The 57,671-nt window shown below is 46.0% G+C and carries 37 protein-coding genes and 1 riboswitch (2 of these 38 only partly in view); of the genes, 7 read left to right on the top strand and 30 right to left on the bottom strand.

Annotated elements, in window-relative coordinates; genetic code table 11:
- The 3 genes in view from AC1DCV_RS26580 to AC1DCV_RS26570 are tightly spaced (at most 35 nt apart) and all read left to right on the top strand, a layout consistent with a single transcriptional unit that may run on beyond the window.
- Positions 1-1,843, top strand: the 3' portion of a protein-coding gene (locus AC1DCV_RS26580; RefSeq protein WP_477026019.1) for an alpha-galactosidase. 365 nt of this gene lie to the left of the window's left edge; the window shows 1,843 of its 2,208 coding nt (coding positions 366-2,208); the start codon falls outside the window, past its left edge; the stop codon is at positions 1,841-1,843.
- Between the two features lie 8 nt (positions 1,844-1,851).
- The gene (locus tag AC1DCV_RS26575; RefSeq protein WP_477026018.1) at positions 1,852-2,922 is read left to right on the top strand and encodes a UDP-glucose--hexose-1-phosphate uridylyltransferase; all 1,071 of its coding nucleotides are present in this window, start codon (positions 1,852-1,854) and stop codon (positions 2,920-2,922) included.
- Between the two features lie 35 nt (positions 2,923-2,957).
- Positions 2,958-4,052, top strand: coding sequence for a GntR family transcriptional regulator (locus AC1DCV_RS26570; protein ID WP_477026017.1), 1,095 nt, complete (start codon positions 2,958-2,960; stop codon positions 4,050-4,052).
- A 97-nt stretch (positions 4,053-4,149) separates the two neighbouring features.
- On the opposite strand, the gene AC1DCV_RS26565 is transcribed toward AC1DCV_RS26570, so the two are convergent.
- From AC1DCV_RS26565 to AC1DCV_RS26550, 4 genes are all read right to left on the bottom strand, one after another.
- A complete protein-coding gene (locus AC1DCV_RS26565; RefSeq protein ID WP_477026016.1) occupies positions 4,150-4,953 on the bottom strand; it encodes a hypothetical protein in 804 nt (267 codons plus the stop codon).
- 14 nt (positions 4,954-4,967) lie between these two features.
- Positions 4,968-8,207 carry a TonB-dependent receptor domain-containing protein gene (locus AC1DCV_RS26560; protein ID WP_477026015.1) on the bottom strand — a complete coding sequence of 1,080 codons (3,240 nt, stop codon included), beginning with the start codon at positions 8,205-8,207 and terminating at the stop codon, positions 4,968-4,970.
- A 68-nt stretch (positions 8,208-8,275) separates the two neighbouring features.
- Positions 8,276-9,208 carry a FecR family protein gene (locus AC1DCV_RS26555; protein ID WP_477026014.1) on the bottom strand — a complete coding sequence of 311 codons (933 nt, stop codon included), beginning with the start codon at positions 9,206-9,208 and terminating at the stop codon, positions 8,276-8,278.
- 52 nt (positions 9,209-9,260) lie between these two features.
- Positions 9,261-9,887 (bottom strand): RNA polymerase sigma-70 factor, encoded by a 627-nt coding sequence (locus AC1DCV_RS26550; protein WP_477026013.1) that lies wholly within the window; start codon positions 9,885-9,887, stop codon positions 9,261-9,263.
- A 186-nt stretch (positions 9,888-10,073) separates the two neighbouring features.
- Here AC1DCV_RS26550 and AC1DCV_RS26545 point away from each other — a divergent pair, with 186 nt between their 5' ends.
- Positions 10,074-11,423, top strand: a complete 1,350-nt coding sequence (locus tag AC1DCV_RS26545) for a GDSL-type esterase/lipase family protein (protein ID WP_477026012.1) — start codon at positions 10,074-10,076, stop codon at positions 11,421-11,423.
- Between the two features lie 61 nt (positions 11,424-11,484).
- The gene (locus AC1DCV_RS26540; RefSeq protein ID WP_477026011.1) at positions 11,485-13,110 is read left to right on the top strand and encodes a hypothetical protein; all 1,626 of its coding nucleotides are present in this window, start codon (positions 11,485-11,487) and stop codon (positions 13,108-13,110) included.
- Positions 13,111-13,159: 49 nt separating this feature from the next.
- On the opposite strand, the gene AC1DCV_RS26535 is transcribed toward AC1DCV_RS26540, so the two are convergent.
- The 16 genes from AC1DCV_RS26535 to AC1DCV_RS26460 form a co-directional block, all read right to left on the bottom strand.
- A complete protein-coding gene (locus tag AC1DCV_RS26535) occupies positions 13,160-13,831 on the bottom strand; it encodes an RNA polymerase sigma factor (protein WP_477026010.1) in 672 nt (223 codons plus the stop codon).
- A gap of 1 nt (position 13,832) precedes the next feature.
- Entirely contained in the window at positions 13,833-14,420 is a 588-nt protein-coding gene (locus AC1DCV_RS26530) for a hypothetical protein (RefSeq protein WP_477026009.1), read from the bottom strand.
- A gap of 56 nt (positions 14,421-14,476) precedes the next feature.
- The gene (locus tag AC1DCV_RS26525; protein ID WP_441577563.1) at positions 14,477-15,508 is read right to left on the bottom strand and encodes a PorP/SprF family type IX secretion system membrane protein; all 1,032 of its coding nucleotides are present in this window, start codon (positions 15,506-15,508) and stop codon (positions 14,477-14,479) included.
- Between the two features lie 33 nt (positions 15,509-15,541).
- Positions 15,542-17,539, bottom strand: a complete 1,998-nt coding sequence (locus tag AC1DCV_RS26520; protein WP_477026008.1) for an OmpA family protein — start codon at positions 17,537-17,539, stop codon at positions 15,542-15,544.
- Positions 17,540-17,566: 27 nt separating this feature from the next.
- Positions 17,567-18,571, bottom strand: a complete 1,005-nt coding sequence (locus AC1DCV_RS26515; protein ID WP_477026007.1) for a PorP/SprF family type IX secretion system membrane protein — start codon at positions 18,569-18,571, stop codon at positions 17,567-17,569.
- A 31-nt stretch (positions 18,572-18,602) separates the two neighbouring features.
- The gene (locus AC1DCV_RS26510) at positions 18,603-22,703 is read right to left on the bottom strand and encodes a PKD domain-containing protein (RefSeq protein WP_477026006.1); all 4,101 of its coding nucleotides are present in this window, start codon (positions 22,701-22,703) and stop codon (positions 18,603-18,605) included.
- A 60-nt stretch (positions 22,704-22,763) separates the two neighbouring features.
- The gene (locus tag AC1DCV_RS26505) at positions 22,764-23,120 is read right to left on the bottom strand and encodes a T9SS type A sorting domain-containing protein (protein WP_477026005.1); all 357 of its coding nucleotides are present in this window, start codon (positions 23,118-23,120) and stop codon (positions 22,764-22,766) included.
- An 11-nt stretch (positions 23,121-23,131) separates the two neighbouring features.
- A complete protein-coding gene (locus AC1DCV_RS26500; protein ID WP_477026004.1) occupies positions 23,132-32,053 on the bottom strand; it encodes an Ig-like domain-containing protein in 8,922 nt (2,973 codons plus the stop codon).
- A 28-nt stretch (positions 32,054-32,081) separates the two neighbouring features.
- On the bottom strand, positions 32,082-33,380 hold the full coding sequence (locus AC1DCV_RS26495; RefSeq protein ID WP_477026003.1) for a DUF4302 domain-containing protein: 1,299 nt from the start codon (positions 33,378-33,380) through the stop codon (positions 32,082-32,084).
- A gap of 33 nt (positions 33,381-33,413) precedes the next feature.
- Complete coding sequence (locus AC1DCV_RS26490) at positions 33,414-34,313, bottom strand: zinc-binding metallopeptidase (RefSeq protein WP_477026002.1); 900 nt, start codon at positions 34,311-34,313, stop codon at positions 33,414-33,416.
- 37 nt (positions 34,314-34,350) lie between these two features.
- Positions 34,351-35,838, bottom strand: a complete 1,488-nt coding sequence (locus AC1DCV_RS26485) for a RagB/SusD family nutrient uptake outer membrane protein (protein ID WP_477026001.1) — start codon at positions 35,836-35,838, stop codon at positions 34,351-34,353.
- Positions 35,839-35,848: 10 nt separating this feature from the next.
- The gene (locus AC1DCV_RS26480; protein WP_477026000.1) at positions 35,849-39,490 is read right to left on the bottom strand and encodes a SusC/RagA family TonB-linked outer membrane protein; all 3,642 of its coding nucleotides are present in this window, start codon (positions 39,488-39,490) and stop codon (positions 35,849-35,851) included.
- A gap of 424 nt (positions 39,491-39,914) precedes the next feature.
- Complete coding sequence (locus AC1DCV_RS26475; RefSeq protein ID WP_477025999.1) at positions 39,915-40,922, bottom strand: FecR family protein; 1,008 nt, start codon at positions 40,920-40,922, stop codon at positions 39,915-39,917.
- Positions 40,923-41,037: 115 nt separating this feature from the next.
- Complete coding sequence (locus AC1DCV_RS26470; protein ID WP_477025998.1) at positions 41,038-41,631, bottom strand: RNA polymerase sigma factor; 594 nt, start codon at positions 41,629-41,631, stop codon at positions 41,038-41,040.
- A 398-nt stretch (positions 41,632-42,029) separates the two neighbouring features.
- Positions 42,030-42,488 (bottom strand): hypothetical protein, encoded by a 459-nt coding sequence (locus tag AC1DCV_RS26465; protein WP_477025997.1) that lies wholly within the window; start codon positions 42,486-42,488, stop codon positions 42,030-42,032.
- A 146-nt stretch (positions 42,489-42,634) separates the two neighbouring features.
- A complete protein-coding gene (locus AC1DCV_RS26460) occupies positions 42,635-43,765 on the bottom strand; it encodes a DUF5074 domain-containing protein (protein ID WP_477025996.1) in 1,131 nt (376 codons plus the stop codon).
- Positions 43,766-43,945: 180 nt separating this feature from the next.
- A riboswitch (cobalamin riboswitch) is annotated at positions 43,946-44,155 on the bottom strand.
- Positions 44,156-45,498: 1,343 nt separating this feature from the next.
- Here AC1DCV_RS26460 and AC1DCV_RS26455 point away from each other — a divergent pair.
- Complete coding sequence (locus AC1DCV_RS26455; protein WP_477025995.1) at positions 45,499-46,575, top strand: hypothetical protein; 1,077 nt, start codon at positions 45,499-45,501, stop codon at positions 46,573-46,575.
- Here the strand turns inward: AC1DCV_RS26455 and AC1DCV_RS26450 are convergent, their stop codons facing one another.
- The 5 genes from AC1DCV_RS26450 to eat are packed head-to-tail and all read right to left on the bottom strand — an operon-like array spanning position 46,576 to position 52,468.
- Positions 46,576-47,940 (bottom strand): aldehyde dehydrogenase family protein, encoded by a 1,365-nt coding sequence (locus AC1DCV_RS26450; RefSeq protein ID WP_477025994.1) that lies wholly within the window; start codon positions 47,938-47,940, stop codon positions 46,576-46,578. It lies immediately after the preceding gene.
- Positions 47,937-48,647 (bottom strand): gamma-glutamyl-gamma-aminobutyrate hydrolase family protein, encoded by a 711-nt coding sequence (locus AC1DCV_RS26445; RefSeq protein WP_477025993.1) that lies wholly within the window; start codon positions 48,645-48,647, stop codon positions 47,937-47,939. The genes AC1DCV_RS26450 and AC1DCV_RS26445 overlap by 4 nt, the downstream gene beginning before the upstream one ends.
- Positions 48,648-48,649: 2 nt before the next feature.
- Positions 48,650-49,786: an iron-containing alcohol dehydrogenase gene (locus AC1DCV_RS26440; RefSeq protein ID WP_477025992.1), complete on the bottom strand. Its 1,137-nt coding sequence runs from the start codon at positions 49,784-49,786 to the stop codon at positions 48,650-48,652.
- A gap of 10 nt (positions 49,787-49,796) precedes the next feature.
- On the bottom strand, positions 49,797-51,155 hold the full coding sequence (locus tag AC1DCV_RS26435) for a glutamine synthetase family protein (RefSeq protein ID WP_477025991.1): 1,359 nt from the start codon (positions 51,153-51,155) through the stop codon (positions 49,797-49,799).
- Positions 51,152-52,468: an ethanolamine permease gene (eat, locus tag AC1DCV_RS26430; protein ID WP_477025990.1), complete on the bottom strand. Its 1,317-nt coding sequence runs from the start codon at positions 52,466-52,468 to the stop codon at positions 51,152-51,154. Before eat ends, AC1DCV_RS26435 begins: the two co-directional genes overlap by 4 nt.
- Before the next feature lie 125 nt (positions 52,469-52,593).
- Here eat and AC1DCV_RS26425 point away from each other — a divergent pair, with 125 nt between their 5' ends.
- Positions 52,594-52,929, top strand: coding sequence for a winged helix-turn-helix domain-containing protein (locus AC1DCV_RS26425; RefSeq protein WP_477025989.1), 336 nt, complete (start codon positions 52,594-52,596; stop codon positions 52,927-52,929).
- Between the two features lie 19 nt (positions 52,930-52,948).
- On the opposite strand, the gene AC1DCV_RS26420 is transcribed toward AC1DCV_RS26425, so the two are convergent.
- The 5 genes from AC1DCV_RS26420 to AC1DCV_RS26400 form a co-directional block, all read right to left on the bottom strand.
- Complete coding sequence (locus AC1DCV_RS26420) at positions 52,949-53,431, bottom strand: molybdopterin-dependent oxidoreductase (RefSeq protein WP_477025988.1); 483 nt, start codon at positions 53,429-53,431, stop codon at positions 52,949-52,951.
- 5 nt (positions 53,432-53,436) lie between these two features.
- The gene (locus AC1DCV_RS26415; protein ID WP_477025987.1) at positions 53,437-54,510 is read right to left on the bottom strand and encodes a cytochrome-c peroxidase; all 1,074 of its coding nucleotides are present in this window, start codon (positions 54,508-54,510) and stop codon (positions 53,437-53,439) included.
- 4 nt (positions 54,511-54,514) lie between these two features.
- Positions 54,515-56,518 carry a TonB-dependent receptor plug domain-containing protein gene (locus AC1DCV_RS26410; RefSeq protein WP_477025986.1) on the bottom strand — a complete coding sequence of 668 codons (2,004 nt, stop codon included), beginning with the start codon at positions 56,516-56,518 and terminating at the stop codon, positions 54,515-54,517.
- Between the two features lie 235 nt (positions 56,519-56,753).
- Positions 56,754-57,533: a sterol desaturase family protein gene (locus AC1DCV_RS26405; protein WP_477025985.1), complete on the bottom strand. Its 780-nt coding sequence runs from the start codon at positions 57,531-57,533 to the stop codon at positions 56,754-56,756.
- A gap of 84 nt (positions 57,534-57,617) precedes the next feature.
- Positions 57,618-57,671, bottom strand: the final stretch of a protein-coding gene (locus AC1DCV_RS26400) for a Crp/Fnr family transcriptional regulator (protein ID WP_477025984.1). It continues 549 nt past the right edge of the window; the window shows 54 of its 603 coding nt (coding positions 550-603); its start codon lies beyond the right edge, outside the window — the gene reads right to left on this strand; its stop codon occupies positions 57,618-57,620.

Raw genomic sequence — 57,671 nt, 5'->3', positions numbered from 1 at the left:
CCGTAGTGCAGACGTGGAAGAGCTCAGCATTGTATTGAAGGATCCGTTGTACCCGTTTGAAGTAACGCTTTACTATAAAGTATATAAAGCCACCGATGTAATAGAGCAATGGTCGGTGATCAGGCACCAGGAAAAGGGAGATGTGACGTTGCAGAAATTTGCTTCTGCCAATTTATACCTGAAAGCTTCCCGTTACTGGCTGAAACAATATCATGGCGACTGGGCAAAAGAAATGCAGGCGGAAGAATCGCAGCTGACGCATGGTATTAAAACACTCGATTCCAAATTGGGTACCCGCGCTAATTTATTCCAGCCACCGGTATTTATGATATCGCTGGATCAACCGGCTACAGAAGACAATGGCAGCGTATTGTACGGCTCCGTTGAGTGGAGCGGTAACTTCAGGGTAGATCTTGAGCTGGACAACCTGGATAACCTGCGTATCATAGCAGGCATCAATAATTATGCATCTCCCTATACATTACCCGCCAATACCGCTTTTGAAACGCCGCCTTTCCTGTACACCTTTTCTACCAAAGGAAAAGGAGATGCCAGCCGTAAGTTGCAAAACTGGGCAAGGAGCTATAAAATACTGGATGGGAAAGGAGAGCGGATCACCTTATTAAACAATTGGGAAGCCACTAATTTCAACTTTGACGAATCTAAGCTGAAGGGCTTATTAGAAGATACCAAAGAGCTGGGCGTAGATCTTTTCCTGCTGGATGACGGCTGGTTTGGTAATAAATTTCCCCGCAACAGTGATCATGCTGGTTTGGGTGACTGGCAGGAGAACCGCAAGAAGCTCCCCAATGGCCTTGCAGCACTGGATAGTATGGCGCAGCGTAATGGAGTGAAATTTGGCATCTGGATAGAGCCGGAGATGGTGAGCCCGCAGAGTGAGCTGAACACCAGGCATCCGGACTGGGTACTAAGACAACCCGGCAGAGCGGAACATTACTTCCGTAATCAGCTGGTGCTGGATTTGAGCAATCCAAAAGTGCAGGACTTTGTTTTTCAGATTGTGGATTCCCTGTTTATCAAGGCACCGAAATTATCTTATATCAAATGGGATTGCAATGCTGTAATTTATAATGCATGGTCTGCCTACCAGCAGAAACAGTCCTCGCAATTGTATGTGGAATACGTAAGAGGGCTGTATAAAGTGCTGGCAAGGGTACGCGCCAAATACCCGATGGTAGCTATGATGCTTTGCTCCGGAGGCGGTGGCCGTGTGGATTACGGGGCCTTACAATATTTCACAGAATACTGGCCCAGCGATAACACCGATCCGTTGGAACGGATTTTTATTCAATGGGAAAACTCTTATTTCTATCCGGCTATTGTCAGCGCTAACCATGTTACCGACTGGGGTAAGCAGCCCATTAAGTTCCGGGTAGACGTAGCCATGATGGGCAAGCTGGGCTTTGATATTGTGGTAAAGGACCTGAAAGAGCAGGAGCGGATCTTCTGTAAAGAGGCGGTGGCGAATTATAATGCTTTGAAAGATGTGATCTGGCACGGAGACCAGTATCGCCTTGCAGATCCGCACGAGGGCAGCGTAGCCGCTGTGATGTACCTGGATGAAAAACAAAGCAGCGGCGTGATGTTCAACTACCTGGTGAATTACCGCTATGATGAAGGCAGTAAACTGCCTATCCGGCTGAAAGGACTGGATCCTGCAAAGAAATACCGGTTAAAAGAGATCAATCTTTATCCGGGAGAAGTTTCCACTATTCCAGATAATGTTACTTTTGCGGGAGATTTTTTAATGACTATTGGATTTAATCCACAACTGAACCTTAAAAGGGCCAGTGTGGTGATCCAGATTAACGAAGCACCCTAAACCATTTTATGAGCGTATTCCAGTTAGAAGAACATCCACACCAGCGGTTAAATATATTAACGGGTGAATGGGTATTGGTATCACCACATCGTACAAAAAGACCATGGAACGGTAAAGTAGAAAAAGTAGACAGAGATCCGTTGCCTGAATATGACGCAACCTGTTACCTGTGTCCAGGTAACGCCCGGATGGGCGGAGAGCTGAATCCGGATTATAAGGAGCCCTTTGCTTTTACCAATGATTTTGGGGCACTGATGGCGGATACGCCGGCCGGAGCAGAGCAGATAGATCAGTTATTACATGCGCGCGGCGTGAAAGGCATTTGCCGGGTAGTATGTTTTTCGCCCCGGCATGATCTCACCCTGCCATTGCTGGAAGTGGCAGATATCCGTAAAGTGATTGGATTATGGGAGAACGAGTTCCGCGATTTAGCGAAAGATCCGGACATTAAGTATATACAGATTTTTGAAAACAAAGGCGAGATCATGGGATGCAGCAACCCCCATCCACACAGCCAGATCTGGGCAGCCAGCGATTTGCCGGCAGAACTGATTAAGGAAACATCTCACCAGAAAAAATATTATGAAACTACCGGGAAAAGCTTATTGCAAAGTTATGTAGCCCTGGAACTTGACAAGCAGGAGAGAATTGTTGTGGAGAACGAACATTTTGTGGCGCTGGTACCTTTCTGGGCGGTATGGCCGTTTGAAACCATGGTAGTGAGTAAGCGGCATGTACCGGATATGACGCATTTCACGGAACAAGAAAAGCTGGCGCTGGCAGATATTCTAAAAAGACTGAGTACCCGGTATGATAATCTTTTTGAAACGTCTTTCCCTTACTCTGCCGGTATGCACCAGGCGCCTGTAAATAGCGGGGCGCATCCGGAATGGCATTGGCACATGCATTTTTATCCACCATTGCTGCGCTCTGCGGCCGTGAAAAAGTTCATGGTAGGGTATGAACTCCTGGCTAGTCCGCAACGGGATATCACACCGGAATGGGCTGCAAAAAAATTGCAATCACTGCCGGAAGAGCATTATTCCCTGCAAAAACTTGTAAGTGTAGAAAAAAGTTGATAGCTTAGTAGGACAGCATAGTACAGTAACGTGCTATGCTGTCGTTTTACAGTGAACAATTGATAACCATAAAAGAGTGGCCTCCTGGCGGCGCCCTGATTAATTTTCCTTACATGCAGGACATATACGAGCAGATACATGAACTGGAAGGAATTCCAGGCCTTTCCAAACACGAACAATTCGTTCAGGGCATTATCAATGCCATCAATTCGAAATTGTTATCGAGGGGGGATGCATTGCCTTCCGTGAATAACCTGATCGGTGAACTTGGATTTGCAAGGGAAACAATCGCCAAGGGCTATAAAGAGCTGGTGGAAAGAGGTATTGTGACGGCACGCAACCGGCAGGGCTTTTTTGTAAGCAGCGATGACACCGGGCAGCAGTTGAAAGTAGCATTACTGTTATTTGCATTTGATACCTTCCAGGAAACATTTTATAAAACATTCCGTGCTAACCTCGGCGAAAATATTCAGCTGGATGTATTCTTCCACCACAATAACATCGAGGTATTTGAAAGCATCGTGGCTACTATTAAAGGCCGGTACGGGATGTATGTGGTAGCGCCGATTCCGCATCCCAAAACAGGTGAGATCCTGAAGGGCCTGCCTATGGATAAGTTCCTGATGATTGACCGGTATGAGCCATTGACGGCGGATTACTCTTACATTGTTCAGGAGTTTGGAGACTCATCGTACCATGCATTCACCACTTTAAAAGATACGATCCGCAAGTTTGATGAAATGATCTTTTACTACCGGCCTTCTACCGATACGCCGATAGAAATACTGAAAGCATTTAAACGCTTTATCAAAGATCATAAAATCAACGGGGTAATTAAAACAGAATATGTACCCGGTACCGTTGCCAAAGGGAAGGTATATTACACCATTAACAATACAGAGTTATGGGCCATCCTGAAAGATTGTGTGGAAAAGAAACTGGTGCCCGGAAAGGATGTGGGTATCCTGTCTCACAATGATGATGTAGTAAAAGAAATTATCTGTAACGGTATCACTACTTACTCTACGGACTTTAAACTGATGGCAGAGAAGGCCGCTGTTTTTGTATTGACACGGGAAAAGGTACAGGAAGTGTTGCCTACGGTGTTGATCAGGCGGAAGTCATTGTAGTAATAAATTATTTGCGTGAAAATAAAAAGAGCTGATCATTGCGATCAGCTCTTTTTTTAGGAAATGGCTACTGTAGGTTTATAAGGATAAATAGTTTTTAACGAAAGAAGAACGCAATATCTTCCAGCGCGAAGGCATCGCCCAATTGCTTTTCCCCGTAATAGTAGGGGCTCACCTTATATAAGGCACTCTGTCCTGCTTTCAACCCATCAAGGGGACAATAGTAAAATTGAAGCTCTGGTAAGGCAGACAAATCCACTCCGTCTTTGTAAGGCAATTCGGTTGTGCCGGGTTTGAATACTCTTACTATATACAAATTTGTTTCCTGCTCGGTGCTGGTGAGCATTGGTAATTCTATAAACTCACTGAAGGTGTTGCCAACGTTTTTTATTGTTTTTACTGGTGTAAAAGAGAAATCATAAGTAATATTATCATATGTCGCCTTTGAAATAACAAAATCTACCGGACCACCGTAGAAATAAGGGAAATCAGTGGTGAACCACAACCGGAAGCCTATATTTCCAGGGTTGGAGACAGGCGTCACTTCCATTTTATCGCTAACGGTTTTGCCATCAAAGAATATTTTTTTGCTCTGTTGGAAAGGTGTCCTGTTTACGTCAATTGTGCTGATAATTTCCTTTGTTCTTTTTTTACGCAGGTCAATTTGTTCTTTATCGTTCCGGATGACGATCGTTGCCATGGCTTGAAATGTACTGTTGGCTTTCACTATAGTCAGCACTTCATTACCTTTTACTACTTCCAGCGTATCATCAGCATTATAGCCTTGAAGCGTCATTTTCACAACGGATACCGGGGGGATGGCCAGCTCCTTTTTGTTACAGGCGGTAAGAAAAGAAGCAATGGTGAACATGTATATGAATGATCTGCAGATGCTTTTCATGGTTGTATTTTTATTTAGAAATTGTAAGAAACAGATAAGCTATAAGTACGACCCAGAAAGCGGGTGAAGGTACGGGTATCGCCGGGCTCATATTTTTCACTGTATCCCGGAAGCCATTCATACCTGTTACTCCATTCAAACCGGTGGTCATCGGAGTCGACGTAGTCTGGTTTCTGCCTTGAGTTGAGATTTCTGTAATACTGAAACGGACCATTTAATAAATTACCCATATTAAATTTTATCTCCAGCTTGTTACTGAACATTCTGTAGCTCACCTGTGCATCCAGTTGTTCCCGGGGCATTTCGCGTTCCATTAAAGTGGGCTCATCAGATACCATGTTGGTTTTGTACCCTGCTTTATTATAAGCGATATTAAAACCAACATGTTTGCCGCTATATGTGATGCCTGCATTCAGGAGGAAGGGTACTTGTCCGTATAACGCCCGTTTAGTGTCGTATATATAAGTGATATCCTTATTGTTCTCGGAATCAAACATCGTGTATTGACTTTGTACGGTAGATTTTTGTAACGTGAGGTTACTGAATAGTGTAATGTTTTGCAGCCATACTGCCGGTGCGATGAACCCGAGATTTTTTCTGACCTCAAATTCAAGTCCGTATACTTTAGCCCATTCTGAATTTTGCAATACATAAGCAAGATTGCCGGAGTGGACGTTGACGGCTAATTCGACCGGGTTCTCAAAATATTTACGGAAAACGCCTGCGGAGATAACTTCTCCGGCGCCGGGATACCATTCTGCTTTAAAATCGTAGCTGGTAATGCGGCCAGAAGTAATGCCTGCTGTCATCAGTTGCCCGTCGTAGTAAGGACTATAGCGGTTAAAGCGGGTATTGTCCATCAGCTCCGGCCGTACAACGGTATTACTCCACGATGCACGCAGATTGATCTGTTGGGTTACGCTCCAGGTAAGATTGGCGGAAGGCATCCATTGCCATTTCGGATCTTCTTTTGGGGCATAAAAACTCAGTTTGGTATTGCTGGGGTTGTTGAGTTCCGTATACGCATAGTATTCTGCGCGTACACCCCATACCAGCCGCAGGTTTTTCAACAGTTGCTGGTCAAACATTACAAAGCCGGCATGAGATTCACTTTTGCCCTCATAGTAATCCAGGCCAAAGGGGTTTATAGCATATAAGAAACCGGTGGAGTCGTACATATGATTGCCCCATTCGCCTACGGGCAGGTAGTGGAGGCTGTCGGCAAATTTGCTGGTGATCGCAAATGGCGCTATTTCCCAGCGAAACCGGCTCTTTTTTAAATTCCCGGCATACCCTGTTTTGAAGGTGCTGAAAATACCACCCAGGCGGAAAGGTATTGCGGCATTAACAGCCCAGTTGTAATGTGTTTCATTATTACGGAAGTACGACCGGGACATGGGTAACTCCTTGGGATCAGTATCACTGCCGGCGCCATAAGTATAAATGTAGCTATCACCTACTTTTTCTGGCTGGGCAGATGTGAAGATGACATCTTTTTCATTCCGGTGTATAGCTGTTCTGGCCAGGTTCCATTCTATTTTTACTTTCCCTGCCAGATGTTGCCCACTCAGTTTATTTTGTAACAGATCCAGGAAGTTAGGATCATCTGTTTCCCGAAGATTAGGAGGAGCATCTGGCGTTATCCTGCCCTGACTTTGATCATAGCCGTAGGTCCTTACGAGAGCATAGTCAAACATCCGGGTATAGGTATTGCGGAAGCTGAAACGATTGTTGCCCGATTGCCAGCCGATATTTAATAACGCGCCTAAGGTGGTAACAAAGCTATAAGTAGCACCTGCATTATTTATAGTGCTGTCCGTGGCATTCCAGTCGCCACGGCGCAGATTCTGGTGTTGGGTGATGGTTTGTGTATTGCGGTAGCTGAGAGAACCGGTATATCCCAGTTTATTGCGGCCGGTGGTATCAAGCTGCAGCGCTCTGCCGATCGTAAACTGGTAGTTTTGCGATGGCATCGCTTTGTAACGATAGGTGGTAAAATTGTCGTTGTTCTTAAACTCGCGGCTTTGTTCAAAGATATCGAATGGTACATTGCCCGCCGGGTAATATAAATATTGTGTATGTCGCAGGTTGGCAGGGAATTGTCCTCTGTGACCATCATCAAACCCCAGGTAGTCATATTTACCCCTGGCCCGGCTATAAAAATCTTTCCCGGTGGTTTGATCATTGTAGGAAGTGCCGACACTGATGGACGTGAAGTTGGATACGGGAATATCTTTGGTGTTGATCTGGATCAGGCCACCACCAAAGCTGGCAGTCATATCCGGTGTGACGGTTTTACTTACCACCACATTATCTACCAGGTTGGAGGGAATGAGGTCGAAGGAAAAATTCCTGCTTTGTGCTTCTGTGCTGGGAAGGGCAATACCATCCAGCATAGCGGTATTATAGCGTTCGCCGATACCACGTACAATCACATATTTATTATCGTTGGTACTTACACCGCTGATACGTTTCAGGCTTTCGCCAATGTTTTTATCCGGTGTACGGGATATTTCTTCTGCACTGATGCCGTTGGTGATTTCTGCGGCTTTTTTTTGTTGCAACAGGAGTGTGTTAACGCTTTCTTTCCGCGCATTGGCGGTCACTAATACACTGTTGAGTTGCCCTTTGCTTCTTCTGAGGGAAGCATTGAGCAGGAAAGGAGCGTTGTCTTTCACCTCAATATCGGTAATGGCTTTGGTGCCATATCCGATAGAGCTGATCATGGCTTCATATTTTCCCGGCGACACCAGGATGGTGAAGGTACCATCCACACTGGTAACGGCTCCTTTATCGGCGATACGGATGGTGGCGCCAATAAGGGGTTTACCATTTTCATCGTCCAGGATTCTGCCGGTTACTTTTCCGGGCTGTTGTTTTCCGGCAGGCGGTTGACCTGCTTTTACCGATATATTTTTATCCTGCAGGGAAAACTGCAAGCCATATTGCTGTTGTAGCTGTCGCAGTGCTTCTCCCAGGGTAACGTTGGCCACGTTAAAAGCAGGAATAGGCAATGTACTCAATTGCTCTGCTGCGAAGGTAAATCCGTAACTGCTTTGTTTGTCCAATGCTTCAATCACCTTTAGGCCTGTGGTGGCCTGCAAATGAAGGGTCACTTTTTCTGTTAACTGATTCAATTGCGCGCTCACAGTCAGCCGGAGCAGAGTAAATGTGAGCAGGAAACAATAAAATAACCGGCCCTGATTTTTGTGACTTTTGTACTTCCCCCTTTTTTGGGTAAAATTGTAGTTCATACTGATACTTGTGTTTTTAAATGCAGGTATTACGAAGGAGGTGTCGGAAGCACCTCCTTTTTTTGTGCTTATTGGATAATGATGACGCTGTCTTTTACTGTATACTTTAAATCGTGTGGAAACAGGATGGCCGACAATGCTTTCTGCCAGCTGGTTTTCCCCATAGAAGCGGTCACTGTTTTATGAGCCAGCTGTTGTGGGTGATACTGTATCCGGATATGATAATGTGTTTCCAGTTGCTGCAATGCTTCCGATAGGGGGATGCCGTTAAAGGAAAGGCCGCCGGTAGTCCAGGAGGCTATGTCATTGGAAAAAGCGGTGGTGAATAATTTGCCGGTGGCTGGCTCATAACGTAGTAGCTGTCCTGGTTCCAGCAGGCTTTGCTGCTCCGGCCGACCTGTCGGATACACGGCTATTTTACCTGCGGTGAGTGCTACACGAATTTGTGTGGCGCCTTTGTGCGCTTCAATGTTAAATGTGGTGCCGAGTACGTGGGTTTCCAGCCCGGCCGACTGCACGATAAAAGGTCGCTTATCATCAGTGGCGACTTTAAAGTATCCTTCTCCCGTAAGTATTACCTTTCGCACTTTATGATTATAGTCAGATGACCAGGTGAGGGTAGAGGAGCGGTTGAGTATGACCGTACTACCATCGGGTAAACCGATAGACTTCATATGTTGGTCATCGCTGTTTACCACATAGTGTTGGATGGGCTGCGTGGTTGGTTTTAGCAGCAGCCAGCCGATGGCTATCAGGCAAAGCAGCAGGGCGGCTACGGCTAAAAGAGGCCGACGGTACCGGTGCGTTCGTGTAGGCGCTGCCGTGATTGTTTCCCGGGAAATAGCCTGCCACAGGCGTTCTTGTTGCCCTGTTATGATATGCTCTTCCGGGATGTCCAGTTGCCAGAGCCATTGCCAGAGTAAAGATGCCTCCTTGGGACTGCTGCGCCGGTGCAGGAATTTATGCAGCAGCAGGTCTAATCGTTTTTTATGTTGCGCCATACAGGTAGTAATTGCGCAAACCGGAATAATGGGGGAAGCTTTCTATGTTAACTTAATATGAACTCTCCAGGATGGTTAAGAAAGTAGGTAACAGGATGATGCCGGCAGGATATTGTTCTCCCGCTTTACGCAGGCGGACCATGCCCAGCTTCAGGTGCGTTTTTACCGATTCCGGGGAAATATTCAATTCGGCCGCAATGTCATTGGTCGTCATGCCGCGGTAATGCTTCAGGGAAAATACGGTTTGCATTTGCGGCGGCATCATGGCGATGGTCTGCGTAATAATATCCTGCAGTTTTCCATATTCTGTTTCAAAAGAAGCATGGGGGAGATCTGCTGCTTCAGGTGACCCTTTGATCTGTGCCTCATAACGGGCAAAGTCTTCATAGTGTTTTTCCTGGAATCCTTTTTTCCTGAAGTATTGAAATATTTTCAGGTAGACACAGGATACCAGGTAGCTTTGAAGGCTCACACTCAGTACCAATGGTTCCTTTTTGCGCCATAATTCTATGAAAAGTTCCTGTACGATATCTTCCGCGTCCTGCGCATCGGCTGTTTTACGGGCGGCGAGCTGAAAGAGCAGCTGCCAGTACCGGTCAAATAATTGCCTGAAAGCTCCGGCATCATTTTGACGGATACCCTGCAACAATTCCATATCCTCCCGGAAGTTCGCGTTCATGTGTTGATATATCTCTGCAAATGTAATCGGGCAATGTTACCAAACCATTAAGATATTATGGGTCTTTTTGGAAGAAAAAAAGATGTTAGTACCGATGTTAACGGATCTGTTAAGCTATTTGTTAATCGTGGCCGGCTTTCTTTGCCATTAATAAACCATTCCACCTGTTCACCAAATTCCACGTATATGAAAACGAGCATCTATCTGTTTGTACTATTGCTCACGGCTTGTCTGTCGGGCGCCTGTAGCAAATCGTATTTAAAAGAATCATCACCCCGGTCTGCTGCCGATGCGGTGAGCGTAAAAGCCAATGCCGCCATTGCAGCATTGCCCGGTGAATTGGGCGATCCCAATATCCGGTATTTTGGTCGTTGGGATTTCAGCAATACCAGTCAGTATATGAATTACTGGGGAGGCGGTTATCTCCGGATGAAATTTACGGGTACCACGGTGAAAATTAAAGTAGGGAATGCCACCAATTATTTTGCAAGGATTGATAACGGTCCCTGGGTAAGTTACCTCAATGCCAGTGGTACCATTAACCTTACGCCCACACCGTTGCCAGCCGGAACGCATACTGTCAGCGTGGCGCAGGGGAAAGACTATAACTACCTGTTCAGCTTCCAGGGATTTGTACTCGATCCGGGTGCTACCACCAGCACACCGGTGGTGGCCACCAACCTGATTGAATGGATCGGAGACTCTATCACTGCCGGCTATACGGATGCGCAGGCGAATGTATCCGGGTATCCGTGGGTATGTGCAGAACTGCTGGGTACAGAGCATACACAGATTGCCTATCCGGGTATTACACTGGTAAGTGGTTTTGCTACGCAGGGAAGTATGGAGGTACAATATTTTAAACTGCAGAATTCATCGTATGCCAATTCTCCTGATTGGGACTTTACACGATATACGCCAAAGATCATTGTAATTAATCTCGGTACCAACGATAACAATAAGCAGGTGCCGGATGCGCAATTTCAAACGACCTATATTTCTTTTCTGGCTAAGGTGCGCAGTAAATTCCCTGATGCTGAAATCTTTGTGCTGAGAACTTTTATAGGCGTAAAAACCGCGCCTACTGCGGCTGCTGTAAACGTGAGGATGGCAGCCGGTGATAATAAACTACACTATGTGGATACCAATGGCTGGCTCACTACCGCCGACTATACCGATGGTCTGCATCCCAGTGTAAGCGGTAATATCAAAGCAGCTAACCTGATAAAGCCCATCCTGGCGCCTTATCTGAGCGGTGGAACTGCCGGAGGTGTTGTCTTCTACCAAAATACCAACTATGGTGGCGCTGCCAGTCAGCCGCTGCAGCCAGGTAATTATACCCTGTCACAGTTGGCAGCAGTGGGGGTGCGCAACGACTGGGCTTCCTCCGTAAAGGTGCCTGCAGGGCGCACAGTAATACTTTATGGAGATGATAACTTCAGCGGCGCCTCCTGGACCCGGACGGCCGACACGCCGGATTTTACCACTTTGTCGCCCAACGCAAATGATAAAATATCTTCTGTACGTATCCAGTAGCATCATTCATTCCCGACCCGAATGAACTGCTCTTTTTTTAACCATCTCAAACCACGTTTTTATGAAAGCACTATCAAAAAATGATAGCTCTGTTGTTGCCCGTTCCAGGTGGCAGATTATTTTCCGGAGCTTTAACCACATGAGCTGTTATGGGCTGTTGCTCCCCATCGTTATGAGCTGCACAAAAAAGATGACGCCGGAAGTAGATACGGCGAAAGACGGGGCTGCTGCCAATGTGAGCGCAGCTGCTTTTCCGGTGTCACCTGCCGGCGATGTGATGGGCAAGCTGGTGGTAGGTTACCAGGGCTGGTTTGCCTGCAAAAATGATGGCTCTCCGCGCAATAGCTGGGTACACTGGGGCAGCAGTCCTGGTGGCAATGCACCTTCTCCCGGCAATCAAACCTTTGAGCTGTGGCCGGATACAAGAGAGTATACCACCACCTTTGCTACGGGCTATGCTAATCTGGGCAACGGGCAGCCGGCCAACCTGTTTTCCTCCTGGACACCGCAAACGGTGAATACCCATTTCCGCTGGATGCAGGAATATGGAATAGACTGTGCTGCCATGCAGCGTTTTGGGAAAAGTGATGCGCAGAAAGACGGCATTGCACAAAGAGTAAGGGACGCCGCACAAACGTACAACAGGAAGTTTTACGTGATGTATGACATCTCCGGCTGGACAAATTTCCAGACAGAAATAAAAACGGACTGGACTAACGTGATTGTAAACACGCTGCAGCTGACAGCATCTTCTGCCTATGCCAAACAAAATGGTAAGCCGGTGATCTGTATCTGGGGAGTAGGTGTCAGCAACCGGCCGGGCAATGTTACTTCCTGGCTGGATGTCATTAATTTTTTCAAGAACCAGGGCTGTTATGTAATTGTGGGTGGTCCGAGAGACTGGCGTACACAAACCGCCAACCTGCCGGCTTTTGATGCCAGTAATATGATCATGCCCTGGGCTACCGGCACTTTTTCAAACATTACAGGGGCTAACAATTATGCCAGTGTAGTAGCTGCTGATTTTTCCTATTGTAATTCCCATAACATCGATTACCAGGCAGAAGCCTTCCCCGGCTTTGCATGGTCTAACTGGAAAGGTGGTGCGCAGAACTTAATACCCAGGTTACACGGAGATTTCATGTGGCAGCAGTTTGCCAATATCCGTAATGCGGGCGTGCCCAGCGTATATGTGGGTATGTTTGATGAATATGATGAAGCCACGGCCATTGCCAAAGCTGCAGAAAATGCGTCTATGAAACCAACGAATCAGTATTTTCTATCACTCGATGCAGATGGCGTAGCTGTTTCTGCAGACTTCTACCTCCGTCTCACCAGCGATGGTGCTAAAATGGTAAAGGGACAAACCGGACTGGTATGGTCGCATCCTACACCGCATGTAACCAGCGGCGGCAGCAGCGGCATTGTTTTTTATGCGGACATTAATTATGGTGGTGCTGCCGGACAGCCGCTGGCAGTGGGTAACTATACGACGGCGCAGTTGACAGCGCTTGGCATCACCAACGACTGGGCTTCTTCTGTTAAGGTGCCTTCCGGTCGGACCGTGATCATGTATGCGGGGGATAATTTTACGGGTACCTCCTGGACCAGCACCAGTGATACACCCAGTTTTCTTACCCTGAGTCCAAGTGCCAATGACCAGGTATCTTCTGTAAAAGTTCAATAAGAGGTGGCCGGCCTGGATGTAAATCCGGGTCGGTTACTTTACCGGGCAGCTACACGGATACCAGGCTCTCCACGCCTTCCTGTTTTCTTAAATTCATCAGTGCATATCTTACTCTTCCCAATGCCGTATTAATGCTGATACCAATGGTTTGCGCCATTTCTTTATAACTCAGGTCGGCATAATACCGAAGTATTAACGCCTCGCGTTGTAAGCCGGGCAAACGATCGAGCATCCTGTTGATTTCCTCACTCACTTCTGCTTTGATAATAAGATGTTCCTGGCTGTGTTCAGACAATTCCATGCTATCGCCCAGTGCATCGTTGTAGGAGATGACCATGGTATGTGCTTTTCTGAAATGACTGATACAGGCGTTGTGGGCTATTCTTACCGCCCATGCAAGGAAACGGCTGTTATCCACATAGTGGCCGGATTTCAGTGCATTCACAATTTTGATAAACACTTCCTGGAAAATATCTTCTGCCAGGTTTCTATCTCTTACCAATAGAACGATGGTGGTAAAGATCCTGTTTTTATGGCGATGTACCAGGGTGGTAAAGGCCGGGTTATTTCCTGAAATATAGAGGCGGATTAATTCCTGATCCGTCAGGTTGCTATATAGGTTCATGCGCGTGATCGTGTATTGTTGGTCAATGAATGTTTTTTGAATGGGGCCACCCTGAATAGGGCAGCCCTGACACATATTGGTGGCTGGTATAGCCAACCTAGTCCTTTAAGTTTAAATATTTTTTTACCTGGTTGTAATCATTCCAGTCAATGCCGGCAGCACTTCTGGCCGTAACACCGCCCGGAATAATTACATATCTGTACTGGTAACGTTTGTCGGTAGTGGTACTGATAGGTGCATTGCCGATCAGGTCAATTTTACCAAGGTAGGCTACAAACCTTACCAGGTAACCATATTCATCTACATACGGTAATGCCTGTACGAAAGGAGTGGCAGCGTTACCGAGATTGATGTATACATTGATAGACGCATTGGCGAGCAAAGCAGCATTTAATTTCGCAGCAGTCAGCGTAGCACCATAAATGATGGTGTTAATAGTACCATTCTGATTAAAGATGGTATCTGCCGGTGCAAATTTTACATCCTGCCAGGTAGAATAAATAACGTTCGCACTACCAGCCGCACCTGAATCGCCCTTAGGACCAGTGGCACCCGGTATGCCCCCGGGGCCGGCAGGACCCGCTGGACCTGCAGGGCCAGTAGCGCCGTCTTTGGAGCAGGCAGCAAAAAATAATACAACAGCAGTGATCAATGCATAGGGCATAAAACGTGTAACCTGTTTCATAATGACAATTGTTTTGTTTTTATTTATTAATGAAAGAATGAATCAATTAAATAATACTACCAGACGTTACGTGGGCAGGTATCTCCGTACTTGTTGCCCAGCAGAAAACCAATCATGATTTCATGTGATCCTTTGCTCACCGTATTCAGAGATGATGCCGTATAGTCGTAGGAGTAACCGATGTTAAACTGTGAGCTGATATTCAACCCAAACATGGCGGCTACGCCGTCATGCAGCCGATAGGAAGCTCCCAGCCAGAGCCGGTCGCGATACATGAACCTGGCATTGACATCTACGCTCAGTGGCATAGCGGTAATCATTTTCAGCATCACTGATGGCATTACATTCAGATCATCGTTTATCCATAAACGATAGCCCGTAGTAAAGAATAAATGCGGCACCAGTTTACCACTGTATACAGAGTCGCCAACCAGTTTACCGTTATCAAATCCGATTTGCTGCGGTATAATATTCTGGGCCGATAAGCCTGCAAAAAAATCTGCTGAATACAACCATAACCCTGCATTTACTTCCGGTTTCCATTTGTTCAATACGCCGGAGCTGCTGCCCAATACCGGATCTGATGGATCAAAGAAGGATACTTTGCTGGCATCCAGACTCACCTGTTGCATGCCTATGCCAATGCCGGCGCTGATGCTGGTTCTGGGCGACAGGTTAATATGATGTGCATATGCACCGGTAACAGAGAAACGATTCAGCGGACCGGTTCTGTCGTTCAGGATCGTGAGTCCTACACCCGGATGAGGAGGCGGAGTGGTGTAATCCTGCCAGTACGCTTTACCCCTGGGATTGTTTCCTTCCGGATCAAAGCCGGTAGGAGAGGCGGTATTGTAGTCCGATTTACGTAGTGGCCCCTGCAGGGTCAGGTACGTAGTGACCGGCGCTCCTTTCATACCTACCCACTGATGCCGGTGACTCAGGCGCAGGTCCCAATAATTTTCAATACCTGCCAACGCCGGATTGATAATAAAAGGATTCATGATATACTGCGTGTAATGTGGCTGTTGCTGTGCATGGGTAAAATGCACGAGCAAAACAAGCAAACCTGTGAGCACAATGTTTTTCATGGATCAGCGATTTTGGATTAAACAGCCGGGCTGTTACTTTTTAATAATGGTAAATGCCGTTCTCCTGTTCTTTTGTCTTCCTTCCGGATTATCACTGCCATCTTCCAGGGTATTGGGAGCTACTGGTTGTGTAGCACCATAACCGATATAAGTAAGTCTGGATGATTCAATGCCTTTGCTCACGAGATAGTCGACACAACTTTTTGCACGAGCTTCAGACAGGCGTTGGTTAAATGCTGCCTTACCTTTGCTATCCGTATGCGCGCTGAGTTCTATGTGCATGGCCGGATTAGCAGCCAGCAGGTCCGCCAGTTTGTCGAGTGATGCAAAAGAAGCTTCCTGCAACGTCGCCTTGTTGAAATCGTAATACACGTTTTCCAGTACTACCGGGGCTTCCGGTGTAATGATTTTTGTGAGGCATAATACCGGTGCGGTGATAGCTGCGGTATCTTCATTCAGGGGAACGGTGATCTGTTGTGAATTAGTCGTATAACCGTTAGCATTAGCTACCGCTTTTAGCGGCAAATAGTCTTCTACAGTAAAAGCGTAGCTACCATCAGTATTGGTTTGTTGCGTGAATATGACCTTATTGTTGACCGTATCAATAATATTGATAGCTGCTCCGGCCAGCGGGGTTTGATTGTCGCAGGAGATAACAACGCCGCTGAGTTGTTTTAACGGACGGTTTTTATGCACAAAGAATAGTTCCAGGCAACAGGCCGCTGCGCGGTCTGTACCCAGCAATACTTCATCCAGCAGGTTTTTATTATTGCTTCTGCTGGCGAAATAGATATCATCTTTTACGGAGTTTACCGGGTATCCCATATTCACCGGGGATTTCCAGCTACCAATGCTTCCTTTGCTGGAGAAAAAGTCGTAGCCTCCCATACCGATGCGGTTGTCGGCAGAGAATATTAATGTGCCGGTAGCTGCATGATAAAACGGTGATTGCTCGTTGCCGGCAGTATTAATGACGTTACCAAGATTGGCGGCCTGTAATGGTTTGCCGGTTTCATCGAGGGTAGCATACCATAAGTCGAAACCACCGTATCCATCAGCTCTGTCACTGGCATACAACAATGTTTTGCCATCTCCCAAAAGATAAGGTTGCTGGGTATTATTTCCTGCCGTGTTCACCAAGGCATCCATTAATACCGGCTCATTCCAGCCATCACCGTTTTTGCGGGCAATATAAATAGCAGAGGTTTTTTTGCCATGATCTATATGCCAGCGGGTAAGAAATAGTAATTGTCCATCCGGCGATAAACAAGCAGCACCCTGATGCAGCCCTTCCGGCTGGTTCAGCTTCAGCAGCCGGATATTGGATATTTGTCCGGCTTCATAATCGCCCGTATATAAGCGGTTGATGTAAGTATGATTTTTCTGGAAAGAACTATCCGGCCTGGTAGATGTAAATATGAGATTGCTGCCGCTGTTCCACACCGGCGCATAGCTGGCGCCGGTGGTGTTTAGCGCTGCCGGCGCTTTGCTCACCTTGTACTCCGATAAATCTTTTTTACTTAACTGTGCCGTAATAAATTCCAGGTTTTGCAATTCTCTTTTCGCAGCTTCTGAGAATTTATCATTGCTGGTATAGTTATTCAGGAAATTGCGGAAGGCCTGTGCGGCGTCTTCATATTTAGCAAGTGCCCGCAGGGAAACAGCATAATAGTAGGCGGCCAGCGGAAAACTGGATTTATCCATTTCCATGGCAGATTCGTAATAGGGGGCTGCCTTACCATAGTTATGCAGGTTGCGGTAACTTTCGGCCAGCTTGTACACGGCCTGCTGTTCGCTGCTTACTTTCACCGTTTTATTTTTCGTTACAGACACGGCTGCATAGGGCTTGTAAGTATCCGGCTTCACGGTTTTAGTGCGGGAGCCCAGGTACTTTTCGTAGTAGGTGGCGGCGGAGTTGTAGTCTTCCTTGCTGTAATACTGATCTGCAGCTTTCAGGTAGTTGTACGTAAACTGTGCATACGAGACCATACCTGATAACAACACTGCGGAGGTAAAAAATATTTTTTTCATGAGATACCTGTTGCGTTTAAAAGTTGATTACAATCTTGGACAAACAAATTCTACGTCCGGTGTTCTGACAGATCTGCGGCCGATGAACGTCAGCGATATTTCAAAGCTGTTGGACCCATGTGCCATTTTGCTGAGATCAGAAGTGTTGATATCATAGCTGGCGCCCAGCATCATATTTTTGTAAATAAATCCTGCGTGGGTAGTAATCGCATCTTTATACCGGTAGTTCAAACCAAGGAGGAAATCAGTACCCGGGGCGGCATTCAGCTGACCGTAGGCACCAACCATTTTTTCCTGGGCAGGTCCCTGCAGCATGTAAAGGAAGTTGGGCGTAATACTGAGTTTATCCGACAACGTTAGTTTCACTCCTCCATGCACATTGAAGCGCATCGGGAACCGGGCATCTCCTTTGGCGCTGAACTGATCCTGTGGTTTTGTGAGATGCATAACAGAGAAGCCACCATAGATATTGAAATTTTTCCCGGGGGTAGCATCATAGTACAAGGCGCCTGCACCGGCATCAAAAGAAGCCGCCGAGTTGCGGGTAAGCCCATCAGAGATAGGATTACCGGGATTGTAACCGGTAACTGGATTCCATTGCTCACCGTAGGTCAGCTTGGAAGGGTCAAATTTGCGCTGAATAAAGCCCAGCTGTAACCCGAAGTTCAGTTGATGATAATGATTCGCATCCAGCTTTACACCGGTATAGGCGGCGCTTACGTAAGCAGTGGTGTAGTTGTATCCACCATCGCCGGCAGTTTGATTTAATACGCTGGCGCCGATGTTGATGTTCTTTGCAGTAGGTATTTCCCCGCTTACCCCGTATGTTTTAAAGGGGCTGATATTTCCCCACTGGGTGCGGTAAATAGCTGCTACGCGGTAGTCGCCGTCAAATACGCCTGTGAGTGCAGGATTTAACCATGACGGATATACGTAGTACTGCGAGAAATGCGGATCTGTCTGTGCCATTAACCGGGTACCGGTACATAAAGCAGCTGCAGAGAGGACTAGGGTTGCAATGATTGTTCTCATTTACAATATATTTTTATGTGAATGATTTACTTTACCTGATAATAGTTACATAACCTGTAATGGGTGCCATGCCTGCTCTGAGCCGGATGACATAGTAATACGTGGCCATTGGCAGCTGATTCCCTTTGAACCGGCCATCCCAGGGGACGTTGTAGCCGGTGGAGCGATACACTCTTGCGCCATACCGGTTGAATACTTCCACGATGCTTTCTGCATAGTCAGCCAGGTTGGTGATGATCCAGGTATCGTTGATATTATCACCATTGGGAGAAAACGCATTGGGTGGTGCCACGGGCTTCAATACTTTCACGGTCATAGCATCACGCGCCATGCAACTGTGTTTACCAATAGCTGTCAGCGTATAGGTGGCATCGTGCATCGCAGGTATTACGGGCGACAACAGGGTAGGGTCCGGGAAGTCTGCCGGGGGATCCCAGTTGAAGCGCAGGTTAACCGAATCATTGGCAACTGGTTTGAAGCTGATGATGGTGCCCTGCGCAACTACAAAGGATGGTCCTGCATCGATGATGGGTTGCAGGTATACGATTACCTTGCTGCTATAAGCAGAAGAACCGCAACCCGACTGATTTGCTACTTGCAACTGCACACTGTATTCACCGGGGGCAGTATATTTTTTTACCGGATGCTGCTCTGTGGAAGTGGTACCATCACCAAAACTCCATTGCCATTTATTAATGGTGCCGGTAGGATCTGTACTCAGATCAGTAAACACGTTATCGGCGCCCTGGCAAAGGGTATCCGGTGTTACTTTAAAGGAAGCTACCGGCTGGCCAAAGAAGGCGCTTAATGTTTTGGTAGCAGAATCCTTACAACCACTGGCAGTGGTAGCGATCAGCTTCACGTTAAACGGACCAAATGCTTTGTACTGCCAGGTGGGATCTTTAGCGGCTGAGCCGGTACCACCATCGCCGAAGTTCCATTGGTAGGTGAGTGTTGATTTATCTTTCACCGTGGTCAGGTTGGCAAAAACAGCAGTGCCATCGGGCATACATACTTTAGCTGGCAGACTGAAATCTGTTGCTGGTAAAGGATGTACAGCTACTATAGCTTGGGCGGTGTCACTGATACAGTTATGATCACTCACGGCCACCAGCTTTACGAGGTAGTTGCTGTCTTTCTGATAGGTGATGGTAAACGGATTGTTGTTGGTGTTGTTTTTCAATGTGCCATCAGCGAGGTCCCATTTCCAGTTGGTGATGTTGCCCGCTGAAATAGTGGATTGGTCAGTGAAAACAGTATTCTGTCCGAGGCACAGATTGGCTGCTGCGGTAAAGGCAGCTGCAGGTTTAGGATATACCACCATCGTAGTGGAAATGGAATCGGTACAACCACTGTCTGTATTAAATACATACCAGATCGTATGGGTACCGGTGCCGGCGGTGGCAGGTGTAAAGTTACCAGCGGAATCCGTTGCCGGACCGCGATAAAATCCTTTACCCGCCACGCCGTTTTGTACAGTGGCTTTGCCTACTGCGATGGTGCCAGGTACATTTACACAAACACCGGTTAATGCAGCGTAAGCCAGTTGTGGTTTCAGTTTAAAGGTGGCTGTAACGGTTGTATCTTTCGTACAGCCTTTATCGGTAGTCACACTATATTTAATGCTATACGTTCCAAACTTTGTATAGTTATGTGTGGGATCTTTGAGTACAGAAGTATTGGGATTGGCGCCAGTTGCGTTGGCGTCTCCGAAGTTCCAGGCATGGGTGCTGATGGTTTGTGCATCAGGTACCACAGCGCCACTGGTAAACTGTACCAGGCCACCTACAGGCAAACAATCGCCAGGGTAAGCAAACAGCGGAGTAGGCTTGGCATATACGGTCACCACCTTTGTTACGGTATCACTTATACACAGGTCACTCACTTTTACCACATGTTTGATGGTATAGGAGTTGTGATCTTTGTAAGTAATCGTTTGTACGGCACCGGTAGTCGCATTTAACACGGAGTCGTTGCCGAAATTCCAGTACCAGGATTTTAATGGAGCTGTGCCTCCATAGGTCGACTGATCCGTAATTTTTAATGCGCCTGTTTCGCATATGGCGGCCATATCAGTGGTAAAGGTGGCCACGGGCTTCGCTACTGCTGCTACGGTGAAGGAAGTATCTCCCACGCAGCCATCTCTTGAAATAACGGTGAGTTTTACCGCAGCATTGCCAACCGGAAATACTTTACCTACTCTCACGCCACTATCTTTTACTGCACCGGGAAATTCCCATTGCCAGCGATCAATCAAAGGATCTTTTAAACTGCTGTCTCCTTTAAAATAAACCGTATCCAGGGTGCAGCCGGTGTAGGTATACGTCATCACCGCACGGGGCTTGCCTTTTACGCTGACGGTGAATCCCACCTTTTCTGTGTGCGTGCAGTTCTCAATGCTGGGATGTGTGGTCAGTACCGGTACATCATATTCTCCGATGGCACTAAACTGGTAGGTGCCTGGCAAAGTATATTTATAGTAAGTAATACCGTTGATCGACACGGTGCCGGTACTTACCGGTGCGTTATCTGTTACATCAGCATTGGGCGTAACTGCCGTGCCGAGTGCGCTGAGCTTCCATACCATTTTTGTAGGCTGATAAGCCATTAAAATGGAGAGCTGCACAGGAGTATTGGTACAGGTAAAATCATTGGAACTTTTTGAAGTATCATAACTGTTATGAATAGACCCTACGGCATTCAGGTTGTTGATCAGCGTACCAGCATTGTAGCCATAGCTTTCTACACTTCCGAGTCCATAAGTAACGGCAGTAAAGGCAGAGTCACTTTTTACAATACATTGTGCAGGTGCCGCCGCCCATCTCTTAATGACTACCGTATAGCCGGGGAGGTTAGGATGCGGGTAAGAGAAGTCATACAGAGGGCTGCCATCTATCAACAGGGAAGGAACACCTAACGTAGGTATGATCATTGTGAGATAGTTGGTTTCAATAAACTCCCGGTTGTTGCGGTAAAATCCTATCCGTTTGATGGCCTGTTCTACAGGGCTCAGGTATATCATTTCCGGATCACCGAGGCCGCCGGTATTGCCGCAGGCGCCTGATGAAGACATAAACTGCGCCACCAGTACCGGTTTATCCGATTCAATATAATCGGCGGTATTACTCACAAATTCATAGTAGGAGTTGGCAATCAGACTGCTGGCCGGCAGGACCACGCCGTTTCTTTTTACCACTGTGGTTGGATCTTTCACCGCCACTTTATAGATATTAAATTGCAGACTGGAGGCTACATCATCTTCGGAAGTAGGCGCTGTGAGATAACGTTTGCCCCATGCCTGGAAAGGGAAGATCTGTTGAATATTATTATCTCCGCTGCTGCTGCTGTTGTTACAGGTGATAGCGGTACGACTGCTGCCGGAGAACACTGCTACAGGGTAACATTGTCCCGCCGGATTACCGATAGATTTGATAGTAGTACCTGTGAGTTGCCGCCCAACGCCGCTGCCTAGTGAGGCGCCTACCAGCTGGTAAATATCACCGCGGTTTAACGTAACGGTGAAAGGCACACCCGCCGGCCGGCCATTGCGCGTTAATACAGATGGCGTGATTTCTACCACGGTATTATTCTGATTGGCAATCACAAACATCCAGGAGAAACAGTCGTCTGCATAGTTCTGCATACTGTTGACGGAGATATAGGAATATCCCCAGGTTTCTTCCGGCATCAGCATGGTAGCACCCGAAGAGGCGCTGCCATAGATATGTGCATAAGCTACAATGGGTACATTACTTTGTATGTGTATCGACTTACCTGTGAATACGCCTTCTCCGCCGGTACCACCAAAGGAGGGAGGCAGGGAATACAATCTTGCATCTATACCGCCTGATTTCGGAATCAGGTCAGAAGCAATAACAGTATTAGCGGGAATATTATAGGTACGTGTCCAGCTGGTGCCGGTAATGCTGACAGTTACGGTAGCCGGTTGTTCTGCACTGAGGTACAGGATCATTTCCTGGCTGTTGCTCTGTCCCATTTCCATAAACTGATGGTGTCCGTAGCCCACCCAGAAATCTTTCCCCTTGTTGGAAAGATTCTGGGCGTATGCAACATTGGCCACGGAGGAAATCAAGATAAGGGATATGGCAATGCAAAGTTGTTTTGCCGACATGCAAGCCTTATAATATGTTAGTTTGGTTGACATCTTTTTCAATTTTTCATATTGAAATGATTATTGTTTGATGATCATCTTCGACGTCCTGGTTCCATCTTCAAAAATGGTGTTCAGCATATAAGCGCCGCGTTGTATATCCCGCACATACATCTGGTTATTTTTTCCTGTAGCTGTCATCTTTTTAATGGGTTTGCCATCCATGGTGTAGAGTACCAGTTGTTGAATGGATTGGCGCGACTTTATATTCAGTGCAGCAATTACCGGGTTAGGATATACGAGTACGGATCTTCTGTCCATCATGATACTGTCTATTCCCTGTCGTGTCGGTCGGATGGTTGCATTGGCCATAGGCCAATGCAACATTAAACATCCGATGACAAACAGTAACGACTTCACTATGCTGATTTTTTTCATAGAACTGCTTTTTAACGGATCAGGTTAATAACTCCTTTCTTTTCTGTTTTACTTCCATCCATGAGGGTAAGATGACATACATAGATGTATACGCCGGAAGGCAATGCTTTTCCTTTGTAGTTGCCATCCCATCCTGTTGTCTGGGTATTGGATTCGAATACTTTTTCGCCCCACTGATCAAAAATGGTGAGGTGCAGTTGTTTGATGATATAACCATATACCAGCAATACATCATTTTTACCATCGTTGTTTGGAGTGAATGTATTCGGGATGTAAATACCGTCCGGTAAGGTTTTGCCTTCAGCAGGCAGCGATGTTTTGTCTTCGCAACCTTTGGCACGTACGATCAGTTTCACGGTTTGCACCGGTTGTAAGCCTGTGATAATATGTACCAGTCCTTCTCTGCCGGAAGATGGCAATGTCCACGTAGTACCACCATCTACAGATACTTCATATCCCGTAGCATTGGCGATGGCCTTCCATTTGAAGCGGATCATATTCACGCCTACACTATCTACCGTTACCACTGGTGTGGTCAGTACAGGCAGTACATATACAATCGCCTTGGCGCGTGACAGGCCGGGGCATCCATGTGTAAGTGTTTCGAGATAATAAGTGCCATCGGCAGCGATGTTGTTGATCGTGTAGTCGTTGCCGGTATGCAGGAGGTTACCGCCTACTGGTGCGTCATACCAGTTGTATAATACACCTGGTTCAGGATTTTTAGCAGAGAGCGTCACATCAGATCCGTTGCACACGGTGAAAGAGTCTTTCACGATCTGTGCCACAGCAGGTGCATATACTTCCACTTCTTTGGTCGTATCACCCACACAACCTTCTGCTGCCACGATGCTTAATTTCACCTGTTTGATACCCGGGTATTTGAAATACTTGGTGGTATCTTTTGCGGACGAGCCTGTAGAGTCAGCGAAATTCCATTTCCAGCTGCTGATACCTACGCCATTGCTGGTAGTAGCAGTGCCTTTGAACAATGCAGCATCATTCACACAGCCGGTATAATCAACGGTGAAGTTCACCACCGGCGCCGGGATTACCTTTATTTCCAGGATGCTTTCAAAACTGTTGCTGCAGCTTTCTATATCAGGATGTGTGAGCAGGATAGGTACATAATAGATACCTGGTTTGCTGAACACATAATCGTTTGGTAATACGAAGCGGTAATACTTACGGTCGTTGCGGATCACAGAATCCAGCGGTACCGGGTTGGTTTGCAGGATATCTGCTTTAGGTGCAAGGTTTGCTACCTGGCTGAATTTCCAGGTGATAGCTGTTGGCTTCACCGGTATCAGCATAGAGAACCGGAACGGTGTATTAGCGCAGGTATAGGTGTTGTTCTGTCCTGTATTATTCAACACGTTGTTGAATGCCGGCAGGATATTCAGATTTTTCACCAGGGTACCTGCATTGTAACCATAGCTTTCCACGCTACCCAAACCATAGGTTACCGCAGTAAAGGCGGAGTCGCTGGTAACAGTACACTGTGCAGGCGCCGCTGCCCAACGTTTCACCACTACCGTGTAACCACTGGCGTTAGGATGGGGATAAGTATGGTCGAAGGTATTACTACCATCGATCAGCAGGGAGGACAAACCTCCTGTTGGTATAATGAGGGTCAGATAGTTGATGTTGATAGATTCCCGTGTATTACGGTACAGACCTACTCTTTTTATACCCTGTTCTACAGGACTGATGTAAATCATTTCCGGGTCACCATCGCCGTTTGTATTGGCGCAGCTACCGCTGGATGCCATGTACTGGGCTACCATGATAGGCTGGTCTGCCTCAATTTTATCAGCCGTATTACTTTCAAACTGATAGAACCGGTTATTGACTATACCTGTTAACTTGAAGCCATTTACTTTTACCACAGTGGCAGGATCTTTCACCAGCACACGGTAGATATTCGTCATCAGTGAGCTCGCAGCCGAACTGTTAGAAGTAGGTGCTGTGAGATATTTTTTACCCCATGCCTGTGACGGGAAGTTTTGTTGAATCAGGTTATCGCCAGAACTGCCGACATCTCCACCACAACCGATGCCTGTACGGCTACTGCCGGAGAACACCGCCATCGGATAACATTTTCCATCTTCGTTGATGATGGATCTCACATGGCTGCCGGATAAATCATATCCTTCGCTGCCACCACCCGGCATCATAGCGCCAAGTACCTGGTATACTTCTCCTTTATTCAGTGTAACCGTAAACGTTGTATTTGCCGGTTTACCGCCAAGGGTTGGTACAGAAGGGGTGATTTCTACTTTGGTATTATCATAGTCGGCTATTACATAGAACCAGGAATAAGTATCGGTGCTGTAATTCTGTCTGGATGACAGCGTAGCATATTCATAGCCATAAGTACCTACCGGCAGTAGCATGGTAGCACCGGAAGAGGCACTGCCATAAATATGTGCGTAGGCAACAATGGGCACATCACTTTCTATGCTGATGCCTTTATCAGATAATCCTTCTTCTATAAGACGGGCATCATTCAGTCCGCTCTTTGGTATTATTTCGGTAGTGATGGTTTTATTGGCAGGAATGTGATATACACGTTCCCAGCTGGTACCATTAATACGTACTGTTACGTTGGAAGAATCCTGCGCATTCAGGTACAATACCATGTTCTGCGAGTTGTTACCCGGGAAGAACTGGTGGTGACCATAACCCACCCAGAAGCGGGTACCCCTGTTGGAGCTGTCTGATGGCTGCAGTAATTGTGTATTGGTACCGCCACCATTCAGACCGGTGAATTTATCCAGGAAGTGCAGTGAGCTATCCCTGATCACATTCGGGATATCATACACGTGGCTGAGTGAATCTACAATCCATGCATTGGCAGCATCTGTACGCGCCAGGCGGATGTCTTTCTGACGTTTGATGAAGCCCTGCCATGGATCCAGGTAGAACTGATCGATGTTAAAATTATAGGTGCCATTTGCAGGCGTAACATCTACATCTGTATAAAAATACATATAGGCGGTACCGGTAGCCAGGTTAGGTGGCTTAATACCGGAGTAGCGTCTTACAGCTATATTAGTGGGTATAGCGGTACCAGGGTTCCAGGTAATTTTGGTAACCGTATCAGTGCCAAACATAAATGTTTGGGTAACGCCAGGTGCTGCTACAGCAGGGAATGCAGGCAGTACCGGTGGCACAGACGTAGGCAGGAATTCGTAGGCACCCATATCCGGTACTCCTTCAGTGAGTCTAACCGGTCTGGCCGCGCCGTTGATATCCTTATCATTGCCTTCTATCTGCACACCACGACCATGGATCGCCCAAACTTCCGGATTAGCGATAGCAGGTTGCAGGGTGGTGTCATTGGTAAAGGCTGGTTTGTATACAATGGAGTTTATATCCAGTGTGTCCGCGGCAATGTAATCATGCAGCGTAGCATAGGAACCTGCTGGTGTTAATTGTTTCACCAGTACAGTACCTTTTGTATACAGGGTATTGTAATCGCTTTTCAGGTAAAGCGGATCTGCCACGTACATGGCCACGCCACTGGTATCTGATGCGAAAATGTTGTTTTTGATTTTAATATTTCCGTAGTAAGAAGCAGTGTGCCGGAAGTAAGCGGCATAGTTATCACCGGTGGTGACAGAGCTGTTCAGCACGGAGTTGTTATAGTAGTTAAGATTAAGACTGCTTTCACTGTAAATACCATAAGCAGCACTGCCAGTGGCTTGTACGCTGATTACGTTGTTGGAAATAGTGGCCGCATCGGTCTGGTAAAGCTCGAGCGCACGTATTTCTCCGGTGAGATTTTTTCTGGCTACAATGGTGTTGCCGGATACGATACCTTTTACACCGGCATTTGCCTCTGCATAATAGAGATATATGCCGTGTACATCATCGGAGGTATTGGTAGCGTGAACGTTGTTACGTGCAATCGAGTAGCCGTTAGTGTTATCGGTATAAATACCATAAGCATCAGCGGCCACATTGCCACTCAGGTTCACACGGTTGCGGAGTATCATCACGCTGTCTGTGTAGGTAGCATAGATACCTTTTGCATACGGTGTTTCCACAATATTGCTATCCAGTACCAGTCCTGGTGTAACCGCACTATAAGTACCATTCCAGTAAATACCATTTGATCCATTGGTGATGGTGTTACCAGTGATCACGTTGCCGGTACCTATACAGGCATCGCCATAAATACCACTCACGGAAGAGCCGGTGCTGGTAGTAGCTGGCAATGGAATAGTACATGCAGCAATGCTGTCGTAAGAAGATCCTTTGGCATATACCACGCCTCTTGCATTGGTGGTACCCGCTGGTTTAATAGTGATCGCTTTCCAGGTAACATAATCTACGCTGTCCAGCTTCAATACATAGTTTAAAGCGGAAGTACCGGTGTAGGTCAGCGTAACCGCTGCAGCACTGTTTGTTTCGCTGCGGAAGGTAACCCTGTTTACATCAGATGCGCCAGGTATATGATGCATGGTGATCTGCTCAGTATAGCTACCTGCTTTGGCGAGGAAGGTAACGGGACCGGCTATACCGCATTCCAGTTTGGAAACAGCGCTGCTGAATGACTGGAAGTTGGTAAGGCTGCTGGGCAGTGCCGGGTTAATGGTATAAGTACCTGCCAGCAGAGGCGGGTTCAGGTTAGCCATTACCGTAGTAGAATAAGCACTGTCTGTGCCGCCACACACCACTAAGCAACGATAGTAATTTTCGATGCTGATGGTAGTATTAAATGCACTCACAAACTGGGTATCACTGGCATTTACCCAAGGGCCGCTGGCCGATTTGGAACGTTGCCACTGATAGGTTTGTGTACCACCGGTGCTGTTGCCGGTGAGGTCCAGTTTAATGTCGGTACCCATACATACCGGTGTAAGCGGGAATACGTTGGATGTACCTGGTACTACCGGTTTACTACAGTTGGGAACACTTACTTCATAAGCGCCCATATCTGGTTTGGTGGTACTTCTGGTAACGCCCAGGATATCGTTGGTGATACCTACTGCTTTACCGGTATTATCCAACGGTGAAATAACAGGGGCAAAGTTGCCGGCTACCGGATCTGCAAATACCGGTGAAATGAACAGCGAGTTGCTATCCAGTTTGGTAGCTGTTGTCCATGCCGCCAGGGTAGTGGAGTTGCCACCCACAAAGGCGGTATTGAAGCTGCTCTTTACATAGAGGTCATTGTAATTGGAAGCGAGTACGGTACCGTTACCAATTGTTATACCTGTTCTGCTTCCTCTGCCTGCTCTGCTGATATCAAGAATATTATCAAAGAACTGAATACCGCTGGCGCTACCTGACTGATAGAAGCCGGTAGTACTGCTGTTGGAAGTATTCTTTGCATCGTTCAGCACGATGGTGTTGTGGTAATAATAAACATAATCAGCGCTATAGTTGGAGAATCCATACTGTGTGCTCTCATTACGGAGATCGTATATTACGTTGTTGAATACCCTGGCTGGATTAGTGGCCGTAGCATCTGCATAAGACATTTCTATGCCATAAAGAGAAGAGGAGGTAGTTAGCATGCCGCCTGCCAGGTTGTGGACACGGTTATTGCTGACTACTACGTCCGCTGCTTTGTTTTCCACGCTGATGCCGTAGATGGACCAGCTGCCATTTGTGCGGGCAGGTCTTGAAACATCATTATGATCTATTTTGGTATTGGTAACATAGCTTATATTAATACCGGTTTCATAATAATCTTTTACGGTATTGTTACTGATGATATTACCGGTAGCAGATCCATTGGTCTGACTGTAGATGATCACCCCGTAGTAGCCACCGGTGATGGTGTTTTTGGAGATGATATTGCCGTCACAATTATTGGTGGTACCCGTGGTTGCACTGGATTCACTGCCGTTAATCACGATGCCGGCATAGTCGGAATAAGTGGCTTCGGTGTCAGCAATAATGTTACAGCGGGTAATGGTATTACTATCTGCATTGTTGAGCATTTGTACGCCATAGCCATAGTCGTCGCTGGTGGCATCTATGGTAAGACTATCAAAAGTGATATGATCTGCACCGCGCAGTTTGATCACTGCTCTTTCATTGTTGTCGGTAGGTGCAAACTTTATCTTGTTACCGTTACCGTTAAAGGTAATGGTGTTGATAGCGGAGGTACCTGCAATGGAATCGAGTACCAGTTGCTCCAGGTAAGGACCGGAACCGGATACTACATTCAATACAATAGGACCTTGTATACCACATTCCATCGCAGCTTTGGCAGCGTTGAAGCTGATAAAGTTGGTGGCACTGGCCGGTGCGTTTTTATTAATGGTATAAGTACCTGCCGGGAAAGCCTGGGTTACCGTAAGCAGTATGGGTTGTGAGTAAGATGTATTCCCACTACATGTAACGGCTACACGATACCAGGAGGTGATTACCGAAGTAATGACGGTGTCCGGGTTGGTCAGTATGCCACCTATGTTGGTGTAGGTACCGTTAGCGGTAGCAGACTTTTGCCACTGGTAGGTTTGTCCCAGTCCAATGGAGTTATCTGTTAATGTTAATGATACCTTCCTGTTTACGCAAATCACTGCAGGACTTACCTGCGCGTTACCTGCCAGTGGTGGCGAAGTACAGGGGCCGGGTGTAAATTCGTAGGCGCCTATATCAGGTGTGGTGGTACTTCTGACAGCGTTGTTAATATCCACCGTAATATTTACCGGAACTCCCCTGTTATCGATGGAGGCGTTTGCCGGCTGATAGTTTCCGCTGGCAACACCTACGAACAAAGGATTGGAGCTGACAGAACTACTATCCTGATGGGATGCGGTTTGCCAGTCGAGCAGACTGCTGTTGTTAGCGCCATAGTAACCAATGTTATTGGTTCCGCCGGTAGCAGCGAGATAGTAGTCATTCCTGTTGGCATGAATAGTACCACTGGTAGAAGAGAAGTAAATACAATATTTATTGCCGCCGCCGCTGCGTGTTACGGAAATAATATTATTGAGGAATTCCACCCCGTCTGCCTGGGAAGTCTGATAAAATCCACGGGTAGTATAAGTAGCGCTGGTAGTGGAAGCTCCGTCCAGCGCAATAGTATTATGATAGTACCAAACGTTATCCGAGCTTGAATTGTAGAGGCCATAAACATCTCCCTTACCTGTAAAATTATAAAGGAGGTTATTGCTCACCACATTTTCCAGTTGTGACAATGCATCCGTGCTGCTGAAGTAAATACCGTAGGCAGCATTGGTATTATTCGGTGCACCGCCAAAAGGATTGCGGATAGTGTTGCGGGTGACGTTTGCTTTTGTACTGAGATTGGTAAAGTAAATACCATAGAAGGTGCTGACGTTGCTACGTGTGGGCCTGCTGATGATATTGTTTTCTATCAGGGTATTGAAAGAACCGGTTACATAGATACCATAACTGTAGAAGTTACTGATCTTGTTATTGGTTACTTTATTATTACCATTGGCAAAAGTATTGCTGCCGGTTAATGCGATTCCATAATAACCACCATTGATGGTATTATCAGAAAAGATGTTAAAATCACATTTTGCTTCACCGGTAGAAGTAGCCGAAGTGGCACTGCTGCTGATCACTATACCTGCATTGCTGCTGGAAGTATTGGTGGTGTCCAGGATAAATGTACAGTTACGGATCGCATTATAATCTGCATCATTGGTCAGGTGTACGCCCCAACCATTGTTGGTAACAGGGTTTTTAATGACCAGGTTATTAAACGTAAAATAGTCCGCATCAGACAGTTTGATCACTGCCGGAGAAGACGACGTTCCTGCATAGGTGAGCGTATCTCCGTTACCGTTAAACGTAATGGTATTGGTGGCAGAGGCGCCTGGTACAGGGGTGATCACCAGTTGCTCATTATAGGCAGTACCACCGGGTGCCACATTGAATATAACAGGACCATTGATACCGCATTTGATCCAGTTGTATGCATCATTAAAAGAGGCAAAGTTGGTACCACCGGTAGGCAATGCCTTGTTGATGGTAAAGGTACCTGATATGGCAGGTGGTGAGGTAACGGTAACGCTGTTGGAAGTAGCTGTGAGATTAGTCGTCACACAGGTTACTTTACAACGGTAGTACCTGGTGGCAGGTTGAGTAGTCACCAGTCTGTTGGTAGTATCATTAACGATATTGGACCAATTCGTATTGTCGGCAGATGACTGCCACTGGTATTTAAGACCAGATGCAATGGTAGCGCCGGTGAGGGAAACAGTTACCTGGCCATTCATACAAACGGTAGCCGGATTGGCAGTAGCGGTTCCTGCTGAAGGTGTTCCTGTACAGGCTACTGCGGGCGTCCAGGAAAATATAACGTCGGGGCGGGTTGTCATGGTACCAGAGTTACTGGTAGAGGTGGTACCGCATAAGTAGTTCATACCGTCTGTACGGTAAGTATGTGAACCATTAAAGGGAAGTCCTGTTGTCCAGGGAACTTCGGGGTTATGGGTGTAGGTAAGGCGCGTATCTGAATCAGGTGCGCCATTACAGATTTCTATCACAATGTTATCTGAACCATTCCAGAAAAAACCTGAAATGAAGTTGAGCGTATTGGTACCTGCCACAGGCAGGTAGTTAACAGGACCAAACACCTGGTTGCTGATCGTGATCCAGGTGGCATCGCTGAGGGTGGTATCTGTAGTAGTACCAATTTTAATGGTGTATTGCTCAATGGTATCTGTTGCATTGAGGTTGAGCACCTTGTATTTAAGGCCGTTGATAACGCCGGCATTCATTCCTGCTGCATGGAGTTCTGAAGCGCGATACAGGTACTGTGTCCTGGTACCTTCGTAGTAATCCTGCAGGGGACAAGGATAGCCCAAATCTGTATTACCGGAAGTACCGTGACCAATACTGATATCTGTTTGTGCTGATAGCCGGCAAGCCAGCATCAGCAGTACTCCTACAAGTAATGTTGTTTTATATAGATAATGAACAGTACAATTTCTCATATGAGGTATTTAAATTTGGTTGATGCGATTAAAAGCTTTGCCAGGTGATCCAGGATTTTCCATCCCTGGCGCTTACCATGGCATAGGTAAGTGGGCGGAGTTGTACGAGGTAATACCCCATTGGGTCCGCCATCAGTGATCTTGTTTTTTCTACCGGGGCTTTGTTGGCAGGCATGCTACCGGAAAAACCGATATCGTTAAAAATGATCCTGCCATCGGAGGTGTAGGTAGGTGCGCTGTAACCGGGGCCATAAGCGATCGTGTTTCCGTCATCTCCCCTCAATACAAAACCCAGCAAATCCAGGTCTGTACCCGGACCATTTATCTGCGGATAGTAGGTGAGAAAAGCATAGCCGGGTAATGAATTAAGATGGAACGCATTATCCTGACCGTTTACATGAAAGCCGCCGTCAGTGGCCCAGTACTTTTCGTTTTCCGCGGCATACTGGTACCATCTTTTCGGGGCAGCATAATCAATTGCTACCGGTGTAGCCGTTTCCGTGATACTGGCTGTTTTGCCGCCGACGGTAAAGTTGATGGCACCATTTTCCCATTTTACCTGGTCAAAACTGCTGATAGTAATGCCGTTGTCGTTAAAAGCCGGTGATAATGAAATACCGGTAGACGTATAGGTATAACCGGTAGTCTTCGTTTTTACCTTCCCATCGGCTATCCAGGTAAAAGTTATTTGATGCAGGAAGTTATCAATGCTGATGTCATAGCGACTGCTGCCTACTGTCAGCCGGTGGAAGTAGGTGAGTATCGCTCCGATGCTATCGATAGAGCGGTTGATTTGCTGCTGGAAATAAGCTGTTTTTTCCTGCTGGGTAGCCTTTATCAAAACGGCTTTACTCTTGTTGAAACGACCGGTGAGCCAAACAGAATCACCAGCAGCGTCATTGATGGCAAATTCGAAGTCTGATCCCAGTCCCTGACCATACTGTCCGCCATTATGACTGGCATCCGGATCGCATAGTACATGGAGATAAGAATAAGTGTCGAACAGGAGACAGGGTTGCTGCAATGCTTTCAGGCGCCAGCTGCTTTCTTTTACAGCATTGGTGCTGGCTGCCGTGAAATCAGAAAACATCTGTACCCGGTTGGCATCAGAGAAACTGAAATAGAAGCCGTATACGCTGCCGGGTACACCAGCCGGATATACCAGCGCTCTCCAGCCATACGGCGCGCTGGTGAGTACCTGCTGATAATGTGACAACGCTTCATTGATACGTTCATCGGGTGACTTATCAAAAACGGGATCCGTTTCCTTTTTACAGGCAAACATCCCGGTCATGATGAATAATAAACAGATCAGATTATTTTTCATACTATTATTTTTACGCCTTGCGAAACCTTGCATTTAATAGAGTAACTGATTAATTTCTTTCCTGGTGCGTGTCTGCAGACTATAGAAATTGATATTCCATACTGTTAAAAAATAGCTGACCACCATGGCTTCTTTCTGGCGTAAGCGGGATTGTGCCACTGCTTTTGTCACCCCATTGATACTGGTTCCTTCCGGAATGCTGTTGACGATCGCATCAAATCCTGTCTTACCTTCTACCAGCATGGTAGATACCATTTCCACAAAGTCTTCATCAAAAGCAGACATGGCATAGGGGGTTACGAAACCATCCTGGCGTGCTTCCATATCGGAAATGTTGTTCCAGTTGCCGGTGTAAAAACCTGCGCAGATCCGCTTGAATGCTACCGGGTACATCACTGTCTGATGCAGGATATGTCCGAACTCATGTTCTATTACATGAAACATCTGTTTCACATTAGCAGAGTCGGAGAGTTTGTAGCCGTCCATAGATTTTGTTAAGAAATCATTTACCAGGTACAACACTACTTTGCGGCCACCTTCTGCGGTGCCAAGGGTAATGGTGCCGTTTTCATTCCAGCTGGCGCTACCGGAAAGAATGAAGTACTTGGGGCAGTATTTCTTAAAGAAGAGGTTGCCGGCTTCGGCGATATAAGTATTCATCCATACTTTCCTGATGGCCGACATCACGGGGATTATTTTTTCTTCTTTAGGAGGTACGAGTGTTTTGTTCAATTCAAATTCGAATTGATCCCATTTGTATTTTACTGCAATGTTAAAAGGCACGGTAAGCGTGTCGTGCAGCCATTTGTCCAATGGAGAAGCTGCCCAGGTGTCTCCGCCCAGGCCGGGTATATCTTCTACATTGCCCAGGTCTTCTTTCTTGCTGCAAGCCATCAGCAAGCATAAGGGAATGATGAGTAAGAATGCTTTCATTTGAATAGGTATTTATGTTGATACGATCGCTGTATTGTTATCTTGGATTTAATGATAAGCCGGAGGTAGTAGCAGATGCCGGTATCTGGAACAGGCGGCGTTTATCATCTGCTTTCAGCTCCAGTGTTTGCCCTTCCCGGGTGCTATGTACAACTGGTATTTTGTATCGTTGCAAATCAAACCAGCGTTGACCTTCCTGTAAATACTCTGCCCGTTTAAAATCAAGAATGGTGCGAATGCAGGCGTTTTTGACATCGCTGATGCCGTAGAAGTTCTGCATGTCGGAGAGCGAAATATTATGCAGGGAAGGGTTGTAATTCCGGATACGTTTGCTGGCGAAGAGGTTGAGATCTTTAACTACTGCACTGGTGTTATTGAGGTAAGTATTGGCTTCCGCGCGGTTGAACAATACTTCTTCTGTGGTAAACAGTGGCACCATTACATAGGGCTGACCAATAGTGGCGTTGACGGAGTTCTTTACAAAATATTCTGTCAGCTTGGGAACAAAGTAATCCTGCGAACCATAGTAATAGATCGGATATACCCAAGTGCCGCCTGTTACATTACGGCCTATGATCTGGGCTTCATGTGCGTAATCCAGGTCATAGCGTAACCTGCCTACATTGCGTCCCCAGAGAGAAGGGGCTTCTGCAATCAGCAGGTTGGCTCTTTCGTTGGCGTTGGCATAGCGATCAAAGATTTGAGCGGGTGACATACTGCCGTACACGGTATTCCATTCGCGCATATTGTTGGCCACATCATTATTGGAAAAGGTATTGTCGGCATAGGCTACTACTTTGGCGTAATCTTTTTTGAACAGATAAAAACGGGTGGCAAATGCATAGGCAGCACTGCGGTTAAAATGAAAACGGGGAACACTATATGCATCATCGCTGATCAGCGGGAGTCCGGCCAGCAGGTCTTTCTCCACCATCTCATATACATAGGCCACGCTTTTACGGTCGTACTGTTTCATCACCACTGTTTCAGGTTCCGTTACATAAGGAATACCGGGATCATTGGCAGCAGTAGTGGCATCATAACTTTTAGCGAAAATATTGACCAGCATAAAATGTGCATAGGCTCTGGCTACCAATGCTTCGCCGCGCTGGTGTGCATACAGTGCCGGATCGGCCGCGTTGTTACATGCCTGTAACGCCTGGTTGGTAGCGGCAATGGCGGTATAGCAAGCCTTCCAGTAATCTTCCGGCGAGTCTTCATCTATTGATTGAATGTCGTTGAACAAATAGGCGTCTTCGTTAGGGCGATAGTATGCGCCGACTCCTTTGTCGCCCACATTATCCGACATGGCTTCGCACATAGTAATGTAGCTGGATTGTGGATAGGCAGTGCCCAGTAGCTTACTCACCTTGGCTGGTGAACTCAGGTCTGTCCAGGTACTGTCAGGTACCTGCTCCAGGTATTTTTTACAGCCGCCTGCCAGAAGGGTCATCAGTGCAAATGCCCCGATGAGCACTGGTTTCATTTTGCGTGTATGGGTAGATGTTATATAGTAGATTGACATAGTTCCTTTTTTAAATACCAACTTTTAATGAAAAAGTGAATTGCTTTTGAATAGGCTGCGCCACCCCACCTGCATTAAAAAATTCAGGATCTTGTCCCTGTAATTTTTTATCTGCATAAATCAGCCAGGGATTAATAGCCGCGGCACTTACCGCAATGTTGCTCAGCCCTGCACGTTTGCTTAACTCACCTGGTAACTGGTAGGTGAGAGAGACGGTTTTGAGGCGAATGAAATCGCCTTTCGCCACTCTTTCTGTGGAGAAGTTGTAATTGTTGTAAGGGTGTGCACCTCTTATCAGCAATTGTTCAAAGGCATCCAGCATAGAAGGCACGGACGTTTTGCTTTCATCTCCCGGCATTACCCAGCGGTCGTAAAACTCTTTGGGCATGGCATCGAGATCAGAGTAGGTAGTTTTGAAAGCAGGATAGAGGCGGATCTTGTTGCCAAACTGATAAGTAAAAAATATGTTCAGTGATAAAGCTTTATAGCGGAATGTATTGGAGAAGCCACCGGTAACAGGTGGATCTACCGGACCTTCATATACGAGGTGGCTGGTGTTCAATGACTGGAGATTTACATCACCACTGTTGGCGCCATCCTGATTGATGAAGGAGGGGGCGCCTGATTTGCCATCCAGACCGGTGTATTGCAGCGAAAACAGGCTATGAACGGGATAGCCTTCTGTGTTGCCGCCTTCTGCTACTACCAGGTCAAAAATGCCGGGAATATTTTTTGCGTTGGTGATTTTGTTAACACTGTAACCAAAGGTGACATTGGATTTCCAACCCCAGGTTTTACTGCGGATTACGTCTCCGCCTATCATTACTTCCAATCCTTTTGAGTCCATATCGGCATAGTTGGCCGCTTTATACATTTCGCCACCGATGCCGGAAGTTTTGATGCGGCTGATGAGGTCAAAGCTTTTGCGGGTATATGCATCCAGACTGAAGTTCAGACGTCCGTTGAAGAAACCGCCGTCCAATCCTATGTTGGTAGTATATAATTTTTCCCAGGTGAGTTCATCGTTTTGCAAGTGCGATAACCTGATCACTGATTCTACTTCTGTCTGGTGTGGCCGGTTGGTATTTACAGTTTGATAAACGATGTTGGAATTTGTTGCAGGCCCCATGCTGGCAGTGAGTCCATAGCTGACGCGCAGGGTGAGGTAATCCAGTTGTTTGATGCGGGCCGCAAAATCTTCGCGGTCTATATTCCAGGATCCGGCTATACTCCAGGTGGGCAGCCAGCGTGCTTTACGCGACTGTCCTAAACGGTTGGAGCCATCATAACGTCCGGTAGCAGTAAAGTTATATTTGTTGTTATAGGCGTAGGTACCGGTAGCATAAAAGGCGGCGAAGCGGTCGTAATCTCTGCCCATACCGAAGTAAGGGAAGTTGCTTTCAATTGTTTGTTTGAGTATACGGTAATCGGTGAAAGTGGCGCCTCCATTGTCATATTGGTAGCCATATCCGGTGTTGGACGCGTTTTGGCGGTCTGCATACTTTACCTGTTGACCTATCAGTATGTTGACGTTATGCTTTTGTGCAAAAGTGTCGGTATAGTTAAGGCCATTGCGGAAATCATAGTTCAGGAGCTGATCTTCTGTACGATTGTAGAAGCCGCCGGCGGGTAACACGATCACTGGTGGCGCATCCGGATTTTCAGGATCGCGGTAAAGGAATTTGTTTCTTTCTGCGATGGTAGCATTTCCTGCGGAGCGGTAGGCATTGGCCATGTTGGCATTTTCTGTGATCTGGTGTTCACGGGAAGACTTTACATACCTGATAGCGCCGGTGAATTCGTAACGAAGATGCTTTGTCAGCTTCCAGCCGAGATCTCCCTGTAAACGTAAATCCATCATATTCAGGTCCAGGTAATTATTTTCCAGTTCGTTAATGATGTTGAATGGTGCATAATTTCTCCGGAAGTATTCCAGCTTGCCGTCTTCATCGTAGGCGGTGAGTGTACGGCTGGTATTGAGAGAGTAGCTGAACGGATTGATATCGAAATCGCGGTCATATTGCCCTTCTACAGGGTTGCTGCTGCGGGTCAGTGCTCCGGGAGCTTTCTGCCGGCGTACGGAAGCCAGCGTAGAAAAACCAGCAGTGAGTCTGTCTGAAAATTTATAGGTATTGCGATAGTTGAGTGTATACCGGGTTACTTTATCAGCCAGTGTCCAGCCGTTATCACTGTAAAAGCTGGTAGAGAAATAAGATTGTGATTTATCGGTACCGGATGAAATGCTGAGGGAATGTTCCTGTACAAAGTTGTTGCGGAACAGCAGGCCAAACCAATCGGTGTTGGCTTTGGCGTAGCGGAGTAAAAAAGCTTTGCGGTGTTCCGGGTCGTTTTCTACGGGGAAGTTGCCGTTTTTATCTGCATCCAGTTTTTCGTACAACTTGCCGAAAACGCCGATATCACCCTGTGAAAGGATGTCGGAGTTAAGTACTCCTTTTCTTTCCAGTTCCGCCAGCACAGACATTTGCTGACCGGAGTTCATAATATTGAAATTGTTGTAGTTGGGTTTCAGTTGTGTGCTGAAGTTGCCGCTATAAGCAATAACGGGCTTGCCTGCACGCCCTTTTTTGGTAGTGATCACCACTACGCCGTTCATGGCGCGGGCGCCGTATAAGGCAGCAGCCGCGGCATCTTTGAGGATGTCGAAGCTTTCAATGTCATTGGAGTTCAGTCCTGCTACGGCGGATCCCAGCAGGGTGGTAGGGTCGCCGCTGGAAAGCTGGTCATTGGAGATATTCACCACATCTTCCAGTACAACACCATCCACTACCCACAGCGGTTTGTTATCACCGTTGATAGAGGTAGCACCGCGGATACGTACTTTAGGGGCCGTACCAAAAGTGCCGGATACATTTTGAATGGCAACGCCGGCTACTCTTCCTTCCAGCATACGGCTTACATCAGTAAGCCCGTCTATTTTTACATCTTCTCCTTTCAGCCTGGTAGCTGCGCCGGAGAATTTAGTTTTGTCGATGCTCTGAAAACCGGTCACCACGACTTCCTGCAGGCGGGTGGGTTTTTCTTTCATTACAATGGTGATGGCGCCGCTTCTGAATTGGGCTACGCTGACTTCTTCTGTTTTGTAGCCGGTGAAATTGAATACCAGGATGGCATCGTTGGCTATCTTTTTCAGTTCAAATGCGCCTTTATCGTTGGTGGTGACGCCGCGGGAGGTACCTTTAATGATGATGCTTACACCTGGCAACGGTTCTTTCTTTTCATTGGTAACAATCCCTTTTACATCGGTAACGGGAACGGTAATACGTAATAGTGTATTCGTTACAGTGAGTAGTGCCGGTTTTTTCCCGTTATCGTGTTTAATGACTACACGGTCATACATCACGCTGAAGGAAAGGGAGTAGGGGGTAAGTAATTTGTTCAGCAGATCGCCGACTTTCTCATTATGTGCATTCACACTTACTTTGTTGGCATCCAGTACTTCATTGCCTACATACACAAAAGATACTTCGGCAAGGTTACTGATCTTTTCCAATGCGTCTTTGAGGATGACATTCTTTAGTTCGATGGATATTTTTTTGTCGAGCGCATCCTGCAAACTGTTACCGGCGTGGGCCTGCGTCACTGCCAGCAGGAGCAGTAAACAATAAATAAATGATAGTTTTCTTTTGAACATAGTTATAGTTTATTTGTTTCGTTCTGGGCATAGGATCTCCGTTCCGGTTTCTGGATAAAACCGGGCAATAGAAGGCCGTCTGCATATGCAGGGTGTTTTTTAATCAGTCATATAATGGCAATACATTAGCCGGACAATAAGGATGTATGCTGTTTCATGGACGATTCAGTTTGGTTGAGTGATTGCTACGGATTATTGATTCGGTAAGTATGGGCAATAGGTGGCCGTATGATCAAATGGGTTGCATTTGATCAATTAGTTAACCAGCATGAATGTCATTCAGGCTAAAGGTCACCAGGATAGTATACCAGACTTAAATGGTTTCGTTCTTTCTTTAAATTTTGGTTCAGCTTTGTTGATAGCAGTTTATCTTCATCATCATCTTGAATATAGTTTGGTTAACGATATCGCGGTCCATCTGTTTTTATTTACAATTCCCACCAACAATGATATACCCGCTGCTGGTATTGTCTTTTTTCACGCGGGCATCTAAAGAAAAGGCAATTAATGAAAGTGCTTTTTCTAAATCGTCTACGGTGTTAAATGATCCGTAAAACCTGCACTGAGCAGACCGCTGATCGGTTACTACCGGCACATTATAGTATCTCTGCAGGTCGGCTGCTACTTTAGCTAAAGGATCTCCCTTATAGATAAATTTACCACTCATTTTTTGTGCGAAAAACCTGGCGTCATCAGTGGCATCCTGTAACTGCAGGTCGTCCGAAGCCGGATTATACACGGCGCTTTTGTTGGCGGTCAGTACCAGTGCTTCATTTTTATGTGGTTGACTTTCCTTGGTATTTACCTGTACCATTCCTGATACCACTACTACTCTGGCAATGTTTCCTTCATGTACTTCCATATTAAAAGAGGTTCCTAATACGGTAGTATTTATTAACGAAGAAGAAATAATGAAAGGATGTCGGGCATCATGGTTGATTTCAAAAAAAGCTTCTCCTTTCAATGTTACTTCGCGGTTCTTTTTATCAAATACCTCCGGAAAGGTAATACTGGAATTCTTTTCAAGATATACTACCGAGCCATCCGGCAATTTCACTGTTTGTCTTTCTGAGGTAGTGGCAAATACCTTTTGTTTTACCCGGTGTTGTAACAGCATGTACCCTGCGGCTCCCGCCAGCAGCAGTACCACGGCTGCTGCAGCGATCTTCTGTTTGTAGAGTCTGAAAATACCTTTGAAAGAACTATCCTTTATGCCTATACGTTGATGAATGTTTTTCAGCATTCTGTCAGACAGGCGTTTATCTAATATATGCTTTACCGCTATGATATCAGCTTCAAAATATTCTGCGGCTACCATTTGCAGCTCAGCAAAGTCATTGGCATCGAGGTATTCCATCATCCACTCCTGCTCTGCGGCAGTCCAGTTGTCTTTATTTAACAGTTGTTTGAGATATTCCTTTCTGTTGGGCACTAGCGTGATGGTTTAATCTAAATACGCGCAGTTGATAAAAACGGGTGGGTCCTTTTTGAACTTTTTTTGGAAAATAAAAACATTAATTTAAATATAATATGAAAACGATTGGTGATTATGAATCGTTATAATTTAAGAAGAGCAACAGCAACACAATATACTTGTGATCTCCGTTGCGTTGTATATAGTCATTGAGTTTGATCATGGCGGCTGATAAATGTTCTTTTACAGTATTCCGGGAAATATTCAGTTCGTGTGCTACTTCCTCATAGGTTTTCCCTTCCAGTTTACAGCGGGTAACAATAGTTCTTTTTTTGGGAGATAATTTTGAAATCGCCTGTTCCAGCAAATGATATTGCTCTTCGTCTATGTTCTTACGTTCAATAGCTACAGGATCATCCTCGTCCGTCTGGAAGATGTTTTTGTGAAAAGCCTGTTCCCGGAGCTTCTTCCTGACGAAGGATACGCACATATTAAAGCTGATAACAAACAACCATCCACTGACCGATTGATCTGGCCGGATATCCTGTCGTTTTTCCCATAGGCGTGCAAATACGTCCTGCAGGATATCTTCTGTTACCACTTCATCTTTCACAAACTTAAAAATATTCCGGTACACCGCCTCGTGATATTTCCAGTACAAGGTATCAAAGGCGCTTACTTCGTGGTTTTGTAACCGTACTACCAATTCAGCATCTAGTATATTCATATTTCTCCTTTTATATAAATCATATCGTGGAATACAATTTATATGGCTAGAAAAAAGCCAGGTTTCCCAAAGGCAATGGCCATCTATTCTGCTGCATAAATTAGTAACAAATATTATTATTTAATAAATAAATTCGTATTAACTATAATTATTAATTGTTATAAGCATATACAGAAGGATCAGCGTAAGTGGGAAAAGCAGCGTAGCCGCGCAATAGCATTTGTATTATTAATTATGTATATGTGTATAAGGCAGAAGAAACAGTATGAAATTTATACTTAAGCAGGAAGAAAGCGGTATCCGTTATTGAAAGAGCACAGTTTTTAAGAAGAATAATGACATATATCCATTGATGCTGTATAACAACATCAATGGATATACGTTGAAAATTTCCGCCCTTACCGTTTTAACGGTGTTTCCCTGGCCTCCGCTGTTTGTTCTGCAGCAGGTACCTCCTTCACCACCTCATAACTATCTGCACCATTCAGTCCCGTTCCCCGTGTTATCCGCAGCGTGTACTGCTGTATCGGAGTATTCCGGGCCAGCGTTACCGTTAGATAAGCGGTTTGAATGTTGGGGCCCCAGGTAACATAGCAGGTGTTGATACCATAACCTTCCAGACCGGTATTAGGTGGTGCAGAAATAATCTGTCCATCCCCGGTAACGTTCCAGGCTACATACGTGCTGCCGCTAACAGTGGGTACCAGCGAATAAATGCCGACGCTGCCGGGAGTCACAGTAGTGGGGCCTGAAATACTAACGGGTCCTGCCTGGGCAACAACTTTGCTACCGCCCAAACATAACAGCAATAGCGGGGCACAAAAAAACGTGGATACCTGAGTGAGTTTAACGCTCATTTTACAATGGCTTAAGAGTGAAATACGTGGAAAAAAAATATCGTATTAAAGTAACCAGAAAATCTTGAATATCCTAGTGAAGTATCGGGATAAGAAAATGCCCCGCTTGCCATTGGCAAACGGGGCATTTTCTTATTTATGGTTCTTTATTCGTGAAACACAGGCATAGCCGGGAAATACCATCCGTTGTAAGTCAACGTTTTTTTCAGGGTAGTAGTGGTGGCATCATAAATCAGCACCCGGTTGATACTGCCGGTGAATGATCCATTCAGCGTGGTCACTACCAGCTCATTCTTTTCCTTATTATATGCTGCTCCTGCACCATAGAAATACTGACCTGTTGGCAGGGTGATAAATGGCGTAGTTAACGAAGCAGCGTTGCCGATTACGTAGCGATATAATTGTGTTCCACCGGCAAAACCGTTGTTACGCACAATGAAAATAGCACTGTCCTGTGTAGAAGCAGTAATACCCGCATGACGCCATGCTCCCCATGGAGAAGGCACGGTAAACGGCAGTTTGATCGCAGTACGTGCGAGGGTAGACGGAACAATGCGGATCAGTGAATCTGAATTGGTTGCATATACCGCTCCATCTTTACCCGCGGCAAAAGCAAGGTTAGCAGCGCCGAACTTTTTCACTACAGCATAAGTGCTGCTATTCAGGGCTACGATACCATCTGTTTGAGATAATACAAAAACATAACTGCCAATTTTAAGCATGTCGCCGGTATAACCAGCAACCCCGCTGATTTTAGTGCCTACCGCCAGAGATGGCAGTGTAATAGGATATACGCCATCGCTGGCGCTCAGCAGTCCGTGTGTGGCATCAACACCCAGGAAGGCATGCCCATCGTTACCGGGCAAGGTAGTGATACGGCCGGTTTCTACCATGCTGCCACCATCTGTTACCACCAGCGGTCCGCCGGCTTTCACTACGATGTACAGCTTATTGTTGAAGAAGGTCGCAAACTGCAATGTGTTGGAAGGCCCTCCTAATGCACCGGTTGGGTTTTCCAGGTGATACACGTCCTGCACCAAACTGTCACCACTATACGAATAGAAGTGCAGATCGCCGGTGCCATGACCGAACCATCCTTCATTGGCAATAAAGAAACCATCTGCATATTTGCCGGTAATCAATGATGTTGTAACGCCGGTTTTGTTATTGGCGTCCAACTTTTGTAACTGTGATGACTGCAATGCATCTTCTTTTTTACAGGAAGCCACCAACAAGGCAAACGCTACCAACAAGKAGGATAATAACTGTTTTTTCATATAATAGATATTTGGATTGATGACATACTTTTCCCTGTCCGGATACCAGATCCGGAAAAAAACAAAACTCAAAAGCCGGTGAAATCACACCTGCATAATGCGCCCAGGGGTAAATAATATTTACACAATAGAATATATGCCGTTAGGCTTACATTCCTGGCCTTTCACCCGAAAGCGCTGAATGATCGATGACATCTGGCAGGTCTTCTGGCTCTCCTGCTTTTCCGGGAACCTTCCCATCTGCGGACATGCAGACAGTGGTATGGAGTATCCGGAAAATCAATTCATTCAAAAATGAATGCAGGATCACAGCTACGGGGATAGCTCCGGTATTGCACCGGATTCCCTTTTAATCCGCCCGCAGGCGGAACCAATTGTGGATGCAAACGTACGTGAAGTATTAGTAAAATCCAAAATGAAAGGAAAGTGTAATACTTCATTCTTTTTTGAGGCAATGCTTTTGGCAACTATAACTAATCAGGTATTTCATTTTTTATACTTCCTATTAGTTCGTGTTTAAATTTTTATACCACCTATATTGTCTTCCTTCATTAAAATGTATCACTGTTAGACGCAGTGGATCTGCGTTATGGTTATTTTAAATCACTAACAGGAGTGAACGGAAGAAAGTATGGATATGGCATTTTATTTTTTATGCTTTCCATAGGTTGATATTTCATTTTTTATGGTTCTATTGTTATCATCTATACCGAAAAGTATCACTGTGGGATTGATGAGTTGAAGATAGTAGCCGAAGTATTTATAACACTGCAGCCACTAATGGGAATAGTCTTAGAAATTCGAAATACGGATCTGTTAATCAGTCGTTAATCCGATTTTAAGCGAAGAACCATTTTTGCAGTTTTATATGTAATTAATATCTTCGAATCTGATCATATAATTACCAGCACACAGGCCGATTGAAAGAATGAATATATTGGGAATCTCCACTTTTTTCTTTAAGTATGTTTGAAATATTTAATGTTTTTGGCAAAAGATGAACCTTTGCATGAAGATTAATGCGTAACTTGATGGAGTATCTCTCCATTGTAAAGTGGAATGAAAACCTCATATCCACATGATATATTGGAATATAGGGTAATTTTTAAATATTGATCAGAATAGCAGTGATTAAGGCATACAAAAAATGCCCCCTAACTTAGAGCCAGGGAGCAATCATTGCGTACATGATGTTTACTTTCTCATTTTCATACCTAAAATCATTAGGATGATGTGAGTTACAAGGACTATTTGACCAATAGTCTCCAACCAATCATTCAAATTAAAGTTTTTCATGCCTCTAGTTTTAGTGTGAAAAATTCAATCCGTTACCGTTAGTCCGGTAGCGGATTTTTATTACGAGGCAATGATAAAAGTATTTTTCCTTCAATTCGTTTTCTAAAGCATCTGTTAAGCAGGAATAACAAAAATTATAGCAAATCATACGATGCGGTCTCAAATTGATCGAAAAAATATTTCATTTGGCGTACCTTTCTCTTGTAATAGTATTGTTTATTCGCATGTGAAAAATTGATTTGTCCGTTTTATTGCCTCTCACGTGATGCTGATCATTTATTTCGGTTAATTATCTATCGAATAKTAGAGGTTTCGTTCCTTGATAACACGGCCGTTTGTTTCCAGATTGTCATATATAAGATTAAATCCTTTTCTTTGCCAAAGTATATAGATAGCAGAAAGTTCTATCTGTCCACAATTGATCTAGATATGTTGAAATGAAAAGAAAAAAGATGTACCTCCTGATTTGTTTAACCCTGGGCGCCATCGCCATAATAGCGACCATTGCCTTTTTCATCGGACGACACTATAACTCACCCACTTATTTTCTTTCTCAATTACCAGAAAAATATAAAAGCTATCCTGCATTATCTGAAAACGTTAGCTCCCCCCATCACCAGGTAGAGCAACTCTTTTCCGGTAAACCATGGCGCGTTTACTACGACTCCATACAGCAGCTGGTGGTAGTTAGCCGGATGGAAGAAATTTCCGCTCCGGATACCAACAGCATTATTAACATGATTTATTACCGGTTGGATGCAAACGGAAAATTATTGGACAGTTTACATAACAGCAGCGCCACAGATGAGCTGGGACATAAGCTCGGCGGGCATCTGCTGTATGAAAAATACTATACCAATTATCTTATTACGGGAAGTACGCAATCATTTCCATATGTGGAAAAGAATGCTGATCTGTCTATGCCAACAGCTACATTGCGTGTATTAATAGATAGTTTAAGTGCTGCCGCTGATGACGTGAGCGTAGAGCATTACAGTGAATCAATTGCCGGTGCGATGGCGTTTTTCTTTTCCATAAATAAACAGGTACACCGGGTATATGCACTGTTGGATAGTCATATAAACACAGATAGCAAATGGTCCGCTGCTTTTGCTGTTTACAATCCCATTGACGATAATTTCCCGGTAACAGGTAGCTACGACTGGCAGGACCGTTATGCCTTTATGCAGATCGATTATTTTCTGAAGGAGTCTTACAATCGCACGCGGCGGCCTGCCATCATGTCGCCGGCACCTATGAGCCGTCCTGCTCACTGGGAAGGTACCGGATACTATAGCATCAGTTATACAGACGATACACTGTACTTTAAGCATCCGGTGAATTATTATCCGGATAAAGACGCTGTGTCCCCCAAACCTTATTACCAGAATATTACGTGGGGAAAACTCAACTTTTTCTGCCGCCGGCAACTACCTTTCCAGCTGTTGACAGTTGGATTCGATACCTCCGACAAACATGCGCTGGATGGTTGTTATGTGGTGGTGAAAAAATAATCAGCCCTTCATTTGCCACGATTTTGTTTTTGTAAAAGCACGTAAACCCTGATGTGATAGGGTAGCGCCGATGCCGGAATGTTTTCTGCCGGCCCAGGGTAATCCTGCTGTGACCCTGTCGCAACAGTTCCAATAGCCGGTGCCACTGTTTACCTGCGAGAGAATGGTTTCGGCTCTCTCCTGGCTGCTGGAATATACGGAAGCGGTGAGGCCGTAGTCCGTATCATTCATAAATTCTATGGCTTCTTTGTCGGTCTTTACTTTCATGATGCCGATGATTGGGCCAAAGCTTTCTTCCTGCATCACCTTCATCTTGTTATTGACATCTACGATAATGGTGGGTTCAAAGAAATTTCCATCATGCACAATACGTTTGCCACCGAGTAATATTGTAGCGCCGTTTGCTTTGGCATCTTTCACTTGTTCTTCCAGTACTTCCAGTTGTTCATACCTTGTTAAGGCACCGAAGTATACGCCTTCGTCTGTAGGTAAACCCAGCTTCCAGGAGCGTACTGCTTTTACAAAGGCTGCCACATACTCATCGTATACATTTTCGTGTACGTATATACGCTCTACTGCACAGCAGCTTTGTCCGTTATTATAAAAGGCACCATCGGCGGTGGCTTCAGCTACCGCAGCAATGTCGGTGATGTCGTCTGCCACGTAGAGCGGATCTTTGCCACCCAGTTCCAGCTGGCAAGGCACCATTTTCTTCGCTACTTTTTCATAGATGTATTTGCCGGTTTTATAGGAGCCGGTAAAAAAGAAGCCGTCAAATCTTAAACCTAACAGGTGTTCCCCTGCATATTTACCGCCGATACCTACTTTGAATGCATTTTCGTCCACGCCCGCTTTCTTCAGTAAGTTATCTATTTCAATGGCCGTCAGCGTGGCGTATTCAGAAGGCTTGTATAATACGGCATTGCCGGCTAACAACGCGGGAATAAACACATTTACGCCTACGAGATAAGGATAATTCCAGGCAGAAATATTACAGATAACGCCCAATGGCTCGTAGGATATTTTTTCCTTGAGTGTATCAGTATTGGTGACCCATTCATCTGCCAGGTATTTTTCTGCATTCTCCAGCATCCATTGTATGCGTGTTCTGGCGCCATTAATTTCATTGCGGGACTGTTGCAATGGCTTCCCCGTTTCAGACGTAAGTATGGCAGCCAGTTTTTCAATGTTTTTTTCCAGCAACAAACTAAACTTTTCAATGATTTTTATGCGGTCAGCCAGGCTCACCTGTACCCAGTATTCTTGTCCCAACCGGAGGAACATATATTTGTCTATCAGCTTCGTATCCATGTCATCCCGGATAGTTTTAATAGTTGCGCCTGTAGCCGGATTTATGATCTTCATTTTTGATGGTTTCTTACTGCTTGAATAAATTGTGTTTTGATTTTTTGAGAGAGAGGATTCACCTCCTTTTCAGGCATTCTTTCCGGGTGCCATTGTACGCAAAGCATAAACGCTTTGTCTGTTTTATCTTCGAACTCAATGCCTTCAATGATGTTGTCGCCGGAAGTGGCGCTCACCATCAGGTTATGACCCAGATGTTCCGGATGAATGGCCTGGTGATGTGCACTGTTTACCTGGCCGGCTTCCACTTCTGTGATGGTATGAAGTAGTGTATCTTTCCGGATATGGACCTCGTGTATTTTATCCACCTCTCCCTTTTTATGTATTTTATTGGCCGCTTCTCCTATGTCTTCATACACTTTCCCACCTTCCAGGATATTGATGTATTGGAGCCCTCTGCAAATGCCCAGTACGGGAATGCGTTGTTGTTGTGAATATTCGTAGATCACTTTTTCAAACGCATCTCTTTCCGGTAAAAAATGAGCTGGCTGGTGCGGATAATTTTCTGCACCACCATAGTAAGATGGTAATACATCCACCCCACCTGTTAATACAAATCCATCACAGGTGGAGATGTCTTCTACGTTGTTGCGGAGGTAGGAGAGTATCACCAGTTCCAGGTCATCACCCAGGTCAGCAGGCGTAAACCAGTTTTCATAATTGGGAGCACTGGCTTCTGTAAGACTGATCCCTATCTTTTTCTTCATGTCTATAGCGCATTTAGGTACAACTGTTTAAAGTCTTCCCTGGACACCGGTTTAGGATTATTAGGATGGGCAAAGTCGGCCAGGGCCAGGTCTGCCAGTGTTTCGATATGAGCTTCTTTCACGCCAATTTCCCGGAGATGATGGGGAATGTTGACTTCTGAATTCAGCTCAAACAGGTACTGCACCACGGCTTCGCCGGTTTCTTCTTTCAGCTCCAGTGTTCTGGCGATGCGGCGGAATTTGTCTTCGAATCCGGCAATATTAAACTGCATCCCGTATGGAATATTAACAGCATTGGCCAGTCCGTGATGGGTATCCAGCAGGGACGACAGGGGATGGGCCAGCGAATGTACCACACCCAATCCTTTCTGAAAGGCGATGGCGCCCATCATAGAGGCCATCAGCATATTACTCCTGCTTTCGATGTCCGGGCGATTGGTGGCTTTTATCAGTGATTTATTGATGAGATAGATACCTTCCAGCGCAATGCCATCACATAGCGGATGGGGATTTTTTGCGAGGAATGCTTCCATATTATGTGTGAGTGCATCCATGCCGGTGGCTGCCGTGATAAAAGGAGGTAATTCCATCGTCAGCTCCGGATCGGCGAACACTATTTTTGCCATGAGTTTGGGCGAGAAGAGAATTTTTTTCTGGTGAGTTTCATCATCCGCAATGATGGCGCTTCTGCCTACTTCGCTGCCGGTGCCGGCGGTAGTAGGAACGGTGATGAAATGCGGAACATCATTGGTTACGTAGATGTCGCCACCAATGAGGTCATCGTATTTAAAGAGATCTTCGCGGTGATTTACCCGTAGCACAATGGCCCTGGCTACATCTATGGCGGCGCCGCCACCTATACCGATGATGCTGTCGCGGTTGGTTTCATCCCATAATTCCGTGCCTTTGTATACATCGCTCTTGACCGGATTTTTATGAATGTCACTGAATACTTCTACCGAAAATTGATGTGCATGCAGGTCTGCTACAATGCCTTTGAAAAAGGAGAGACTTGCTACGGTAGGATCGGTGACGATCATGGGTCGTTTGAGTCCGTTCTTTTGTAAATAGGCAGGCAGTTCTTTGATTGCGCCTGCGCCAAAACGGATGGTCGTTGGAAAATTGTACTGAAATGCCATATGCTGATGCTTAGATGATTTCGAAATATCTTTTCAATTCCCAGTCGGTGACTGCTTTCGCGTATTGTTTCCATTCCCACTCCCGCGTTAACGTAAAATGTTCTACGAAGGAGGCCCCGAATAATTCTTTCGCCAGCGCCGACTGCTTCATTTGCTGCGTGGCAATATGAAGGTTCTGAGGTAATACACCATTTGAGGTGTCTTTGTACCCATTGCCGATGGTAGCTTCTTTTTCCAGGGTCAGGTTGTTTCTGATGCCATACAGGCCGGCAGCGAGACAAGCGGCCAACGCGAGGTAGGGATTGGTATCCGATCCTACCACCCTTGTTTCCAGGCGGGTGGCTTTTATATTGCCGGGTAATGCCCTTAGGGCCACCGTTCTGTTGTCGATGCCCCAGGTGAGCGTAGTAGGTGCCCAGGCCCCTTCTACGAGGCGTTTATAGCTGTTGATAGTAGGTGCGATCATGGGGAGTATCTGCGGCAAACAGTGCAGCTGCCCGGCTATATAGCTTTTCATCAGAGCACTCATTTTATGGGCATCTTTCTCCTCATAAAATAAATTGTGTTTACTATCCTTATCCCATAAGCTCTGGTGTACATGCCCGCTGCAGCCAGGCAGGTTTTCATTGATCTTGGCCATGAAAGTAGCCATTACTCCATGTTTATAGGCAATCTCTTTTACGGCCGTTTTGAAAAGTACGGCCTGATCGGCGGCCTGTAATATCGTAGCGTATTTAATGGCCGCTTCATACACGCCTGGTCCGGTTTCGGTATGTAAACCTTCTATCGGTATGTCAAATTTTACCAGTTGTTCAAACAGGCTGCTCATGTACTCATTCTTCAATGCACTCCGTAAAATGGAATAGCCAAACATACCTGGTGTTAACGGGGTAAGGTCCCGGAATTGCTTCTGATGCGCGGTATCCGGTGTTTCAGTAAAGTTGAACCACTCAAATTCCTGCGAAAAATAAGGTACAAAACCATTTTCTGTGGCGTCTGTCATCACCTTGCGTAACAGCTGTCTCGGACAGGTATAGGTAGCGGCATTATCTTCCTGTACAAAATCTCCCAGGAAAAAAGGAACATCATTTTCCCAGGGAATTTTACGGAAGGTGCTGAGATCTATTTTCACTTGTGCATCGGGGTAGCCGGTATGCCAGCCGGTGAATTTTACATTATCATATACCACGTCGCTCATGTCCCAGCCAAAGGTCACATCGCAGAACGCGAGTCTGTTTTCTACTACGGAGGCAAACTTTTCTGCCGCAATGTATTTACCTCTTAATACGCCATCGATATCTGTCACCGCTACTTTTACTTTACCGGAGGGGTGTTGTTTTACGTACGCTAATATTTCTGATGTAGTCATGTATTGGCGGGTTTAAATATTTTGTACAACAAAAAGGCGATGGCCAATATGGAAAAATAAATGCCCCCCAGCAAAGGATTGTAGAGGAACATAGCAATGATAGATACGCTGGCAATGACCAGCGAGATCACCGGGAATACCGGGTAGAAAGCCACTTTGAATGGCCTTGGTAATTCTGGCTCCCGTTTTCTCAATATGATAATTGACACCATAGAAATGATATAAAGCGTGAGTGCACCAAAAACTGATACGACAATGATCTCGGCCGTTTTACCGGAAAGTAACGCTAAAATACCAATTACCATGTTACCAATCAACGCATTGGCGGGGGTATGAAAACGGGGTGATATTTTACCCAGCAAAGACGGCAAATTATGTACCCTGCCCATTTCGTAGGTAGATCGTCCCGCTGCCAGGATAAGCCCGTGAAAGGAGGCCACCAGCCCGAATAAGCCTACTGTAATCAGCAGGTGATACATGAGGTGGTTGGCGCCGGTTATTTTGGCCAGCGCCAATGGCAGGGGAGAGTCGGAGGTTTCTCCGCTGATACCGTTTTTATATACAATGGCCTCCCAGCCGGCAATACCGGTGGCGGCCACAAATATGAGTATACATAATATGGCAAGGGTGAGGATGGCCCATCCAAAACCTTTGCTGATATCCCGCTGCGGATTTTTTGTTTCTTCAGCTACGTTGGCAAGGCCTTCGATGCCCAGGAAAAACCAGATGGCAAAAGGGATAGCGGCAAAGGCGCCGCCCCACCCGTTCGGAAAGGCGTTGTTGGTAAGATTGGCTACCTGGAATTTTGGCAGCGACAGCCCCGAAAAAAGCAGTAATTCTCCTACCGCAAAAATGGTGACAATCACTTCAAACGAAGCAGCCGCTTTTACACCATATACGTTCAAGGCAGTAAACACAAAATAGATGGCAATGGCACTGACTAGTATGGGGACTTGTGGGAAAAATGCATTGAAGTAAGCGCCGATGGCAAAGGCAATGGCGGGAGGCGCCAATATAAATTCAACTACCTGGGCAATGCCGGCAATAAACCCAACATTTTTGCCCATGGCCCTGTTGGCATAATCAAATACACCGCCTGCTTTGGGGATAGCGCAGGCCAGTTCTGCATAACTGAATGTAAAGGTTACATACATCACCATGATCACAAGGGTGGCAATGGCCATACCTCCGGTGCCACMTTTTTCAAGTCCAAGATTCCAACCAAAGTACATACCTGAAATTACGTATCCTACTCCAAGCCCCCACAGCATAAAGGGAGTCAGTGTTTTCTTTAAGCCCTTGTTTTGTGTCATTAGAAAGATCTCGATTGTGTGTACCGTAATATAACATAAAATAAAATATTATTTCAGTAAGTATTTTGATGGAGAATTTTAAGACAGGGTCGTCTATCTTTAGGCGCATACCCACACATTACAACATGAAACTGATTGCAAACGGGCGCATATGGATTGAAACGGAACAGGGCCCTTTTCTGGGCTATGGCAGAATTGAGTTGCTGGAAAAAATCAGCGAGCAGGGTTCATTGAGGAAGGCGGCTACGGCCATGAAGATTTCCTACCGGCAGGCCTGGGATTTTGTAGATCAGATGAATAAGCGGACCAGCCGGCCGCTGGTGATATTTGAAAGAGGAGGGAAAAATGGAGGTGGGGCTTTGCTGACAAAGGAAGGGGAGCAGGCCATCCGGTTATTTCATGAACTGAACCACGCTTTCCAGGAGTTCCTGACCACAGCAGCGGCCGGGATGAATAAATAATTTCCGCACAGCGGTCGTCTTATTTTGCAAATCGTACAGTCATGGTCGTTACCTCCCAGATCCAGCGGGCAGGTTTCTTTTCACCGGGCACCACTATACGAAAAGGTCCTTTCCCTGCAGGGAGCGGATTCCCATCCATTTTATCTGCCAATATAATCACCCGGTTAGCAAAAGTGCTGTCCAGTTCCGGGAGGGAAAACAATACTTCATACCCATCGCCGGATTTTACCAGCAGGTACTTGGACATATTTTCACCGCGTAATTGTGGCCCTAATGTAACACCCGCCTGTTGCAGGATTTCATATACCGGCACACCAGAGTAATGATGCGCTTTCCCATCCCGGTCTGCTGCCACTACTTCCACTTTTTTCATCGCGGTGATATCTGCTGCACTTAGTTTTAAAGGATGCGCTACTTCTCCTTCTACAGAAATAGATTGCGCCCGTACCACGGCAGAAAGAAGCATAGCGGTTACAAAAAAAGCAATGTGTTTATAGGTCATGCTGATTAATTAAAAGGATTTGAAAATTGTGGATTGCTGATAAATGTTGAATCTGTCAGCAAGTGTAAAAAGGCAATGATATCTTTCTTTTCACTATTACTAAGCTGAAGCGAATTGCCGCCCAGGGCGTTGGAGGTATTACGCAGTACCGGACTCAGGGAAGGGCTGCTGATAATATGCTCACTATAATGATCCAGTACCTGTTCCAACGTCTGAAAACGCCCATCGTGCATATAAGGTGCGGTTAAGGCGATGTTGCGAAGGGTAGGTACCCGGAACCGTCCCCTGTCCGCAGCCAGGCCGGTCAGCTTTTCTCTGCCGGCATCCGGTGGGAGACTATCCAGCCCGTTGTTATGAAACAGCTCCATATGTAGCTTAGGACTACCATGACAGTGCCCGCAGTTGGCGCCCCGGATATTTCTTTCCGGCGCAGGAGCAGACATAAATAGTTGCATCCCTCTCAGGGTAGCAGCATCCGGTTGATATTTCCCTTCCAGGTAACGGTCGTATGGAGCATTAGCTGATATCAGCGTTCTTTCGAATTGCGACAGGGCTTTTACGATCTGATCGCCGGTAAGGCTGTCCATACCAAAGGCGGCCCGGAAAAGGGCCGGATAGCCCTTCGTATGGCGTAATTTTTCGGCCGATTGTTCCAGCGACTGTCCCATTTCATGCGGAGCCGTCAGCGGCGTCACGGCCTGTTGCTCCAGGCTGCCCGCCCTGCCATCCCAGAAAAAATTCCTCACCCATAACAAGTTGGCCAGCGACATGGCACTGCGATCTGTTCGGATACTATCCACACCGGTGCTGAAAGCCTTACCATCTGTAAAGGCCAGCTTTTGCTGGTGACAACTACCACAGGAAATTTTATTGCCGGCAGAAAGCTGTGTTTCATAAAACAACCGCCGTCCTAAATAAACGCCTTCCCGGGTAAGGGGATTATCTGCCGGAATATTTGTTCTGTTGCCGAAATAAGCCGGGTACACGGGAGTATATGACTCTGTCACAAAAGCTATCCTGCTGCCCAGGAAAGGAAGGGCAGCAAGTCCCAGTAAAATAAGTAGCCAGCGCGTATTCATCTCTCTAAAAATAGGAATAATTGAAAAGTACCCTGGCAAAATAATTTCTTCCCTGTTCAGGATAGCCTTCTGTGAGCATATAATTTTTATCAAAAATGTTGTTTACTCCGCCCTGCACTTTTAACCAGTTGGCTACTTTTATCAATGCACTGCCATGCAACAGGAAAAATCCCGCTGCAGTGGTGCCATAGCTGCTGCTGTAACGGTCGGCATCATACTCCCCGTTCAACAAAAAGCCGAAGCGGGAAATATTGTACTGCAACCAGCCTATCGCTTTGTGTTCCGGTACATCTGTAAAATGAATGTTCGGATTATCGACGTTTTTCCGTTTGATATATGTATAATTCAATCCCGCCGTAAAATCAGTCGATACATTCCAGGTGATAGCTGCTTCTGCGCCATAGTACACCGCTTTGCCCTTGTTCTGCGATTGTGATAGCCATTGACGCTTTGTCGTATCATACACCACATTATTCACATGCTGAATCACGTTCTGAATGCGGTTGTAAAATATGGAGCCATCCAGGCTCACATTTTTAATCCGCGTATCGGTATACTGCAAAGCAAAATTTAAGGTATTTTCCGGTTGAAGATCAGGATTGGGTATTGCGGTGCCCAACTTATAGGAATAACGGTCTTTGATGGTGGCAAAACGTGTCATCCGATCCACCGAAAAGGTGAGCATACGACCGGTGATAAAGGCATAGATTAACTTCGCCTGAGCGTTTACGGCGTGGCTGTTATTGGAAGGGAAGTCAGTAATCGTTTTCGTTTGACTGTTATAATTCTGTGCTTCCAGGCTTTGACGATAATTAAAAGCTGCGCCGCCCTGTAAAGTCCAGTGTTGATCAAAGGCATGCTGGTCGGTGATACCGGCAGAAAAATTATTATCAGCCACTTTTCTTTCCGGTTCACCTTCATTGTGTTCCCGGTGTACATCCTGTTTAAAATGCACTGCTGCTTTTAAGTTGTTGGCAGCAGATAGCACCTGCCCGTATTCAATATTGCCACCAAACGTATAGTCGTTGTAGTAACTGCTGAAAGCATAAGGTTTCTTTTGTGTGCTGTAAGTCGCATCATCAAAACTTTTTAGCAGGTTCACAAAGCGATCATAGAACAATCTTGTCTTCAGGTTGCTCTTTGCAGTCAGACTACTATTGGAGAGGAAGTAAATACTTTCTTTATTCCACTTGGGCCATTGCCAGTAACGTGGGCTTTTATATTGTGAATTCAGTGTATCCGTTCCCGTATATACCGGCGACCCCTTGGATCCTTCCTGGTGAGAGTATCCGATGGCTAGTTCGTTTTTTTCATTAGGGGTATAGCCGAGTTTGAATCCATAACGCCAGTCGTCATTATAGGAGTTGTCTCTTTTATTACCATCTTCTGTTTTGGAAGATTTGAAATCATTGGAGAGATTGTAATAGTCACGCTGATAGCGGGACAGATCGCCCTGCAGGTAGAATTTTTTTATGCGGCTGCCGATGTTGATGGCTTCTTCGTGCCCACCAGTCAGCCATCCGGCGGAGGCATTTATTTCCAATGCATGTACCGGTTTTGAGGAGATGAGATTAATAACACCTCCCATGGTGTTAGGACCATATAATACAGAGGCGCCTCCTTTTTCCACTACTATCTTAGAGAGATTAAAAGTGGTAAACCTGGCCAGGTCTACATAACCGTCATAAGGTACGTATACAGGCACCCCATCAATAAAGACGGGTATTTGACGTAGATCAAATCCCCGTAGGTAGATCATGGATTCATTGCGGGGACCTACGTTGGACTGGCTGATGCCGGGAAGGAGATTCAAAGCGGTGGCTACATTCAGGCGATGAAACTGCCGGATTTGCGCTATGCTGACAGTGTTGACAGAATCGTGTCGGTTGCCGTAGGCCACTACTTCACCCAGTGAAAATACTTTGCTGCTGCTGTCTTGTTTTGACTGTGCGCCGACTTGTGTAATACCACCTATCAGGAGAATAGCGGTCATCAATACTTTTTGCATGTACCTGCTTTGGCGTTATTCATTTTTTTGAATAACGATGAAAAAATGCTTTCCGCTGCTGCTATTACATGAACACGGGGACCAAAAAGGGAAGCTTGAAAAAAAAAGAAGTGTCAGGGTGTATGATAGGAATTGGGTACAATGATAGGGAGAAAATGGGGAAAAGTCAATGACGTGGAATTATTAAACGGCAACTACCCGGAATTGCCGGATAGTTGCCATCACTATTTATTGCTTATGCGTTCACCGGCTCACCAAAGCGGGCGGCCTGTAAACGGTCAAATTCTTTTACATAATCAGGATGCTCTGTACCCATAGTCCGATCCCATACCCGGAAGTAAAGACCATAATTGCCCCTGAACTTTTTATGATGCAGGTTATGGTGTACGGAAGTATTGAATACTTCAAATGCCCAGGAATGGCGGAACCAGCGGGGCATGATTTCATAACCCAGGTGTCCATATACATTGATGATAAAGCCGCTGATCGTAAACAACAGTATAGACAGCGGATGCAATGGCATCAGGCAGGCAATCACCACCAGCACACCGCCTTCAATAATAGCTTCGGCAAAATGAAAACTATAAGACGTCCAGGGAGAGGGATTGGTACTTTCATGATGCACCACATGTGTGAGCTTAAACAGTTTTTTATGATGCATGATCCGATGCATCCAGTAGAAATAGGTGTCATGTACAATAAGACTCAACACCACACTCACGCCTATATACCACAGCGGGAAATCTGACAGCTGACTATAAATCATCGTATACTGCCGCAGCGGTGTGAATAATAAGACAATAGTAATGATGGTAAATATCAGGGTGCTTTGCATGGAGTACCATATTTCCCGGAGGAAATCCTTTTTGGATGCCAGTTTCTGCTGTATCTTAAAACGGTTAAGTTTGTTGGGCATCAACAGGTAAAATAATGCGAAAGGGATGCCTGCCAGTGCAAAATACCTGAGCGCGGAAAGGAAAAAGATCTTACCTGCAGCTGTTACTATCGGGTCCATAAGCCATGAGTTTTATGTCTCAAAATTAGCGCAGGAGCGGGGCAGATGCGGTTAACAAAGGATAATTTCCCGTCTTAACAAAGGTTAATTTCCACCCTTTCCTTTGGTATGCATACGCTTTCTGATGCGGCTGAGTGA

It is taken from the genome of Chitinophaga sp. 10T418 (assembly GCF_056394125.1).
This window is presented reverse-complemented; position numbering and strand designations above follow the sequence as displayed.

Coding starts and splice junctions, on each gene's coding strand:
- AC1DCV_RS26575 (WP_477026018.1), top strand. CDS start 1,852: ATGAGCGTATTCCAGTTAGAAGAACATCCACACCAGCGGTTAAATATA.
- AC1DCV_RS26570 (WP_477026017.1), top strand. CDS start 2,958: ATGCTGTCGTTTTACAGTGAACAATTGATAACCATAAAAGAGTGGCCT.
- AC1DCV_RS26565 (WP_477026016.1), bottom strand. CDS start 4,953: ATGAAAAGCATCTGCAGATCATTCATATACATGTTCACCATTGCTTCT.
- AC1DCV_RS26560 (WP_477026015.1), bottom strand. CDS start 8,207: ATGAACTACAATTTTACCCAAAAAAGGGGGAAGTACAAAAGTCACAAA.
- AC1DCV_RS26555 (WP_477026014.1), bottom strand. CDS start 9,208: ATGGCGCAACATAAAAAACGATTAGACCTGCTGCTGCATAAATTCCTG.
- AC1DCV_RS26550 (WP_477026013.1), bottom strand. CDS start 9,887: ATGAACGCGAACTTCCGGGAGGATATGGAATTGTTGCAGGGTATCCGT.
- AC1DCV_RS26545 (WP_477026012.1), top strand. CDS start 10,074: ATGAAAACGAGCATCTATCTGTTTGTACTATTGCTCACGGCTTGTCTG.
- AC1DCV_RS26540 (WP_477026011.1), top strand. CDS start 11,485: ATGAAAGCACTATCAAAAAATGATAGCTCTGTTGTTGCCCGTTCCAGG.
- AC1DCV_RS26530 (WP_477026009.1), bottom strand. CDS start 14,420: ATGAAACAGGTTACACGTTTTATGCCCTATGCATTGATCACTGCTGTT.
- AC1DCV_RS26525 (WP_441577563.1), bottom strand. CDS start 15,508: ATGAAAAACATTGTGCTCACAGGTTTGCTTGTTTTGCTCGTGCATTTT.
- AC1DCV_RS26520 (WP_477026008.1), bottom strand. CDS start 17,539: ATGAAAAAAATATTTTTTACCTCCGCAGTGTTGTTATCAGGTATGGTC.
- AC1DCV_RS26515 (WP_477026007.1), bottom strand. CDS start 18,571: ATGAGAACAATCATTGCAACCCTAGTCCTCTCTGCAGCTGCTTTATGT.
- AC1DCV_RS26510 (WP_477026006.1), bottom strand. CDS start 22,703: ATGTCGGCAAAACAACTTTGCATTGCCATATCCCTTATCTTGATTTCC.
- AC1DCV_RS26505 (WP_477026005.1), bottom strand. CDS start 23,120: ATGAAAAAAATCAGCATAGTGAAGTCGTTACTGTTTGTCATCGGATGT.
- AC1DCV_RS26500 (WP_477026004.1), bottom strand. CDS start 32,053: ATGAGAAATTGTACTGTTCATTATCTATATAAAACAACATTACTTGTA.
- AC1DCV_RS26495 (WP_477026003.1), bottom strand. CDS start 33,380: ATGAAAAATAATCTGATCTGTTTATTATTCATCATGACCGGGATGTTT.
- AC1DCV_RS26490 (WP_477026002.1), bottom strand. CDS start 34,313: ATGAAAGCATTCTTACTCATCATTCCCTTATGCTTGCTGATGGCTTGC.
- AC1DCV_RS26485 (WP_477026001.1), bottom strand. CDS start 35,838: ATGTCAATCTACTATATAACATCTACCCATACACGCAAAATGAAACCA.
- AC1DCV_RS26480 (WP_477026000.1), bottom strand. CDS start 39,490: ATGTTCAAAAGAAAACTATCATTTATTTATTGTTTACTGCTCCTGCTG.
- AC1DCV_RS26470 (WP_477025998.1), bottom strand. CDS start 41,631: ATGAATATACTAGATGCTGAATTGGTAGTACGGTTACAAAACCACGAA.
- AC1DCV_RS26465 (WP_477025997.1), bottom strand. CDS start 42,488: ATGAGCGTTAAACTCACTCAGGTATCCACGTTTTTTTGTGCCCCGCTA.
- AC1DCV_RS26455 (WP_477025995.1), top strand. CDS start 45,499: ATGAAAAGAAAAAAGATGTACCTCCTGATTTGTTTAACCCTGGGCGCC.
- AC1DCV_RS26450 (WP_477025994.1), bottom strand. CDS start 47,940: ATGAAGATCATAAATCCGGCTACAGGCGCAACTATTAAAACTATCCGG.
- AC1DCV_RS26445 (WP_477025993.1), bottom strand. CDS start 48,647: ATGAAGAAAAAGATAGGGATCAGTCTTACAGAAGCCAGTGCTCCCAAT.
- AC1DCV_RS26440 (WP_477025992.1), bottom strand. CDS start 49,786: ATGGCATTTCAGTACAATTTTCCAACGACCATCCGTTTTGGCGCAGGC.
- AC1DCV_RS26435 (WP_477025991.1), bottom strand. CDS start 51,155: ATGACTACATCAGAAATATTAGCGTACGTAAAACAACACCCCTCCGGT.
- AC1DCV_RS26425 (WP_477025989.1), top strand. CDS start 52,594: ATGAAACTGATTGCAAACGGGCGCATATGGATTGAAACGGAACAGGGC.
- AC1DCV_RS26420 (WP_477025988.1), bottom strand. CDS start 53,431: ATGACCTATAAACACATTGCTTTTTTTGTAACCGCTATGCTTCTTTCT.
- AC1DCV_RS26415 (WP_477025987.1), bottom strand. CDS start 54,510: ATGAATACGCGCTGGCTACTTATTTTACTGGGACTTGCTGCCCTTCCT.
- AC1DCV_RS26410 (WP_477025986.1), bottom strand. CDS start 56,518: ATGCAAAAAGTATTGATGACCGCTATTCTCCTGATAGGTGGTATTACA.
- AC1DCV_RS26405 (WP_477025985.1), bottom strand. CDS start 57,533: ATGGACCCGATAGTAACAGCTGCAGGTAAGATCTTTTTCCTTTCCGCG.